This window comes from Enterobacter sp. RHBSTW-01064 (assembly GCF_014103035.1).
GTDB lineage: Bacteria > Pseudomonadota > Gammaproteobacteria > Enterobacterales > Enterobacteriaceae > Enterobacter > Enterobacter mori.
The window spans coordinates 459,577-517,247 of record NZ_JABXOU010000003.1; the positions used below are offsets into that span (position 1 = coordinate 459,577).

The following is a 57,671-nucleotide window of genomic DNA, read 5'->3' on the forward strand; positions in this document are numbered from 1 at the left end:
TGCTGTGGGGCGGCCGTGAAGGGTACGAAACCCTGCTGAACACCGATCTGCGCCAGGAGCGTGAGCAGATTGGTCGCTTTATGCAGATGGTTGTCGAGCATAAACACAAAATTGGCTTCCGCGGTACGCTGCTGATTGAACCTAAGCCGCAAGAGCCGACCAAGCATCAGTACGATTATGACGTCGCAACCGTGTACGGCTTCCTGAAACAATTTGGTCTGGAAAAAGAGATCAAAGTGAACATTGAGGCTAACCACGCTACGCTTGCGGGTCACTCTTTCCATCACGAAATTGCGTCCGCCATTGCGCTGGGCATCTTTGGTTCTGTGGATGCAAACCGTGGTGATGCACAGCTGGGCTGGGACACCGACCAGTTCCCGAACAGCGTGGAAGAGAATGCGCTGGTGATGTACGAAATCATCAAAGCGGGGGGCTTCACCACCGGCGGTCTGAATTTTGACGCCAAAGTGCGTCGCCAAAGCACCGATAAGTACGATCTGTTCTACGGTCATATTGGCGCGATGGACACCATGGCGCTGGCGCTGAAAATCGCCGCCCGAATGATTGAAGACGGTGAGCTGGATAAACGCGTGGCGAAGCGTTATAGCGGCTGGAACAGTGAGCTGGGTCAGCAAATTTTGAAAGGCCAGTTATCGCTTGGTGAGATCGCGAAGTACGCTGAACAGCATCAACTGGCACCGCAGCATCAGAGTGGACACCAGGAATTGCTGGAAAACCTGGTCAATCATTACCTGTTCGATAAATAACAGCATCCAGGCCCGGTAAGCGCAGCGCCACCGGGCATTTCTGTCAAAGGAGTCACCACAATGTATATCGGGATCGATCTTGGCACATCGGGTGTGAAAGCCATCCTGTTAAGCGAACAGGGCGACGTGTTAGCCACGCAGACGGAAAAACTGCAGGTTTCACGTCCGCATCCGCTGTGGTCTGAACAGGACCCGGAGCAGTGGTGGCAGGCGACGGATCGCGCAATCACAGCCTTAGGCGCGCAGCATAGTCTCCGTGACGTAAAAGCGCTGGGGATTGCCGGACAAATGCACGGCGCAACGCTGCTGGACAGCCAGCACCGCGTGTTGCGTCCAGCGATCCTCTGGAACGACGGTCGCTGTGCAGAAGAGTGCGCGCTTCTTGAAGAACGCGTACCGACCTCTCGTGGCATCACCGGCAACCTGATGATGCCAGGCTTCACCGCACCAAAACTCTTGTGGGTACAGCGCCATGAACCTGAGATTTTCCGTCAGGTAGTGAAAGTTCTGCTGCCGAAAGATTATCTGCGTTTTCGCATGACGGGTGATTTCGCCAGTGATATGTCTGACGCGGCGGGCACGATGTGGCTCGATGTGGCGAAACGCGACTGGAGCGAGGCGATGCTGGATGCCTGCCATCTGACTCGTGACCATATGCCTGCGCTCTTCGAAGGCAGCGAGGTCACCGGCACATTGCAGTCCTCCATTGCGGAACGCTGGAATATGCCTGCCGTACCGGTGGTAGCTGGCGGCGGCGACAACGCGGCGGGCGCTGTCGGTGTCGGGATGGTGGAGGCAGGGCAGGCGATGCTCTCGCTGGGAACCTCCGGCGTCTATTTTGCCGTCAGCGATGGTTATCGCAGCAACCCTGAAAGCGCGGTCCACAGTTTCTGTCATGCCCTGCCGGGGAAATGGCATTTGATGTCGGTGATGCTGAGTGCGGCATCCTGCCTCGATTGGGCAGCGAAGCTGACCGGAATGGCGGATGTCCCTGCGTTTATCGAAGCCGCGCAGCAGGCGGATGAAAATGCCGGTGCCGTCTGGTTTTTACCCTATCTTTCCGGCGAGCGTACGCCGCACAATAACCCGGAAGCGAAAGGGGTGTTTTTCGGTTTAACTCATCAACATGGCCCGGCTGAACTGGCGCGTGCGGTACTGGAGGGCGTCGGGTATGCGCTGGCGGATGGGATGGACGTCGTACACGATTGTGGGCTGAAACCATCAAGCATTACGCTCATTGGCGGCGGCGCGCGCAGCAGTTACTGGCGGCAGATGCTGTCTGACATTAGCGGGCTACAGCTTGATTATCGCACCGGGGGCGACGTCGGGCCTGCGCTTGGCGCAGCGCGGCTGGCACAGATAGCTGCGAACCCTGACAAACCGCTCGCACAGTTGCTGCCACAGCTGGCGCTTGAGCAAACGCATCTTCCTGACGCAGCACGGCATTCGCGTTACGCGGAAAGGCGTGATGTGTTCCGCAGGATCTACCAGCAGCTGCTGCCGTTGATGTCATAAAACGATTGTCTGATAGAGGCATGACGATGTCCTTTTTTGGTCTGTTCGTGCCTGCGTTTCCTCGTCAGGATAAGGTCATACCCACTGACGAGGAGTTCCATCATGTCCCGCACCGCATTAATCAATATTGACACTCAGCAGTCATTTCATCATCGCGTGTACTGGCAGGAGGGCGATATTCCTGCCTTTCAGCAGGCCATGCTGGGACTGATTGAAGGCTGCCAGTCGCGAAATATTCCGGTCGTTGATATTTTTCATGTAGATGAAGACGGTCCCTTCACCCTGGAAAGCGGCTATGTCAAACCGATGGCCTTTTTACGTCATCAGCCGGATGTGGTTTTCCAGAAACACGTCCATAATGCCTTCACGGACACCGGGCTCGACCGCTGGCTGCGCGAGCGTGATATCAACCGACTGATTATCTGCGGCATTCGCACTGAACAATGTTGTGAAACTACCGCACGTGTGGCCTCCGATCTGGGCTATGCTGTGACCTTTGTGGGCGAGGCCACGCTGACGTTCCCGATGACGTACAACGGAATTACCCTCAGCGCTGACGAACTGCGTCATCGTACCGAGACGGTGCTGGCCGGGCGTTTTGCCGAGATTAAAACGGTAGCGGAGACGCTGGAGTCACTGTAATGAGCATCGACGTCTGGTTTGTTATGTTGCCCGGGGTGCTGTCATTAGACATGACCGGCCCGGCAGAAACCTTTGTGCTGGCGGGCGACGCGTTTCGCCTGCATTACATTGGCCCGCAGCCTGACGTTCAGACGTCGATTGGCCTGACGATGAGCGGCATTCAGCCGCTGCCGGAACGTCTGCCAGAAGGGAGTTTGCTTGTGCTACCGGGAGTCAGCGACTCCCACGTCCAGTTCTCAACCCCTCTGGCGCAGCAGATTCAGCACTGGCTGATGCGCCTGCAGCCGCAAATCCAGCGCCAGGACATCGCCGTGATGTGCGTCTGTTCTGGCGCGTTGCTGGCGGCAAAGTCGGGCTTGTTGAATAACCGGCAGTGCACCACGCATCATGACGTCATTAGCCGCTTACGCGCTGCAGCCCCCACGGCGACGATTAAAGAAAACCGGATTTTCGTGCAGGATGAGAATATCTGGACCAGCGCAGGGATCACGTCGGGTATCGATCTGGCGCTGCATATGATTAACCGCCTTTGTGGGCCAGAAAAAGCCCTGGCCGTCGCGCGTGAGATGGTGGTCTGGTTCCGCCGCTCAGGGGACGATCCGCAGCTTTCACCCTGGTTACGCTACCGCAATCATCTTCACCCGGCGATCCACCGCGCTCAGGACGCCCTTACCGCTGAGCCGCAAAAAGCGTGGCAGATACCGGATATCGCCGCGCAGGCGCACGTTAGCCCACGCCATCTGACCCGGCTTTTTCAGGAACATTTAGGTATAAGCGTTCGAGATTACCTTGAGCAATTGCGTCTGGCCGTGGCCGAACAGTGGTTATTGCAGGGGCGTGGGGTGGAGCAGGCGTCGCTGGCGGCAGGGTTTTCCTCCCCGCGCCAGTTCCACCGTGCCCGGCAGCGAATCGCTAACTAACGAAGCGACGGGTATCTATTTTTTGCAACAGCATCGACAGCAATAAGCTCACGACCAGCGTGGCGGCAAAAATCCAGATAATATCCAGCAGCGGCCAGCTTTTGAGCTCAATCCCACGCGTGCGAAGAGCGTGGATCACCAGCGCGTGAAAACCGTAAATCCCCAGCGAGTGGCGCGAAATCAATCCCACCACGGGAAGCGGGCGTTCATTCAGCGTATTTTTGACGAGTATCAGCAGGGATATGGCGCAGATAAAGACCATCGGGCCGCAGTACAGATACCAGGTATCGGCAAAATTCCCGCGCCACTTCAGCTCATAAAGCGTACCGCGCGAAATCACGATCACACCGATGATAAATAGCGCGCCACAAAGCCAGTTCATACTTCGTTTTTGTGTATCCATCATGCCAATGGCACGCCCCAGCATGCCGTAAAGCACGTAGTAGAAGGTATCGCCGTTGATATAGAGGTTCACCGGCAACCACTCAAATCCGTCAATTTTCTGCGAGACGGTATTGGGATTTGCCACCACGCCAATCACCACCATCAGGGCCAGGAGCATTTTCCCGCTGACGTTCTTCACCTGTATCAGCGGGGAAACAAGATAGATAACGATAATGGCGAAGAAGAACCACAGGTGATAGAAGATCGGTTTTTGCAGCACGTTTTTCAGCGAAAGTTCGGCGTTAATTGAAGTGAAAAGCGTGATATAGAGCAGCGCAATGGCACTGTAGAAACCCAGGCATGACGCGATGCGGATAAAATGCCTCGGTTGCGCACTGCGTTCGCCAAAAAAGAGAAAGCCGGAAATCATAAAGAACAGCGGCACGCTCACGCGGGAAGCGGAGTTAAGTATATTAGCGATATCCCAGTTAACGTGGCTGATGCTGTGCGCGTTAGTGACGTACCAGGTCGTCGTGTGGATCATCACCACCATCAGACAGGCTATTCCTCGCAGGTTATCAATCCAGTTAATTTTTGACGACATCAGTTCCTCTTATTCCCTGTAAATAGAGTGTGACTGCGATTAGGGTAAAGTCTTCCCTTGGAAAATTCTGAGTTTAACTCGCGTAACTTGTACGAGGAGCGCGAGATTCGCAGAATGACGCGCCATAATCTATAAAAGCGTTGATATTAAAAATAACAGCCACTGACCAGGGCGGTAATAAAAATGATGATGAAGCGTGTGGCGTCACTCTTTCTGCTACTCATACTGGCGGGGTGCAGCGCCTCGCAGGACGTGCCTGAACAAAAAGCACAGCAGGGGAAAATCAGCCCTGAACGTTCGCTAAATATGGAGCAGCTCTGCAAAGACCAGGCGGCTCACCGCTATAATTCCGAGGTGCAGAAAATTACGGTTAACGGATTTGAGCGCTTTCAGGGGAGCTATGAGCTAAAAGGCTATACTGCGCGTAAAGAAGGCTTTGTCTGTTCTTTTGACGCGGACGGCCAGTTTTTACATCTCTCGATGCGCTAATCTGCTCGTATAATCAGCAGCCACAATGCCCTGGCGTTCTGGCTGCGCGCCTTATTCCCCAATTTATCTTAAACAACCCCGTTTCGTACTGTATATCTTGCAGCCAGCGGGTATACTGATCCCTTCCATTTAAAACCACACGTATCCAGCACGAAATACTATGCAAAAGTTTGATACCAAGACCTTCCAGGGCCTGATCCTGACCTTACAGGATTACTGGGCTCGTCAGGGCTGCACCATTGTTCAACCTTTGGACATGGAAGTTGGCGCAGGCACCTCGCACCCAATGACCAGCTTACGCGCGTTGGGGCCGGAGCCAATGGCGACCGCGTATGTGCAGCCTTCCCGTCGTCCTACCGATGGCCGTTACGGCGAAAACCCGAACCGTCTGCAGCACTACTATCAGTTCCAGGTGGTGATTAAGCCATCACCAGACAACATTCAGGAACTGTACCTCGGGTCGCTGAAAGAGCTGGGTATGGACCCGACCATTCACGACATTCGTTTCGTGGAAGATAACTGGGAAAACCCAACGCTGGGTGCCTGGGGTCTGGGCTGGGAAGTGTGGCTGAACGGCATGGAAGTGACGCAGTTCACTTACTTCCAGCAGGTTGGCGGTCTGGAATGTAAACCAATCACCGGTGAAATCACCTACGGTCTGGAACGTCTGGCCATGTACATTCAGGGCGTAGACAGCGTTTACGACCTGGTCTGGAGCGACGGCCCGCTGGGTAAAACCACCTACGGCGACGTGTTCCATCAGAACGAAGTGGAGCAATCCACCTATAACTTCGAATATGCGGACGTGGACTTCCTGTTCACCTGCTTCGAGCAGTACGAGAAAGAAGCGCAGCAGCTGCTGGCGCTGGAGACTCCGCTGCCGCTGCCTGCCTACGAGCGTATTCTGAAGGCCGCCCACAGCTTCAACCTGCTGGACGCCCGCAAAGCCATCTCCGTGACTGAACGTCAGCGCTACATTCTGCGTATTCGTACCCTGACCAAAGCCGTTGCAGAAGCTTACTATGCGTCCCGTGAAGCCCTTGGCTTCCCGATGTGCAACCGAAACAAATAAGAGGCGGCCATGTCTGAAAAAACTTTCCTGGTGGAAATCGGCACCGAAGAGCTGCCACCAAAAGCCCTGCGCAGCCTGGCTGAGTCTTTTGCTGCGAACGTGACCGCCGAGCTGGATAACGCTGGCCTGGCACACGGTAAAATTGAATGGTTTGCTGCACCGCGTCGTCTGGCGCTGAAAGTGGCAAATCTGGCGGCGTCTCAGCCTGATCGTGAAGTGGAAAAACGTGGCCCGGCCATTGCTCAGGCGTTCGACGCGGAAGGCAAACCGAGCAAAGCGGCAGAAGGTTGGGCGCGTGGTTGCGGCATCACCGTTGACCAGGCCGAGCGTCTGACCACCGACAAAGGCGAGTGGCTGCTGTATCGTGCACATGTGAAAGGCGAAAGCGCGGAAGCGCTGCTGCCGGACATGATCGCGACCTCACTGGCTAAGCTGCCAATTCCTAAGCTGATGCGCTGGGGCGCGTCCGACGTGCACTTCGTGCGTCCGGTTCACACCGTGACCCTGCTGCTGGGCGATGCCGTTATTCCTGCCACCATTCTGGGCGTGGCGTCCGATCGCGTGATCCGCGGCCACCGCTTTATGGGCGAGCCGGAGTTCACCATCGACAATGCCGACCAGTACCCGCAGATCCTGCTGGAGCGCGGTAAAGTCATTGCCGACTACGAACAGCGTAAAGCCAAAATCAAAGCGGACGCGGAAGAAGCGGCACGCCAGATTGGCGGTAACGCTGACCTGAGCGAAAGCTTGCTGGAAGAAGTGACCTCTCTGGTGGAATGGCCAGTTGTGCTGACCGCGAAGTTCGAAGAGAAATTCCTGGCCGTTCCGGCTGAAGCGCTGGTCTACACCATGAAGGGTGACCAGAAGTACTTCCCGGTATACGCCAACGACGGCAAGCTGCTGCCAAACTTCATCTTCGTGGCGAACATCGAATCGAAAGATCCGATCCAGATTATCTCCGGTAACGAGAAAGTGGTGCGCCCACGTCTGGCGGATGCGGAGTTCTTCTTCAATACCGACCGTAAAAAGCGTCTGGAAGATAACCTGCCGCGCCTGCAGACCGTGCTGTTCCAGCAGCAGCTGGGCACGCTGCGCGACAAAACCGACCGCATTGCGGAGCTGTCCGGCTGGATCGCCCGTGAAATCGGTGCAGACGTCAACCACGCAACGCGTGCTGGCCTGCTGTCCAAGTGCGACCTGATGACCAACATGGTGTTCGAATTTACCGACACCCAGGGCGTGATGGGCATGCACTACGCGCGTCACGATGGCGAAGCGGAAGACGTGGCTGTGGCTCTGAACGAGCAGTATCAGCCGCGCTTTGCGGGTGACGATCTGCCGTCCAACCCGGTTGCCTGCGCCGTGGCGATTGCCGATAAGATGGACACCCTGGCGGGTATCTTCGGTATTGGCCAGCATCCAAAAGGCGACAAAGACCCGTTTGCGCTGCGTCGTGCCGCGCTGGGCGTGCTGCGTATCATCGTTGAGAAGAACCTGAACCTCGATCTGCAGACCCTGACCGAAGAAGCGGTGCGTCTGTACGGCGACAAGCTGACCAACGCGAAGGTCGTGGATGATGTCATCGACTTTATGCTCGGTCGTTTCCGCGCGTGGTATCAGGATGAAGGCTACACCGTTGACACCATTCAGGCGGTGCTGGCGCGTCGTCCGACCCGTCCGGCTGACTTCGATGCGCGCATGAAGGCGGTGTCCCACTTCCGTACCCTGGAAGCGGCATCTGCCCTGGCTGCGGCCAACAAGCGTGTATCCAATATCCTGGCGAAATCCGACGAGAAGCTGAACGAGCGTGTTAACGCTGCAACCCTGAAAGAGCCGGAAGAGATCGCTCTGGCGATGCAGGTTGTGGTGCTGCGCGACAAGCTCGAGCCGTACTTCGCGGAAGGTCGCTACCAGGAAGCGCTGGTGGAGCTGGCTGAACTGCGTGACGTTATCGACGCCTTCTTCGAGAAAGTGATGGTGAACGTGGAAGATAAAGATCTGCGTATCAACCGTCTCTCAATGCTCGAGAAACTGCGCGAGCTGTTCCTGCGTGTGGCGGATATTTCGCTGCTGCAGTAATGCAAAAAACCCGCCCCTGACAGGCGGGAAGAACGGCAACTAAACTCATGCCGGGCTGCAAAAGCAGCCCGGCTTTTTTATTACACTCTCTCAAATACCGTCGCGATACCCTGACCCAACCCGATACACATTGTTGCCAGACCAAACTGAGCATCTTTGCGTTCCATCAGGTTGATAAGCGTCGTGCTGATGCGCGCGCCGGAACAGCCTAGCGGGTGACCGAGGGCGATCGCGCCGCCGTTGAGGTTAATCTTCTCGTCGATCTGATCCATCAGCCCCAGATCTTTAATGCACGGCAGGATCTGCGCGGCGAAGGCTTCGTTCATCTCGAACAGATCGATGTCGCTGGCGGTTAAGCCCGCTTTTTTCAGTGCCAGCTTCGAGGCCGGAACCGGGCCGTAACCCATGATGGAAGGATCGCAGCCGACGACCGCCATCGAACGCACGCGAGCGCGTGGCGTCAGGCCTAGTTCGCGGGCGCGGCTTTCGCTCATCACCAGCATCGCGGCGGCACCGTCGGACAGTGCGGACGACGTTCCCGCCGTTACCGTGCCGGTGACCGGATCGAATGCCGGGCGCAGGGTAGACAGCGCTTCGACCGTGGTTTCCGGGCGGATGACTTCGTCGTAGCTGAACTGCTTCAGTACGCCGTCTGCGTCGTGGCCGCCGGTTGGGATGATCTCATTCTTAAAGGCACCGGACTGCGTGGCGGCCCAGGCGCGAGCGTGAGAGCGCGCGGCAAAGGCATCCTGCATTTCACGGCTGATGCCATGGAGGCGGGAGAGCATCTCTGCGGTCAGGCCCATCATCCCCGCGGCTTTCGCCACGTTACGACTCATGCCCGGGTGGAAATCAACCCCGTGGCTCATCGGCACGTGGCCCATGTGCTCAACGCCGCCCACCAGACAGGCCTGCGCATCGCCGGTCATGATCATGCGCGCCGCATCGTGCAGCGCCTGCATGGACGAACCACACAGACGGTTGACGGTGACCGCCGGAACCGAGTGCGGGATCTCCGCCAGCAGAGACGCGTTACGGGCGATGTTGAAGCCCTGCTCCAGGGTTTGCTGCACGCAGCCCCAGTAGATATCGTCCAGCGCTGTTGGGGCCAGCGCCGGGTTACGCGCCAGCAGGCTACGCATCAGGTGCGCGGAGAGATCTTCCGCACGCACGTTACGGAATGCGCCGCCTTTTGAACGGCCCATCGGGGTGCGAATCGCATCAACAATGACAACCTTTTCCATTGTGACTCCTTAAGCCGTTTTCAGCTCGCCAACCGGACGGGCTGGCTCAACTGCTGGATAGTAGGGTTCGTTATGGCGCGCTTTGTTACGCAGACCTTCCGGCACCTCATAAAGCGGGCCAAGGTGCTGGTACTGCTGAACCATATCGAGATAGCGGGCGCTGCCGAGCGTATCCAGCCAGCGGAACGCGCCGCCGTGGAACGGAGGGAAGCCAAGGCCGTACACCAGCGCCATATCCGCTTCTGCCGGGCTGGCGATGATGCCTTCTTCGAGGCAACGCACCACTTCGTTTATCATCGGGATCATCATGCGGGCGATGATCTCATCGTCGGTGAAGTCGCGTTTCGGCTGGCTTACATCGGCCAGCAGGCCGTCCACCACGGCATCTTCTTCTTTCTTCGGTTTGCCTTTGTTGTCTTCTTTATAGCGCCAGAAGCCCAGGCCGTTTTTCTGACCGAAGCGGTTGGCGTCAAACAGTGCGTCAATGGCGTCGCGATAGTCTTTCTGCATGCGCTGCGGGAAGCCTGCCGCCATCACCGCCTGCGCGTGATGGGCGGTATCAATGCCGACCACGTCCAACAGATACGCCGGGCCCATCGGCCAGCCGAACTGTTTTTCCATCACTTTGTCGATTTTGCGGAAGTCCGCTCCGTCGCGCAGCAGCTGGCTGAAGCCTGCAAAGTACGGGAACAGTACGCGGTTAACGAAGAAGCCCGGACAGTCATTCACCACGATCGGGGTTTTGCCCATCTTGCTTGCCCACGCCACCACTTTGGCGATGGTTTCGTCAGAGGTTTTTTCCCCACGGATCACTTCGACCAGCGGCATACGGTGTACCGGGTTGAAGAAGTGCATGCCGCAGAAGTTTTCCGGGCGCTTCAGCACGCTCGCCAGTTCGCCAATCGGAATAGTGGAGGTGTTAGAGGCCAGCACGGTGCCTGGACGAACCTTGTCTTCCGTTTCGGCCAGCACCGCTTTTTTGACTTTCGGATTCTCAACGACCGCTTCAACCACCACGTCCACACGGTCAAAACCGCTGTACTCCAGCACCGGCTGAATAGTGGAGATCACGCCTGCGAGCTTCAGCCCGTCAATTTTTCCGCGCTCCAGCTGTTTATTCAACAGCTTGGCCGCTTCGGTCATGCCGAGCGTCAGGGATTTCTCGTTGATGTCCTTCATCACCACCGGCACGCCTTTCCATGCAGACTGATAGGCGATGCCGCCCCCCATAATGCCCGCGCCGAGTACCGCCGCGTGTTTTGGCGTGTCTACGTTTTTGGTCAGTTGTTTGGCTTTACCTTTCACGAACTGATCGTTAAGGAAGATACCGACCAGCGCGCGGGCTTCGTTGGTGTGCGCCAGCGGGACAAAGCTCTGGTTTTCCAGCTTCAGGGCGTCATCACGGCCCAGACGGGCTGCGGCTTCAATGGTTTTCACCGCCGTGATCGGCGCCGGGTAGTGTTTGCCCGCCGTCTGCATCACCATGCCTTTGGCGATGGTGAAGCTCATGGTGGCTTCAATTTTGCTGAGCTTTAACGGCTCCAGCTTCGGCTGGCGTTTGGCTTTCCAGTCGAGATCGCCATTGATCGCCTGACGCAGGATGGCAATAGCACCCTCAATCAGTTTTTCAGGCTTAACCACGCCGTCCACCAGGCCGATTTTCTGCGCCTGTTCTGCGCCGACATCTTTACCCGCGGCAATGATCTCCAGCGCGCTGTCGGCACCCAGCATGCGCGGCATACGCACGGAACCGCCAAAGCCCGGCATGATGCCCAGCTTGGTTTCCGGCAGGCCGATGCGCAGATCCGGCGTGGCGAGACGGTAATCGGTGGCTAATACACATTCACAGCCGCCGCCCAGCGCGTAGCCGTTCACGGCGGAGATCGTTGGGACAGGCAGATCTTCCAGACGATTAAAGACGCTGTTGGCAAAGTGTAGCCACTGGCTCAGCTGTTCTTCAGGCACCAGGAAAAGCGAGAGAAATTCGGTGATATCGGCACCGACAATAAAGGCCGCTTTGTTCGAACGCAGCAGCAGCCCTTTTAATTCAGGTTGTTTTTCAAGAACATCCAGCGCCTGGCCAAGACTGGCCACCGTCGCGGTATCAAGCTTATTCACTGAGCCGGGGGCATCGAACACCAGTTCGGCAATGCCATCTTCCAGCCAGTTGAGGTACAGGGTGTCGCCTTTGTAAAGCATGTCAGTCTCCTGAATCCAGCAAGTGGATCTGGTCATACCAGATGAGACGGAGTGTGGAATTTATGTTAATAAAATGCAAATTTCTCATTAAGAAATTGCTGCATTGATCACGGTCGGTGGAAATCACGCAGCCGGAGTGAGGTGTGCTAAGATGCGATGACTTGAGGTCAAAAAAACGAAAGGAAGAATGATGGACTCACTGGCTTCGCTTTATAAAAATCATATCGTTACCCTACAGGAACGTACCCGCGATGTACTGGCGCGCTTCAAGCTGGATGCCCTGCTAATCCACTCCGGCGAGCTGATGAACACGTTTCTTGATGACCATGCTTATCCGTTTAAGGTCAACCCGCAGTTTAAAGCCTGGGTGCCGGTGACACAGGTGCCAAATTGCTGGCTGCTGGTGGATGGCGTGAACAAGCCGAAATTGTGGTTCTATCTGCCGGTGGATTACTGGCACAACGTGGAACCGCTGCCGACTTCTTTCTGGACCGAAGAAATTGATGTGATTGCCCTGCCAAAAGCGGACGGTATTGGCAGCCAGCTGCCTGCGGCGCGTGGCAACATCGGCTATATTGGCCCTGTTCCAGAGCGTGCGCTGGGTCTGGATATTCCGGCGGATAAACTCAATCCGAAAGGGGTGCTGGATTATCTCCACTATTACCGCGCGTATAAAACCGACTACGAACTTTACTGCATGCGTGAAGCGCAAAAAACGGCGGTGAATGGCCACCGTGCCGCGCACGAAGCGTTCCAGTCCGGTATGAGCGAGTTCGACATCAATCTTGCCTACCTGACCGCAACCGGTCACCGCGACACCGACGTACCGTACAGCAACATCGTCGCGTTGAACGAGCATGCGTCTGTACTTCACTACACCAAACTTGATCACCAGGTTCCGTCGGAAATGCGCAGCTTCCTGCTGGACGCAGGGGCAGAGTATAACGGCTACGCGGCCGATCTGACCCGTACCTGGGCGGCGAATGGGGATACCGATTTCGCGCAGCTGATTAAAGACGTGAACGATGAACAGCTGGCGCTGATTGGCACCATGAAGGCCGGAACCAGCTATGTGGATTATCACATCCAGTTCCATCAACGCATCGCTAAACTGCTGCGTAAGCATCAGATTGTGAAAGACATGAGCGAAGAGGCGATGGTCGAAAACGATCTGACCGGGCCATTTATGCCGCACGGTATCGGTCACCCGCTGGGCCTGCAGGTTCACGACGTTGCGGGCTTCATGCAGGATGATACCGGCACGCACCTGGCGGCACCGTCTAAATATCCTTACCTGCGTTGCACCCGTATTCTTGAGCCGCGCATGGTCTTGACCATCGAGCCGGGGATCTACTTTATTGAATCCCTGCTGGCGCCGTGGCGTGAAGGTCAGTTCAGTAAGCACTTCAACTGGGAAAAAATTGACGCGTTGAAACCGTTTGGCGGCATTCGTATCGAAGATAACGTGGTTATTCATGAGAACGGTGTCGAGAACATGACGCGAGACCTGAAGCTGGCCTGATGGAAAGCTGGCTGATACCGGCTGAACCGGTCACGTTTGTTGAGGAAATCAAGAAAAGCCGCTTTATTACGCTGCTGGCGCACACCGACGGCGTAGAGGCGGCAAAGGCGTTTGTCGAGTCCGTTCGCGCGGAGCATCCTGATGCACGCCACCACTGCGTGGCGTGGGTGGCAGGACCGCCGGACGATTCGCAACAGCTGGGGTTTTCTGACGACGGTGAACCGGCTGGCACGGCCGGTAAACCTATGCTTTCGCAGCTGATGGGCAGCGGCGTGGGCGAGATCACCGCCGTAGTGGTTCGCTACTACGGCGGCATTTTGTTAGGCACGGGTGGGCTGGTTAAAGCCTACGGTGGGGGTGTCCAGCAGGCACTTAATCTGCTGATAACCACCCGCAAAACGCCACTTACCGAATATACTCTGGTATGCGAGTACTCGCAGCTATCGGGCATTGAAGCGTTACTGAAGCACGTTAACGGTGTGATTGCGCACAGCGATTACCAGGCGATGGTGCAATTACGCGTGGCGCTTCCTCAGGCGGAACTGGCTTCTTTTTCAGCAAAACTCGCTGATTTTAGTCGTGGTTCGTTGCAATTGCTGCCGATTGAAGAATAATCCCCACCTCACTTTTTTGAATACCAAAGGAAGCGGCAGAGATGCATTTTCGTGCCATAACCCGAATCGTTGGACTGCTGGTCATACTCTTTTCCGGGACGATGATTCTCCCAGGACTGGTGGCACTTATCTACCGGGACGGCGCGGGGCGTGCGTTTACCCAGACCTTTTTTGTCGCGCTGGCGATTGGCTCGCTGCTCTGGTGGCCAAACCGTCGTGAGAAAGGCGAGCTGAAATCTCGGGAAGGGTTTCTGATCGTCGTGCTGTTCTGGACGGTGCTGGGAAGCGTCGGTTCGCTCCCGTTTATCTTCTCTGAACAGCCCAATTTGAGCATCACGGATGCATTCTTTGAATCGTTCTCTGGTTTAACAACTACCGGTGCGACGACGCTGGTGGGGCTGGATTCTCTCCCACATGCCATTCTCTTTTATCGCCAGATGCTACAGTGGTTCGGCGGTATGGGGATCATCGTTCTGGCGGTGGCTATCCTGCCCATTCTGGGCGTCGGTGGGATGCAGCTTTATCGGGCTGAAATGCCCGGCCCGCTAAAAGATAACAAAATGCGTCCGCGTATTGCGGAGACGGCAAAAACCCTGTGGCTGATCTATGTCTTGTTGACGGTTGCCTGCGCCCTGGCGCTGTGGTTTGCCGGAATGCCCGCTTTCGATGCCATCGGACACAGCTTTGCGACTATCGCTATTGGTGGGTTCTCCACGCACGATGCCAGCGTGGGCTACTTCGACAGCCCGACGATTAACACTATTATTGCTATCTTCCTGCTGATCTCCGGTTGTAACTACGGTCTGCACTTCTCTTTACTGAGTGGGCGCAGCCTGAAGGTGTACTGGCGCGATCCGGAGTTCCGCATGTTTATTGGCGTCCAGTTGACGCTGGTGATCATCTGTACGCTGGTGCTTTGGTTCCACGATGTTTATAACTCGGCCATGACCACGCTAAACCAGGCCTTTTTCCAGGTGGTGTCGATGGCGACAACGGCGGGCTTTACCACGGACAGCATTGCGCGCTGGCCGCTGTTCCTGCCGGTGCTTTTGCTTTGCTCGGCCTTTATCGGGGGCTGTGCGGGGTCTACGGGCGGTGGCCTGAAGGTCATTCGTATACTGCTGCTGTTCAAACAGGGCAACCGCGAGCTGAAGCGTCTGGTTCACCCGAATGCGGTTTATAGCATCAAGCTGGGGAATCGTGCGCTGCCGGAACGTATTCTCGAAGCGGTGTGGGGTTTCTTCTCTGCTTATGCGCTGGTCTTTATCGTCAGTATGCTGGCTATTATTGCTACCGGCGTGGATGATTTCTCCGCATTCGCCTCTGTTGTGGCGACGCTTAATAACCTCGGTCCCGGGCTGGGCGTGGTGGCGGATAACTTTGCCAGTATGAACCCGGTGGCGAAGTGGATCCTTATCGCTAACATGCTGTTTGGGCGTCTTGAGGTCTTTACGCTGCTGGTGCTGTTTACCCCAACATTCTGGCGCGAGTAAGGAGTCATTAATGAAAACATTAGTTCTTTTCTCTACGCGAGACGGACAAACGCGCGAGATTGCCGCTTATCTGGCTTCTGAATTAAAAGAGCTGGGCATTTACGCGGATGTAGTGAACCTGAACCGTGCGGAACACATCGCGTGGCAGGAGTACGATCGTGTGGTGATTGGGGCGTCTATTCGTTACGGGCATTTCCATCCCGCGCTGGATCGTTTTGTGAAGAAACATAAGGACGTGCTCAATAAGCTGCCCAGTGCCTTCTACTCGGTCAATCTGGTTGCCCGTAAAGCAGAAAAGCGCACGCCGCAAACTAACAGCTATACGCGCAAGTTTTTACTTCATTCTCCGTGGCAGCCAACACTTTGCGCGGTCTTTGCCGGGGCGCTGCGCTATCCGCGCTACCGCTGGTATGACCGCTTTATGATCCGCTTGATTATGAAGATGACGGGCGGTGAAACCGATACGCATAAAGAAGTGGTGTACACCGACTGGTCGCAGGTTGCCAGTTTTGCGCGGGAAATCGCGCATATAACGGGCGATTCGCGACTTAAATAAGCGTTAAGTTTGAAAAGTGAGCGAACGAAAAGTTTTTTGTATTTTGTGCTTGTCACTTCAGAATAACTCCCTATAATGCGCCTCCACTGACACGGAACAACGGCACACACGCCGCCGGGTCAGCAGAGAAAAGCGAAAATAAACGCTTGACTCTGAAGCGGGAAAGCGTAATATGCACACCCCGCGCCGCTGCGAAAAGCGAAGCGGCACTGCTCTTTAACAATTTATCAGACAATCTGTGTGGGCACTCAAAGTGACATGGATTCTTAACGTCGCAAGACGAAAAATGAATACCAAGTCTCTGAGTGAACATACGTAATTCATTACGAAGTTTAATTCACGAGCATCAAACTTAAATTGAAGAGTTTGATCATGGCTCAGATTGAACGCTGGCGGCAGGCCTAACACATGCAAGTCGAGCGGTAGCACAGGGAGCTTGCTCCCGGGTGACGAGCGGCGGACGGGTGAGTAATGTCTGGGAAACTGCCTGATGGAGGGGGATAACTACTGGAAACGGTAGCTAATACCGCATAACGTCGCAAGACCAAAGAGGGGGACCTTCGGGCCTCTTGCCATCAGATGTGCCCAGATGGGATTAGCTAGTAGGTGGGGTAACGGCTCACCTAGGCGACGATCCCTAGCTGGTCTGAGAGGATGACCAGCCACACTGGAACTGAGACACGGTCCAGACTCCTACGGGAGGCAGCAGTGGGGAATATTGCACAATGGGCGCAAGCCTGATGCAGCCATGCCGCGTGTATGAAGAAGGCCTTCGGGTTGTAAAGTACTTTCAGCGGGGAGGAAGGTGTTGAGGTTAATAACCTCAGCAATTGACGTTACCCGCAGAAGAAGCACCGGCTAACTCCGTGCCAGCAGCCGCGGTAATACGGAGGGTGCAAGCGTTAATCGGAATTACTGGGCGTAAAGCGCACGCAGGCGGTCTGTCAAGTCGGATGTGAAATCCCCGGGCTCAACCTGGGAACTGCATTCGAAACTGGCAGGCTAGAGTCTTGTAGAGGGGGGTAGAATTCCAGGTGTAGCGGTGAAATGCGTAGAGATCTGGAGGAATACCGGTGGCGAAGGCGGCCCCCTGGACAAAGACTGACGCTCAGGTGCGAAAGCGTGGGGAGCAAACAGGATTAGATACCCTGGTAGTCCACGCCGTAAACGATGTCGACTTGGAGGTTGTGCCCTTGAGGCGTGGCTTCCGGAGCTAACGCGTTAAGTCGACCGCCTGGGGAGTACGGCCGCAAGGTTAAAACTCAAATGAATTGACGGGGGCCCGCACAAGCGGTGGAGCATGTGGTTTAATTCGATGCAACGCGAAGAACCTTACCTACTCTTGACATCCAGAGAACTTAGCAGAGATGCTTTGGTGCCTTCGGGAACTCTGAGACAGGTGCTGCATGGCTGTCGTCAGCTCGTGTTGTGAAATGTTGGGTTAAGTCCCGCAACGAGCGCAACCCTTATCCTTTGTTGCCAGCGGTTCGGCCGGGAACTCAAAGGAGACTGCCAGTGATAAACTGGAGGAAGGTGGGGATGACGTCAAGTCATCATGGCCCTTACGAGTAGGGCTACACACGTGCTACAATGGCGCATACAAAGAGAAGCGACCTCGCGAGAGCAAGCGGACCTCATAAAGTGCGTCGTAGTCCGGATTGGAGTCTGCAACTCGACTCCATGAAGTCGGAATCGCTAGTAATCGTAGATCAGAATGCTACGGTGAATACGTTCCCGGGCCTTGTACACACCGCCCGTCACACCATGGGAGTGGGTTGCAAAAGAAGTAGGTAGCTTAACCTTCGGGAGGGCGCTTACCACTTTGTGATTCATGACTGGGGTGAAGTCGTAACAAGGTAACCGTAGGGGAACCTGCGGTTGGATCACCTCCTTACCTTAAAGAACCTGCCTTTGTAGTGCTCACACAGATTGTCTGATGAAAATAGCAGTAAAAATCTCTGCAGGCTTGTAGCTCAGGTGGTTAGAGCGCACCCCTGATAAGGGTGAGGTCGGTGGTTCAAGTCCACTCAGGCCTACCAAATACTTCCTGATACTGCGTTGCGGAACAACTCGCATACTTGAGTATGCTTCGTTATTCCACGCCTTGTATCAGAAAGCATTACCGGTACAGAGATTAGCATTTTGCGATGGGGTTATAGCTCAGCTGGGAGAGCGCCTGCCTTGCACGCAGGAGGTCTGCGGTTCGATCCCGCATAGCTCCACCATCCTTTTACTGCGAACACAAGAAAACTTCAGAGTGAACCTGAAAAGGTGCACTGCGAAGTTTTGCTCTTTAAAAATCTGGATCAAGCTGAAAATTGAAACGACACACATGTTATGTGTGTTCGAGTCTCTCAAATTTTCGCAATTTGATGATGAATCGAAAGAAACATCTTCGGGTTGTGAGGTTAAGCGACTAAGCGTACACGGTGGATGCCCTGGCAGTCAGAGGCGATGAAGGACGTGCTAATCTGCGAAAAGCGCCGGCGAGGTGATATGAACCTTTGACCCGGCGATGTCCGAATGGGGAAACCCAGTGTGTTCCGACACACTATCGTTAACTGAATACATAGGTTAACGAGGCGAACCGGGGGAACTGAAACATCTAAGTACCCCGAGGAAAAGAAATCAACCGAGATTCCCCCAGTAGCGGCGAGCGAACGGGGAGCAGCCCAGAGTCTGAATCAGCTTGTGTGTTAGTGGAAGCGTCTGGAAAGTCGCACGGTACAGGGTGATAGTCCCGTACACGAAAGCACACTTGCTGTGAACTCGAAGAGTAGGGCGGGACACGTGGTATCCTGTCTGAATATGGGGGGACCATCCTCCAAGGCTAAATACTCCTGACTGACCGATAGTGAACCAGTACCGTGAGGGAAAGGCGAAAAGAACCCCGGCGAGGGGAGTGAAAAAGAACCTGAAACCGTGTACGTACAAGCAGTGGGAGCCTACTTGTTAGGTGACTGCGTACCTTTTGTATAATGGGTCAGCGACTTATATTCTGTAGCAAGGTTAACCGTATAGGGGAGCCGAAGGGAAACCGAGTCTTAACTGGGCGTTAAGTTGCAGGGTATAGACCCGAAACCCGGTGATCTAGCCATGGGCAGGTTGAAGGTTGGGTAACACTAACTGGAGGACCGAACCGACTAATGTTGAAAAATTAGCGGATGACTTGTGGCTGGGGGTGAAAGGCCAATCAAACCGGGAGATAGCTGGTTCTCCCCGAAAGCTATTTAGGTAGCGCCTCGTGAACTCATCTTCGGGGGTAGAGCACTGTTTCGGCTAGGGGGCCATCCCGGCTTACCAACCCGATGCAAACTACGAATACCGAAGAATGTTATCACGGGAGACACACGGCGGGTGCTAACGTCCGTCGTGAAGAGGGAAACAACCCAGACCGCCAGCTAAGGTCCCAAAGTCATGGTTAAGTGGGAAACGATGTGGGAAGGCACAGACAGCCAGGATGTTGGCTTAGAAGCAGCCATCATTTAAAGAAAGCGTAATAGCTCACTGGTCGAGTCGGCCTGCGCGGAAGATGTAACGGGGCTAAACCATGCACCGAAGCTGCGGCAGCGACGCTTATGCGTTGTTGGGTAGGGGAGCGTTCTGTAAGCCGTTGAAGGTGGCCTGTGAGGGTTGCTGGAGGTATCAGAAGTGCGAATGCTGACATAAGTAACGATAATGCGGGTGAAAAGCCCGCACGCCGGAAGACCAAGGGTTCCTGTCCAACGTTAATCGGGGCAGGGTGAGTCGACCCCTAAGGCGAGGCCGAAAGGCGTAGTCGATGGGAAACAGGTTAATATTCCTGTACTTGGTGTTACTGCGAAGGGGGGACGGAGAAGGCTATGTTAGCCGGGCGACGGTTGTCCCGGTTTAAGCATGTAGGCGGGAAGTTTAGGTAAATCCGGACTTCTTTTAACGCTGAGGTGTGATGACGAGGCACTACGGTGCTGAAGTAACAAATGCCCTGCTTCCAGGAAAAGCCTCTAAGCATCAGGTAACATCAAATCGTACCCCAAACCGACACAGGTGGTCAGGTAGAGAATACCAAGGCGCTTGAGAGAACTCGGGTGAAGGAACTAGGCAAAATGGTGCCGTAACTTCGGGAGAAGGCACGCTGATGTGTAGGTGAAGCCCCTGCGGGTGGAGCTGAAATCAGTCGAAGATACCAGCTGGCTGCAACTGTTTATTAAAAACACAGCACTGTGCAAACACGAAAGTGGACGTATACGGTGTGACGCCTGCCCGGTGCCGGAAGGTTAATTGATGGGGTTAGCGGCAACGCGAAGCTCTTGATCGAAGCCCCGGTAAACGGCGGCCGTAACTATAACGGTCCTAAGGTAGCGAAATTCCTTGTCGGGTAAGTTCCGACCTGCACGAATGGCGTAATGATGGCCAGGCTGTCTCCACCCGAGACTCAGTGAAATTGAACTCGCTGTGAAGATGCAGTGTACCCGCGGCAAGACGGAAAGACCCCGTGAACCTTTACTATAGCTTGACACTGAACACTGGTCCTTGATGTGTAGGATAGGTGGGAGGCTTTGAAGCGTGGACGCCAGTCTGCGTGGAGCCGCCCTTGAAATACCACCCTTTAATGGCTGGTGTTCTAACGTAGACCCGTAATCCGGGTTGCGGACAGTGTCTGGTGGGTAGTTTGACTGGGGCGGTCTCCTCCCAAAGAGTAACGGAGGAGCACGAAGGTTAGCTAATCCTGGTCGGACATCAGGAGGTTAGTGCAATGGCATAAGCTAGCTTGACTGCGAGAGTGACGGCTCGAGCAGGTGCGAAAGCAGGTCATAGTGATCCGGTGGTTCTGAATGGAAGGGCCATCGCTCAACGGATAAAAGGTACTCCGGGGATAACAGGCTGATACCGCCCAAGAGTTCATATCGACGGCGGTGTTTGGCACCTCGATGTCGGCTCATCACATCCTGGGGCTGAAGTAGGTCCCAAGGGTATGGCTGTTCGCCATTTAAAGTGGTACGCGAGCTGGGTTTAGAACGTCGTGAGACAGTTCGGTCCCTATCTGCCGTGGGCGCTGGAGAATTGAGGGGGGCTGCTCCTAGTACGAGAGGACCGGAGTGGACGCATCACTGGTGTTCGGGTTGTCATGCCAATGGCATTGCCCGGTAGCTAAATGCGGAAGAGATAAGTGCTGAAAGCATCTAAGCACGAAACTTGCCCCGAGATGAGTTCTCCCTGACCCTTTAAGGGTCCTGAAGGAACGTTGAAGACTACGACGTTGATAGGTCGGGTGTGTAAGCGCAGCGATGCGTTGAGCTAACCGATACTAATGAACCGTGAGGCTTAACCTTACAACGCCGAAGCTGTTTCGGCGAAGAGACAGACACGATATTTTCAGCCTGATACAGATTTAACAGAATTTGCCTGGCGGCTTTAGCGCGGTGGTCCCACCTGACCCCATGCCGAACTCAGAAGTGAAACGCCGTAGCGCCGATGGTAGTGTGGGGTCTCCCCATGTGAGAGTAGGGAACTGCCAGGCATCAAATAAGTAGAGAGGCCATCCGCAAGGATGGCCTTTTTGCGTTTCTGGACCACCGAATGTTGTAGGCCGGGTAAGGCAAAGCCGCCACCCGGCAAGTCAGACCGCACTCCACGCCACAATAAATTCCGCAATTCCATCCACATCATTTAAGTCCAGCACCGGAACCTCAAGCGGCAATACAACATCACTAGCCACCGCAATTACATGCTCATCCAGCGTTAACTCACTAACATCATGCCCGGCATCGCTCCTGAATAGCAGGATCTTCGCCACAGCCTCATGCTTAAACCCCTCAACCAACACCAGATCCAGCGTGGAGTGATCCATTCGGCTAACCAGATAAGCCAGATCCAACGGCGCCTCATCCGGGGTTTCTGTCATCAATGCCCAGCGCTGAGTGCTTGCCACCATCGTTTGTGCCGCACCCGCTTTACGCAGCTCAAAGCTGTCTTTACCGGGCTTATCGACATCCATATTATGATGCGTGTGCTTAATCAAACCTGGACGAATACCTCTGGCGCACAGTGCAGGTATCAGCTTTTTGAGTAAGGTGGTTTTCCCGGTACCACTCCAGGCGGAAATTGCTAAAACAGGTATCATTTCTTCTCCTGCAGTACCTGCAAATCTTCTGTCGTATTCACGTTCACAAATGCTGGCTTCACATCGCTAAAATCAACCGGATGTCCGCCTGCCTGTCGCATAAACACCATCACCCTTCTTTCTCCAGCAGACAGGTAAGCCTGCAGGTCAGAAACTAACGATATATGAATCAGGGCGATCGTCGGATGATCGCGCTCACCGTCATGTGCCCAAACCACGGGCGAGTCACCGCGCTGTTGTACCATGCGTTCTACCAGGCAAGCCGGAATAAAGGGTGTATCGCAGGAGCAAAAGAGAAACCACCCCCCCTTAGCCTGCTGCATGACCGAGAGCATCCCAGCCAGAGGACCCGGATAATCTGCCAGGTTATCCTGATAAACGGGGAATCCGCTGCGTTGGTAAATAGCGATGTGACGATTAGCACTGAGCGCGATTGCCGACACCTGATCTGCAAGCCTGTCAGCGACATGCTGCCATAAGGGCTTTCCATTCAGCAGCTGTAGCCCCTTATCTTCTCCGCCCATTCGGGTCGCTCTGCCACCGGCCAGAACGACACCGATGATTTTCTGGCATTCATTCACTAATATCGCCTCTTTTATTGTGGGATTGACCCTGCTAACGTGTCTCTCTAAATGAAAGGAGCACCACCATGAAATGTAAACGTCTGAATGAAGTTATTGAACTCCTCCAGCCGGCCTGGCAAAAAGAGCCAGAGCTGAATCTGATGCAATTTTTACAGAAACTGGCGAAAGAGTCAGGTTTTGACGGCGAACTGACAGACCTTTCTGACGACATCCTGATCTACCACCTTAAAATGCGTGATTCAGCCAAAGATGCTGTTATTCCTGGTATTCAGAAAGATTATGAGGAAGATTTTAAAACCGCATTGCTGCGCGCGCGTGGGGTAATTAAAGAGTAAAAGCTTGTAAGCGGAGCCACCGAAATCGCCACAAGATGATATCCTGAATCATTCGTATAATTTCCGGATGATCGGATGAACGACCAGGCTTTTACTTTCCAGACATTACACCCGGATACCATTATGGACGCCCTGTTCGAGCAGGGTATTCGGGTGGATTCTGGGTTAACCCCGTTAAATAGCTACGAAAATCGCGTCTATCAGTTTCAGGATGAGGAGCGCCAGCGCTTCGTTGTAAAGTTCTATCGTCCTAAGCGTTGGTCTGCAGAACAAATTCAGGAAGAGCATCAGTTTGCCCACGATCTGCTTGATGACGATGTTCCCGTTGCTGCGCCGTTGAAATTTAACAACCAAACGCTGCTTACCCACGAAGGTTTTTATTACGCCGTATTCCCAAGTCTGGGGGGACGTCAGTTTGAAGCTGATAATATCGACCAGATGGAATGGGTTGCCCGCTACCTGGGGCGCATTCATCAGACGGGACGCAAAAAGCCGTTTATTGCCCGTCCGACCATCGGTGTTCAGGAATACCTTATCGAGCCACGGCAGGTATTCGAAACCTCGACACTTATTCCTGGTGGATTAAAGGATAAATTCCTTAGCGCGACCGACAAACTTATTGAGGCGGTGAAAGCCTGTTGGCGTGATGACATCTCCACGCTGCGTCTGCATGGAGACTGCCATGCTGGCAATATTCTCTGGCGCGATGGCCCACTGTTTGTCGATCTCGATGATGCTCGCATGGGGCCAGCGGTTCAGGATTTGTGGATGCTGCTCAATGGTGATAAAGCCGAGCAGAGAATGCAGCTTGAAACCATTATTGAAGCGTATGAAGAATTTAGCCCCTTTAATTCAGACGAAATTGCCTTGATAGAGCCTTTACGTGCGATGCGTTTTGTTTATTATCTCGCATGGTTAATCAGGCGTTGGGATGATCCCGCATTTCCCCGAAATTTCCCGTGGCTTACCGGAGAGGATTACTGGCGCAGCCAGATATCCACATTTACTGAGCAGGTTAAGGTTCTGCAAGAACCTCCTCTGCAATTAACGCCGATGTATTAATTGGACACACCCAGGAGAGAGTTGATCATGAAAAAAATTTGGCTGGCGCTGGCAGGTATGATTCTGGCATTTAGCGCTTCTGCTGCACAGTTCACCGATGGTAAGCAGTACATTACGCTGGACAAGCCAGTTGCCGGAGAGCCGCAGGTTCTGGAGTTCTTCTCGTTTTATTGCCCACACTGCTATCAGTTCGAGCAGGTGCTGCATGTCTCTGACAACGTGAAGAAAAAGCTGCCGGAAGGCACCAAAATGACGAAATACCACGTTGAGTTCCTGGGCCCGCTGGGCAAAGACCTGACTCAGGCGTGGGCGGTAGCTATCGCACTGGGCGTGGAAGATAAGATCACCGCCCCAATGTTTGAAGCCGTACAGAAAACCCAGACCGTTCAGACCACTGCGGATATCCGTAAAGTATTCGTGGATGCCGGTGTGAAAGGTGAAGAGTACGACGCGGCCTGGAACAGTTTCGTGGTGAAATCTCTCGTGGCCCAGCAGGAAAAAGCGGCTGCTGACCTCCAGCTTCAGGGCGTTCCAGCGATGTTTGTTAACGGCAAATATCAGCTGAACATGCAGGGCATGGACACTAGCAGCATGGATATCTTCGTACAACAGTATGCTGATACCGTGAAATATCTGGTTGAGAAGAAGTAAGATTGTTGATGTAAAAACGCCGGTCAATGACCGGCGTTTTTGTAAGAAGCTTTAATGTTGTCTATCTGCTCGTCTTTCTCTTTCCAGAGCGTATTAAGCCAAAGCTGGAAACGACGTTTAAAATTCTTATCGTTAACGTAATCACCGTGCAGTTCCGTCTCAACAGGAACCAGATCAACATGAACCACAATACGCGTCAGTTTGCCGCTGAGCATGTCATAAAATGGCGTCTTATCGTTCTCCGGGTAGCAAAGCGTAACGTTCAATAATTTATCGAACTGCTCGCCCAACACGTTCAAGGCCATCGCAATGCCCGCAGCTTTAGGCGGCAGTAAGTGCTGATAAGGGGAGCGAGTCTGACTGCGCTTCTCTTCGGTAAAACGAGAGCCTTCTACAAAGTTAACAATCGTCGTTGGATGCGCACGAAATTTTTCGCAGGAGCGGCGTGTGGTTTCCACATCTTTACCGCGGCGTTCCGGATGACGAAGTAAATAGCTGCGTGAATAGCGTTTCATAAACGGCATATCCAGCGCCCAGCAGGCCAGGCCAATGAAAGGCACCCAGGCCAGTTGTTGTTTCAGGAAATATTTATTCATCGGGATATGTTTGCGAAACAGCACACATAACACCACGATGTCAGCCCAGCTGTGATGATTGCAGATCAGCAGATACCAGTTCTTTTTGTTGAGTCTTTCCAGACCCTGAACATCCCACTTCAGGTGCGGGTTAAGGCACAGCAGAATCGCCAGTCCTTCGCACCAGCAATACATCATAAAATTACAAAACGCAGAAACGGCTCGCCACACCGAGTGCACAGGCAGCAGCAGCTTAATCATTCCGGCAATAATGATCGGCACTGAACAGGCGATAGTCACCAGAATGGTTAAAATGATGCTTAACAGTAGTGTTATTGCAGCGAGCAATCTCGACATAATCAGTATTTTCAGGTGGTTAGCTTAAATTAAGCCGCCGCATATGCGGCGCAGGGCGCTGAGTTTATCAGAAAACAGACTAAAAAATGGTGCTTTCACACAGCGGGGGAGCGGCTTTTACCTGCTACAGCAGATATGTCTGCGATGACGGAATAAACGAGGCTTATATCCACATAGACTAAATTGTCATCAATTCGCGATATGGATAATGAGTACTAACTTAATGTGATGATAATAAACAATAAATTATATAATGGGATAGGATTTTTACGGCTGTTATTCATATGTAGTGAAAATATGCACAAACTTATCCACAGTTTGATTTTTGCGAGCGATCCTCTCGATCGCAAAATCTTTTCCTGTATCAGGCGCTAATAACTGATGTTTTCATCCTTCTGTGGCATCCTTTACCCATAAATTGATTAAAGGCACGGACATTATGGTTCAGATCCCAGAAAACCCTCTTATTCTCGTCGACGGCTCTTCTTACCTGTATCGGGCATACCATGCGTTTCCTCCTCTGACCAACAGCGCAGGGGAACCCACCGGCGCAATGTACGGCGTGCTGAACATGCTGCGTAGCCTGATCCTTCAGTATCAGCCAACCCATGCGGCAGTGGTCTTTGATGCAAAAGGTAAAACCTTCCGCGACGAGTTGTTTGAGCATTACAAATCCCATCGTCCGCCGATGCCTGACGATCTGCGAGCGCAGATCGAGCCGCTGCACACCATGGTGAAAGCGATGGGGCTGCCGTTGCTGGCCGTTTCTGGCGTTGAGGCCGACGACGTTATCGGCACGCTGGCGCGTGAAGCAGAAAAAATGGGCCGTCCAGTGCTGATCAGTACCGGTGATAAAGATATGGCGCAGCTTGTGACGCCAGGTATCACCCTGATTAACACCATGACCAACACCATTCTGGGGCCTGAAGAAGTCGTCACAAAATATGGTGTGCCGCCTGAGCTGATTATTGATTTCCTCGCGTTGATGGGCGACTCCTCAGATAACATCCCTGGTGTGCCGGGCGTCGGTGAAAAAACCGCGCAGGCGCTGCTTCAGGGGCTGGGTGGGCTGGATACGCTCTACGCGGAATCGGATAAAATCGCCGGGCTCACCTTCCGTGGTGCGAAAACCATGGCGGCGAAGCTGGAAGATAACAAAGAGGTGGCTTATCTCTCTTATAAGCTGGCCACAATCAAAACCGATGTCGAGCTGGAACTGGGCTGTGAGCAGCTGGAAGTGCAACAACCTTCCGCTGACGATCTGCTGAGCCTGTTTAAGAAATACGAATTTAAGCGCTGGATCACTGACGTGGAAGCCGGTAAATGGCTGCAGGCAAAAGGCGCGAAACCTGCCGTGAAGCCGAAAGAGACGATTGTTGTGGATGCTGAAGAGCAGGCAGACGAAGAGGTCGTCGCGCTTTCTTTCGACAGCTACGAAACCCTTCTTGAAGAGTCACAGCTGGTCGCCTGGATCGAGAAGCTGAAAAAAGCGCCGGTCTTTGCCTTTGACACCGAAACTGACAGCCTCGATAACATCTCGGCCAACATGGTGGGCCTGTCATTTGCCACCGAACCGGGCGTTGCGGCCTATGTCCCTGTTGCACATGATTACCTGGATGCGCCGGATCAGATCTCCCGCGACCGCGTCCTTGAGCTGTTGAAGCCGATTCTCGAAGATGACAAGGCGCTCAAAGTTGGGCAGAACCTGAAATATGACCGCGGCATTCTGCAAAACTACGGTATTGAGCTGCGCGGCATCGCCTTCGACACCATGCTGGAATCCTACATTCTGGACAGCGTGGCAGGCCGTCATGATATGGATTCCTTATCTGACCGCTGGCTCAAGCACAAAACCATTACGTTTGAAGAGATTGCCGGAAAAGGTAAAAATCAGCTCACCTTTAACCAGATTGCGCTGGAAGAGGCGGGTCGTTACGCGGCGGAAGACGCCGATGTGACGCTGCAGCTGCACCTGAAGATGTGGCCAAAGCTGCAAAAGCAGGAAGGCCCGATGAACGTATTCCAGCATATCGAAATGCCACTGGTGCCGGTGCTGTCCCGCATCGAACGCAACGGCGTAAAAATCGATCCAACGGTGCTGCATAACCACTCGGGTGAACTGGCGCAGCGTCTGACCGAGCTTGAGCAAAAAGCCCATGAGCTTGCCGGAGAGCCGTTTAACCTCTCTTCACCGAAGCAGCTGCAAACCATTCTGTTTGAAAAGCAGGGCATCAAGCCGCTGAAGAAAACCCCTGGCGGCGCGCCATCAACCTCTGAAGAGGTGCTGGAAGAGCTGGCGCTGGATTACCCGCTGCCAAAAGTGATTCTGCAGTACCGTGGTCTGGCGAAGCTTAAATCGACCTATACCGACAAGCTCCCGCTGATGATCAACCCGAAAACGGGTCGCGTACATACATCGTATCATCAGGCTGTCGCGGCGACCGGTCGTCTCTCATCAACCGATCCTAACCTGCAGAACATCCCGGTACGTAATGAAGAAGGCCGCCGTATTCGCCAGGCTTTCATCGCACCAGAGGATTATCTGATTGTCTCTGCTGACTACTCGCAAATTGAGCTGCGCATTATGGCGCATCTGTCCCGCGACAAAGGCCTGCTGACCGCGTTTGCCGAAGGGAAGGATATCCATAGGGCAACCGCGGCGGAAGTCTTCGGCTTGCCGCTGGAGAGCGTGACAAACGAACAGCGTCGCAGCGCGAAAGCGATTAACTTCGGTCTGATTTACGGGATGAGCGCCTTTGGCCTGTCACGCCAGCTCAACATTCCGCGTAAAGAGTCGCAGAAGTATATGGATCTCTACTTCGAGCGCTACCCGGGCGTGCTGGAGTATATGGAACGCACCCGTGCGCAGGCGAAAGAGAAAGGCTACGTTGAAACGCTGGATGGTCGTCGTCTGTATCTGCCGGACATCAAATCCAGCAACGCGGCGCGCCGTGCAGGCGCAGAGCGTGCGGCTATCAACGCCCCAATGCAGGGAACCGCTGCTGACATCATCAAGCGTGCGATGATCGCCGTGGATGCCTGGCTGGAAAAAGATAAACCGCGCGTGAAAATGATCATGCAGGTACACGATGAACTGGTGTTCGAAGTGCACAAAGACGATCTTGAAAAAGTGTCTCAGAAGATCCACGAACTGATGGAAAGCAGCATGAAGCTGGACGTTCCGTTGCTGGTGGAAGTGGGGAGTGGCGAAAACTGGGATCAGGCTCACTAAGGGTTCATGGAATAACGCGCGTTTTATGTAAGTTAGCAACATAACGACGTGCGTTTTGTGACAATCATTAGAATTCCCTATGTAAAGAATGAAAAAAAACTACAAAAAGTGCTTTTTCTACAGATAAAAAAGGGGTAGAGTTAACGACGTAGGGTACAGAGGTAAGATGTTCTATCTTTCAGACCTTTTACTTCACGTAATCGGATTTGGCTGAATATTTTAGCCGCCCCAGTCAGTAATGACTGGGGCGTTTTTTATTGCGGCAAAGAAAATGTCAGGCAAAAAAAAGCGCGGACATTGCCGCGCTCATATTTACTCTTCTTCCGCTTCTGTCGCGGGTTCCAGCTCGTTAAACCAACTGTCGAGCTTCTGACGCAGTTTATCCACGCCCTGTTTTTTCAGCGAGGAGAATGGCTCAACCTGCACATCACCGTTAAATGCCAGCACCGCTTCGCGAACCATATTCACCTGTGCTTTTCGCGCACCGCTAGCCAGCTTATCGGCTTTGGTCAGCAGAACCAGCACGGCGATATCGCTCTCTACAGCCCAGTCGATCATCTGCTGATCGAGATCTTTCAGCGGATGGCGGATATCCATCAGCACCACCAGACCTTTCAGGCACTGGCGTTTTTCCAGGTACTCACCCAGCGCTCGCTGCCATTTGATCTTCATCTCTTCAGGTACTTGCGCATAGCCGTAGCCCGGTAAGTCGACCAGGCGTTTGCCTTCTGCAACTTCAAACAGGTTGATCAGCTGAGTACGGCCAGGTGTTTTTGAGGTGCGCGCCAGGCTCTTCTGATTGGTCAGCGTATTCAGGGCGCTGGATTTTCCCGCATTGGAGCGGCCAGCGAATGCCACTTCAATACCCGTATCAGAAGGCAGGTGGCGAATATCAGGCGCACTGGTGACAAAATGCGTCTGTTGGTAGTTCCAGGTAGTCACGTGGTCGTCTCCAAAAATCGTAATCTGCGGGGGATTATACCTGAATGCGGGCAAAAGGCTTTTCCCATCGTACCAGGCCTGTAAGCGAAAACCCTCTAATGTGTAAGAGATCGGCTACAAACGCTATGGGACATTTAAGAGAAATCGCAGGTGTTTAAAAATGCAAACTATTAAATATCATAGACTTGATAGTGAGTAATAATCCGAAAATCCGTTTTTGTACCCTTTCGTTGCTTGTTAGTTTAAGGGAAAAAGGTAAAGTGTGCGTCAAGGCGAGGATGCCAACAGGATTACGACTTAAGGATAAGGGTCAGGAGCGCCAGGAGGCGAAGACTCAGGATTGTCAGGATGACGGGCGCCTGGAGGCGTTTTTACAGGAAACGGAACCGTATCACGGACGGTATTAGCCAAGGGATAAACAGGGTTTGTTGTTGGCAAACATGGAATGTCTGGCCCGCTAAGGGTTGTGAGTCAGGAAAAAAGGCGACAGATTGCTCTGTCGCCTTTTTTCTTTGCTTGCTTTCTGCTAGATTTCGCCGCAATTCTATACTGAATAAAACGGCTTAAAGATAAAACATCATGAAAAAACCGACCACCGCAGCGGGCGCGAAACGCCCAGCAAAAGCACGCCGCAAAACGCGCGAAGAACTGAACCAGGAAGCGCGCGATCGCAAACGCGATAAAAAGCATCGTGGCCATGCTGCGGGTAGCCGTGCAAGCGGTAGCGGTGCAACGGGCGCTTCTGCAAAAGGTAAGGCGCAGAAAGATCCCCGTATCGGCAGTAAAACTCCCATTCCACTGGGCGTGACAGACACCCCAGTCACTAAGCAGCACAAACCAAAGAGCGAGAAACCTATGCTTTCACCGCAGGCTGAGCTGGATTTGCTGGAGAACGATGAGCGCCTGGATGCGCTGCTGGAACGTCTTGAAGAAGGTGAAACCCTGACCGCAGAAGAACAGTCATGGGTTGATGCCAAACTGGACCGCATTGATGAGCTGATGCAGAAGCTGGGCCTGTCATACGACGATGACGAAGATGAAGAAGAAGACGAGAAGCAGGAAGATATGATGCGTCTGCTTAAGGGTGGAAACTAACATTTGCACCCGGCAGGCTCAATAGTCCTGCTTATAACCCTTCCGGTTATATGTTATCTGGTGTGGTTATTCGTTAAACTACGGCGGTTGTCGCGGCGACATCAGTGGCTGCGCACCCGAATGATGGCTCGCAATGGGGCCGGACCGGGCCGCCGTAAACGAACGCGACACCAACGGAAGGAGTGAGCATGTCAGCACCAACTATCGACTGGGATTTGGCCCTAATCCAGAAATATAACTATTCCGGGCCGCGTTATACCTCATACCCCACCGCGCTGGAGTTCTCCGATGCTTTCGGCGAGGCGGATTTTCAGCAGGCCGTCGCGCGCTATCCCGAGCGTCCGCTGTCGCTTTATGTCCATATTCCGTTTTGCCACAAGCTCTGCTACTTCTGCGGATGCAATAAAATCGTTACCCGCCAGCAGCACAAAGCCGATCAGTATCTTGATGCGCTTGAGCAGGAAATCCTGCACCGCGCGCCGCTGTTTGCCGGTCGTCACGTCAGCCAGCTTCACTGGGGCGGCGGCACGCCAACGTACCTGAATAAAGCGCAGATCAGCCGTTTGATGGCGCTGCTGCGCGGCAACTTTAATTTTAACGACGATGCTGAAATCTCGATCGAGGTCGATCCGCGCGAAATCGAGCTGGATGTACTGGATCACTTACGCGCCGAAGGTTTCAACCGCCTGAGCATGGGCGTGCAGGACTTCAACAAAGAGGTGCAGCGTCTGGTCAACCGCGAGCAGGACGAAGAATTTATCTTTGCCTTACTCAACCACGCGCGTGATATCGGCTTTACGTCGACCAATATCGACCTGATTTACGGCCTGCCAAAGCAAACGCCGGAGAGCTTCGCCTTCACGCTGAAGCGCGTGGCTGAACTCAACCCGGACCGTCTGAGCGTCTTTAACTATGCGCACCTGCCGACGCTGTTTGCTGCTCAGCGCAAAATCAAAGATGCCGATCTCCCTTCTGCTCAGCAGAAACTGGATATTTTGCAGGAAACTATCACCTCGCTGACCGAAACCGGTTATCAGTTTATCGGGATGGATCACTTTGCCCGTCCGGATGACGAGCTGGCGATTGCCCAGCGCGAAGGCGTTCTGCACCGCAACTTCCAGGGCTACACGACGCAGGGCGATACCGACTTGCTGGGGATGGGCGTCTCGGCCATCAGCATGATTGGCGACTGCTACGCGCAGAACCAGAAAGAGTTAAAACAGTATTATCAGCAGGTTGATGAAACGGGCAACGCGCTGTGGCGCGGCATCGCGCTAACCCGCGACGACTGCATCAGACGCGATGTGATTAAGGCGCTTATCTGCAATTTCCGTCTCGATTTCAGTGACGTGGAAGCACAGTGGAATCTGACCTTCAGCGATTATTTTGCAGAAGATCTGAAGCTGCTTGCCCCGCTGGCCAAAGATGGGCTGGTGGATGTTACTGAGGGTGCCATTGAGGTCACGCCGAAAGGGCGTCTGTTGATCCGTAATATCTGCATGTGCTTTGACGCCTATCTGCGTCAGAAAGCGCGCCTGCAGCAGTTCTCGCGGGTTATTTAAGCCGCTTTCGGCTTAGGCAACCGCGAAATGTAGGCCGGGTAAGCGAAGCGCCACCCGGCACTGCCAAAATCACTCCATTCCCAGCTCTTTAAGCTTGCGCGTCAGGGTATTACGCCCCCATCCCAACAGGCGAGCGGCCTCCTGCTTATGGCCCTGCGTATGACGAAGCGCGGTGGTTAACAGCGTACGCTCCATCTCAGGCTGAGCTTCAGACAGCAGGTTTTGATGACCGGAACGCAGTGCGCGGTCAGCCCACTGCGCCAGCAGCGTTGCCCAACTGTCCGGCAGCGCGTGACCGGTGCTGCTTTCAGGTGCAGTGGCTTCAAACAGCTCTGCGGGTAAATCCTGAATCAGCACTTCCTGTCCGGCGGCCATCACGGTTAACCAGCGACAGGTGTTTTCCAGCTGGCGCACGTTGCCCGGCCACGCAAGTCGGGTGAGGGCGGCATCGGTTTCCGGGTGAAGCTGCTTGGCCTCCACGCCAAGCTCGCGGGCTGCCACCTGCAGGAAATGACGCGCCAGGCGGGGAATATCTTCCCGGCGCTCGCGTAGCGGCGGCAGGTGAACGCGGATAACGTTCAGGCGGTGGAATAAATCCTCACGGAATTTTCCCTCCTGCACGCGCAGCTCCAGGTTCTGGTGCGTCGCAGCGATAATGCGCACGTCCACCTTCACCGGCGCATAGCCGCCCACGCGGTAAAACTGTCCGTCGGCCAGCACGCGCAGCAGGCGGGTCTGAACGTCCAGCGGCATATCACCGATTTCATCCAGGAAAAGCGTCCCGCCGTCAGCCTGCTCAAAGCGCCCCTGACGAATAGTATTCGCCCCGGTAAACGCCCCTTTTTCGTGGCCGAACAGCTCGGACTCAATCAAATCCTTCGGAATGGCCGCCATATTCAGCGCGATGAAAGGCGCTTTAGCCCGCGGACTATGGCGATGCAATGCATGGGCAACCAGCTCTTTACCGGTACCCGATTCGCCGTTAATCAATACGCTGATGGACGAACGCGACAGACGCCCGATGATGCGAAACACATCCTGCATCGCAGGCGCTTCACCGATGATGTCCGTAGTGGGGCCAAAATCGGGCGCATTACGAGGCTGCTGTTGTTCCTGGTAGTGGCTGATGGCGCGTTCAACCAACGCCACCGCCTCGTCGATATCAAACGGCTTTGGCAGGTAATCAAACGCCCCTTGCTGGTAGGCGCTCACTGCGGCATCCAGGTCGGAGTGCGCCGTCATTATGATGACCGGAAGCATAGGGTGGCGTTGTTTGATCTGCTTTAACAACGCCAGCCCGTCCATTCCCGGCATGCGAATATCCGAAAGCAAAACATCTGGCGTTTTGGTGGTGAGTGCGTCGAGCACCTCGCTGCCGCTCTCAAACGTCGTGCAGCTTAACCCCGCCCCAGTGAGCGCGCGTTCCAGCACCCAACGGATGGAGCTATCGTCATCGACTACCCAGACTATCCCTCGTTGCATAAACGTCACCTTTATTTTTTAATCGGCAGGAAAACCGAAAACTCGGTATGTCCCGGCCAACTGGTAAATTCAATTTTGCCAGAGTGTTGGTCGATCAAACTGCGGGCAATGGATAACCCCAGCCCGGTGCCGCCTTCGCGGCCGCTGACCATCGGGTAAAACAGCGTGTCCTGCAGATGCGGCGGGATACCCGGACCGTTATCTTCAACGTCGATGCGTGCCGCCAGACGATAGCGCACGCCGTGCAGCGTGAGCTGGAAGGCGGTGCGGGTACGTAAAATAATCTCGCCCCCTTCCGGTCCCAGCGCCTGTAGCGCATTACGTACAATATTCAGCAGAACCTGTTCAATCTGGTCCGGGTCATGCGCCAGTTCCGGCAGGCTTGGGTCGTAATCGCGCACCAGCGTGACGTTCTCTGGCAGTTCCATCGAGACGAGCTTCACCACCCGCTCCGCCACTTTATGAATGCTTTCAGAGACGTGCATGCCCGGCTGCTGCGGCCCAAGAAGACGGTCTACCAGATTCCGCAGACGGTCGGCCTGCTCAATGATGACGTTGGTGTACTCTGCCAGTGCAGGGTCGGGCAACGCCTTGGTCAGCAGCTGTGCTGCACCGCGTAAGCCACCCAGCGGGTTTTTTATCTCATGCGCCAGGCCACGCACCAGGTCACGAGCGGCAATTTGCTGCGCATGCTGAAGCTGCTCCTGGCTGAGCCGACGCTGATTATCCATCGGCGCCATTTCCAATAGGATCAGTCCTTCGGGAAGACGTTGCGCGGTAAGAGAGAGAATATGTGAACGCCCGTCGATCACCAGTGTCACTTCGTTATCGGTGAACCCCTGTCCGGCCTGCAAACTCTCCTGCATCAGGCCAATATTCAGCGAAAAATAGCTCAACAGTTCAGGAAGCGGGGTGCCAAACAGCTTGCGTGAGCTCTGGGCGAGCAATTGCTGCGCCGCCGGGTTGGCGTAATGCACCGCCAGCTCGTCATCGACCAGCAAAATACTGTTAATTAAGGAATTGAGGATCTGCCCAGCATCGGGCAGCGTGCCAGTTGCCATTCAGCAGTCTCCTGGAGTTGGTTGCACTAATTTAGTGCAGTATAGCTTTTTCGGCGTAAAAAGCGCGTCAGATCAGGTTGTTGGTGGAGAAAAAAGCCCATCCGGAGATGGGCTAAAAGTTTCCACGGCAACTACTCCCGACGTTTATCACGCCGGGTAAAACAACTCGATTAAACGCTGTAGTACAGTTCGAACTCAACCGGATGCGGAGTCATACGCACGCGGTCGTTCTCTTCAATACGCAGCGCGATGTAAGCGTCGATAGCTTCATCGGTGAACACGCCGCCAGCCGTCAGGAACTCACGGTCTGCGTCCAGCGCGTTCAGTGCCTCTTCCAGAGAGCCTGCAACCTGTGGGATCTCTTTCGCTTCTTCTGGCGGCAGGTCATACAGGTTTTTGTCCATGGCTTCGCCAGGGTGGATCTTGTTCTTAATACCGTCCAGACCGGCCATCAGCAGTGCTGCGAAGCACAGGTATGGGTTAGCCGCTGGGTCCGGGAAGCGAACTTCGATACGACGCGCTTTCGGAGAAGCAACAACCGGGATACGGATAGAAGCAGAACGGTTACGGGCAGAGTAGGCCAGCATCACCGGTGCTTCGTAGCCTGGGACCAGACGCTTGTAGGAGTTAGTGGTTGGGTTCGCCAGGGCGTTGATCGCTTTAGCATGTTTGATAACACCACCGATGTAGTGCAGCGCCTGCTCGGACAGACCGGCATATTTGTCGCCAGAGAACAGGTTGGTACCGTTCTTGGACAGGGACATGTGGCAGTGCATACCGGAACCGTTGTCGCCAAACATTGGTTTTGGCATGAAGGTCGCGGTTTTACCGAAACGGTGCGCAACGTTGTGCACAACGTATTTGTAGATCTGAATCTCATCCGCTTTTTTGGTCATGGTGTTGAAGCGGGTAGCGATTTCGTTCTGGCCAGCGGTCGCCACTTCGTGGTGATGCGCTTCCACAACCAGGCCCATCTCTTCCATGATCAGACACATGGTAGAACGGATGTCCTGTGAAGAATCGACCGGAGGAACCGGGAAGTAACCGCCTTTCACGCCAGGACGGTGACCTTTGTTACCACCTTCGTATTTGGTGGAAGAGTTCCATGCGCCTTCGATGTCATCGATAGCCACGTGGGAACCTGAAATTGACGCGCCGAAGCGGATGTCGTCAAACAGGAAGAACTCTGGCTCTGGCCCGAACAGAACGGTGTCTGCGATGCCGGTAGAACGCAGGTACTCTTCAGCGCGTTTCGCGATGGAGCGTGGGTCACGATCGTAGCCCTGCAGCGTGCCTGGCTCGAGGATATCGCAACGGATGATAAGGGTTGGCTCTTCGAAGAACGGGTCAATGAGCGCAGTGGTTGCGTCTGGCATCAGAACCATGTCGGATTCGTTAATGCCTTTCCAGCCACCAATGGAGGAGCCGTCAAACATTTTGCCTTCTTCAAAGAATTCGGCGTTCACCTGATGAGCAGGGATTGTGACGTGCTGTTCTTTACCTTTGGTATCGGTGAAGCGCAGATCAACAAACTTCACTTCATGTTCGTTCAGCATCGTCAAAACGTGTTCAGCGGACATACTTAACTCTCCAGATTGGTCATTGTCGTCGTGGTAACGAGGTCTTCAACTTCTATCAAGGTGGCTGTGATGCCATCTTTTTGCCGTATTTTTATAAAGCGAAATCTGTGCCAACTTTTAAAACACCCCAAAAAGGCGTTATCATGCGCACCATAGTGCAAAAGGGCTGCACCACAATGGATTTGTTGCACCAGTATAGTGCTTCAATGTGAACATTGAGCACCATATTGGTGCAATTTACGTTAAAGTGCCCTTTTACCGCTCCGTGAAAGCGATCACAAAGCATCTCTGCAATACTTGTTTGCGGGGGATGTTTGTGATCCTGTTTTGTAGTGCGATTAATCCGTGTACAATAACGCGCTATTTCTAAATGCCTGAGGCAAAGTTGTGATCGAAAAATTGCGTAACATCGCCATCATCGCGCACGTCGACCATGGTAAAACTACCCTGGTTGATAAGCTGCTGCAGCAGTCCGGTACATTTGATGCTCGTGCCGAAACTCAAGAACGCGTGATGGACTCCAACGATTTGGAGAAAGAGCGTGGGATTACCATCCTCGCCAAAAACACCGCTATCAAATGGAATGACTACCGTATCAACATCGTTGATACCCCAGGGCACGCCGACTTCGGTGGTGAAGTTGAACGTGTAATGTCCATGGTAGACTCCGTTCTGCTGGTCGTTGACGCAATGGATGGCCCAATGCCCCAGACGCGCTTCGTGACCAAAAAAGCGTTTGCTCATGGTCTGAAGCCAATTGTTGTTATCAACAAAGTTGACCGTCCTGGCGCGCGTCCTGACTGGGTTGTTGATCAGGTCTTCGACCTGTTCGTTAACCTCGACGCGACCGACGAGCAGCTGGACTTCCCTATCGTTTACGCTTCTGCGCTGAACGGTATTGCAGGTCTGGACCATGAAGACATGGCCGAAGACATGACCCCGCTGTACCAGGCGATTGTTGACCGTGTTCCTGCACCAAACGTTGATCTCGACGGCACCCTGCAGATGCAGATCTCTCAGCTCGACTACAACAACTACGTTGGCGTAATCGGCATTGGTCGTATCAAGCGCGGTAAAGTTAAGCCTAACCAGCAGGTCACTATCATCGATAGCGAAGGCAAAACCCGTAACGGTAAAGTGGGTAAAGTACTGACTCACCTGGGTCTTGAGCGTATCGAGAGCGACATCGCTGAAGCGGGCGACATCATCGCCATCACCGGTCTGGGTGAACTGAACATCTCCGACACCATCTGCGATCCGCAGAAAGTCGAAGCGCTGCCAGCCCTGTCCGTTGATGAACCAACCGTATCCATGTTCTTCAACGTCAACACCTCTCCGTTCTGTGGTAAAGAAGGTAAGTTCGTTACCTCTCGTCAGATCCTTGACCGCCTGAACAAAGAGCTGGTGCACAACGTTGCGCTGCGCGTTGAAGAAACGCCAGACGCTGATGCATTCCGCGTTTCCGGTCGTGGTGAGCTGCACCTGTCAGTTCTGATCGAAAACATGCGTCGTGAAGGTTTCGAGATGGCGGTTTCCCGTCCGAAAGTTATCTTCCGCGAAATCGACGGCCGTAAACAAGAGCCGTTCGAAAACGTCACGCTGGACGTTGAAGAGCAGCATCAGGGTTCTGTGATGCAGGCTCTGGGTGAGCGTAAAGGCGACCTGAAAAACATGAATCCAGATGGCAAAGGCCGCGTACGTCTCGACTACGTGATCCCAAGCCGTGGCCTGATCGGCTTCCGTTCAGAGTTCATGACCATGACGTCTGGTACGGGTCTGCTGTACTCCACCTTCAGCCACTATGACGATGTTCGTCCGGGCGAAGTCGGCCAGCGTAACAACGGCGTTCTGATCTCCAACGGTCAGGGTAAAGCGGTTGCGTTCGCACTGTTCAGCCTGCAGGACCGCGGTAAGCTGTTCCTGGGTCACGGTGCAGAAGTTTACGAAGGCCAGATCATCGGTATTCACAGTCGTTCTAACGACCTGACTGTAAACTGCCTGACCGGTAAGAAACTGACCAACATGCGTGCGTCAGGTACTGACGAAGCAACGGTTCTGGTTCCACCGATCAAGATGACCCTGGAGCAAGCTCTGGAATTCATCGATGACGACGAACTGGTAGAAGTGACTCCACAGTCAATTCGTATCCGTAAACGTCACCTGACCGAGAACGATCGTAAACGTGCAATGCGCGGTGCGAAAGAAGAGTAATACAGGTTAGCGTTTACGCTGTCCTGTATGTAAAAAGCCGCTGAGCGATCAGCGGCTTTTTTATTAGAACGAATACCGTAATCCCAGGCGAATCCGGTACTGCTCGCGGTTGTAATCATTCCATCGGTCCAGCCACTGCAGCTCAAGATACGGCAGCCAGTTTCTGTCGATCTTATAGCTGAACTTATTGGTAATCTCCCAGTGATGGTCTTTGCCATTTTTGCTGTGGTAATCATTCACCCGCTGGAAAAAATGCGGTTCAAAGGTGTAGAAAAACGCATCCGTCACTTTGAAATTCCAGTAGTTGGCAAACTCGTGCGTGTCGTTTTTATCCATCTGCCCGTTATAGTCCGGCGTATCGTAATTGTTATGGTTATAGCGATAGCGGAACGTCAGGTTGAACCCGTCCGTAAATTTGTAGTTGGTATCTAAATAAACCGCACCACCAGACCCTGCGCTGCTGTCGTTAATCAACCCGCCGGGCTGGAAGGTGAGTTTGTCGGTCGGTTTGAAGAGCGGATACCACCCCTCTATTTCGTTATAGCTGTGCTTGAGTTCATCCCATTTCCCCACGTTATAAGCGTTGGTGAACATCAGCCCCGCGCCCATATCGAAGTTATATCCCGCGCGCAGGATCACCTCGTGCAGCTCAGAGGCCGTATTGTAGGCTTCACGCGTTTCGACATATGCCCCGGCAAATACCGGGCAGGACACAGACGACACGATCAGTACAGTAATGATTCTTTTCATAATTTGTCCATGTATCAGGTACAGAAAGGCCTCCCTCCTGATTAACAGGAAGGAAAGAATGGCCGGATTTATTGTTATAAAGTGACTGCTGACGCTTTATTGTTGGTGGTTATCTCAGGGGTATTCGCGGATTGTTTTTTCCGTTTTCCAATCTCCTCAATGATGGAAGCGAAGCGCGCTTCGTTGAGTTTATAAAAAAGTCCCATAGTGATGGCGGCGATAATCGCCAGACCGCAAGGCCAGAGAAAGATAAGCTGACGCAACCCCAGCAGCGTGCCCGCGCTCTGCACGGCATGGGGAATGTAGCCAATCTGGGTCAGCATAATCCCGGGCAGGAAACCGGCGAGCGCGGCGGAGATTTTGCGCGAGAAGGTGTAGCCGGTATACACCGACCCTTCGGCACGAATGCCGGTTTTCCACTCGCCATAATCAACCGTATCCGGCACCAGCGCCCAGTTGAGGCTGTTCACAAACGCCGTGCCGAAAAAGGCCATGCAGGAAAACAGTACGAACAGCAGGGAGCTGGTTCCCCAGAAGAAGTTCAGCACGTCGCCCACTGCCCATAGCGTCAGCCCGCCCAGATAGACCGGCTTCTTGCCAAATCGCTTCACCGCGCCCGGCACCAGAAACACGCCAATCAGAATGCAGCCCATGCTGAAGAAGCCCATCCACGACAGCAGGTGCAGATCGTTCAGCACGTACTGGGTGTAATAGACCTGAATCGCCAGCTTGATGTTAAATGCGGCGAGGGTACACAGGTTGGCGATACATAGCACCAGCAGCGGCGGGTTACGAAAGATGGCGCAGAACGATTTCAGCATGCCGGGCTTATGATGATCGGGCGTGAGCTCCACGTAGCGCTCTTTCACGCCGCTATAGCACCACCACATGCAGAACAGGCCGCCGGTGACGAACACCAGCGCGGCCACCAGATAGCCCAGGGAGGGCTGGCTGACGAACAGCGCCTGAATGGGCATAAAGCCGACGGTGCAGAGCAGCAGTCCCACCGTTGCGCCACCCTGACGCCACGCCGCAAGCTGCGCGCGCTCGTTCGGGTTTTTGGTGATAGCCGGGACCATCGCGCCGTAGGCGCAGTTCATCAGGCTATAACAGAGGCCAAACATCATGAAGAGCACGGTAGCGAGAGCCGTTTTCACCGTCAGGCTAAAGTCGTTGGCCATAAACTGCGCCGTCGCGACCAGCGCCACCGGGACGGAAGCGTAAAGAATGAATGGCCGGAACTTCCCCCTCGGTCCGATGTTGCGCCGCGAGTCGAGCAACACGCCGGTCAGCATGTCGGTCAACGCGGTAAAAAACTTCGCCACCAGGAAAATGATGCCGCCATAGAACGCAGGCATACCCAGTTCGTCAGTATAAAACTTCAGCAAATACAACGTCCCGATACAGAGCATCAGGTTCGAGCCAAAATCGCCCATCCCGTAGGCGCACTTCTCTCGCAGGCTCAACTTCAGGGTTAACGGATCACTGTTATGTGTCATGGTCGATCCTCAGAGCGCCCCGCAGGGCGCTTTCTCACGTCATTTATGCCGTACGTTTGCGCAGTTCAATCTCTTCCACGATGCGCACATACATCTTCTCGTTGAGGTTGTAGAAGCAGCCCATCGCCACGATGGTGATGACCGCCAGCAGGCTCGGATAGATAAATATCAGCTGCCGCAGCCCTTCAACCGTTCCGGCGGATTGCACCACGTTGGGCACATAGCCGATTTGGGTGAGCATGATCCCCGGGAAAAAGCCCGCCAGCGCCTGCGATACCTTCCGGAAGAAGGTAAAGCCGGTGTAGACCGTCCCCTCGGAGCGCACGCCGGTGCGCCACTCGCCGTACTCCACGGTATCGGAGACCAGCGCCCAGTTCAGGCTGTTCACGAACGCGGAACCGAAGAACGCCAGGCAGGAGAACGCCACGAAGCTCACCGAGCCGCCGCCGAAGAAGTAGTTGAGCAGATCGCCCGCCACCCAAATCATCAGCCCGCTGATGTAGACCTTTTTCTTGCCAAAACGCCGCACCGCACCGGGCATCATAAAGACGCCGATAAAAATACAGCCCATGCTGCAGAAGCCCATATACGACAGCAGGATCGGGTCGTTCAGCACGTACTGCGTGTAGTAGACCTGGATGGCGAGTTTGACGTTAAAGGCGCCCAGCGTGCACAGGTTGGCGATGCACAGGATAAACAGCGGACGGTTCCCGGCGATGGCGCGAAACGACTGCAGCAGGCCCGGTTTTTGCGCCGGGTTTGCAGGCTGTGTCTCGACGTAACGCTCCGTCACGCCCTTATAGCACCACCACATGAAGAACAGCCCGAACAGCGAGAAGAGGGTTGCAGCGAAGATATACCCAAGCTGGTCGTTACCTTCTATCAGGTTCATCACTGGCACAAAGCCCACGGTACAGAGCAGCAGGCCCAGCGTGGCGCCGCCCTGACGCCAGGCGGCCAGCGACGCGCGCTCGTCCGGGTTTTTGGTAATGGCGGGCACCATCGCGCCGTAGGAGCAGTTCATCATGCTGAAGAACAGGCCGTACAGCATAAACAGCACCGTCGCCATCACCGTTTTACCGGTCATCTCAAACGGCGTGCCGACGAAGTTGGCAATTGCCAGCAGCGTCACCGGGAAGGCCGCATACAGTACGAACGGGCGGAACTTCCCTTTCGGGCCAATCTTGCGCCGGGAGTCGAGCATGATCCCGGTACCCATGTCGGTGAAGGCGGTAAAGAACTTCGCAATCAGGAAGATAATCCCGCCGTAGGTGCCCGGCAGCCCCAGCACGTCGGTGTAAAACTTCAGCAAATAGAGCGTGCCGATATCCAGCAGGATGTTAGAGCCGAGGTCGCCCATCCCGTAGGCGAGTTTTTCTTTAAACGGCAGTCGTAGGGTTGCCGGATCGGAAGTAAGTTGACTCATTATTATTCTCCGTCTGCCCGCAGGTTTCCCTGCGGGCGAGCCTTATCAGATATGACGTAAGGTGCTAAACAGATCTGCCCATTCGCTGTGCTGGCGATAGAACACCGGCGGCTTGCCGAGCGGAGCATCAACGGTGACGTCGCCGCCCTGGCAGGTTTCCCCGGTCCACGCATTGACCCAGCTGTCCTGCGGCAGATAGAGCGTCCAGTCGCGACGGCCCTCTTCATAAACCGGCGCCACCAGCAGGTCACGGCCAAACAGATACTGGTATTTCAGCGTGAAGGCGCGCGCGTCGTCCTCGTAGTGCAGGAACAGCGGGCGCATCACCGGCAGGCCGCTTTTCGCGTTCTGCGCAACCGCAGCTTTGATGTACGGCTTCAGGGTGGTGAACACGGTGGTCATGCGCGCGAAGTGGGCGATGGTTTCCGCATCGCCGTCGAACTGCCAGTTATCGCCAGGGCGGTTGCCCTCGTGGGTACGCATCATCGGCGTAAAGGCGCTGAAGTCGCACCAGCGCAGCAGCAGCTCTTTGCTGCGCTTCATCTCGAAAAGCGTCGTATAGCCGCCAATGTCGCTGTGGTGTAACCCGTGCCCGGTCATTGCCAGTGAAAGGGCCGCCGGTACGACGGACGCCAGACCGTCGTCCAGGCTCCAGTCGACGTTCTGATCGCCCGCCCACATCATCACAGAGTGCTTCTGGCTGCCGGTGTATCCCGCGCGCATAAAGAACAGGATCTCTCCGAGCTTGCCGGTCTCCTCCAGCGCTTCGTAGTTACATTTCGCCCACAGGGCAGGCCAGGCGTTATGCATGATCTCCGCGCTCACGCCGTTGTGCAGGAAGGTATCGGTTGGCAGATACTCCCCGAAATCGGCCATCCAGCCGCCGCAGCCCAGTTCAATCAGGTTCTTTTTAATCACCTCTTTGTACCAGCTGTAGGCTTCCGGGTTGGTCAGGTCGATAACGCCCGCGTAGAACTCGCCGAACTCAACGTGGTAATCCTTGCCGTCGGCATCTTTGGTCAGATAGCCGCGCTTCGACGCCTCTTCGCAGAGATCTTTATCGCTGGCGACGTACGGGTTGATATAGGAGAGGAACTGCACGCCTTCCTGTTTCCACTGCGCAATCCGCTCATCAAGCTGCGGATAGAGCGCGCTGTTCCACTTCCAGTTCCACATCACGCGTTTGCCAAAGGAGGTCATCCGGATGCCGGACCAGTCCTGCGCCCAGATGCCGTTTACCTTCACGCCGCCCTCGCGCATGGCGTCGAGCTTCTGCTGACACACCTCGGTGCCGCCCTGAATACCCAGCGTCACGCCGTCGTAAACCCAGTCCGGCAGCTCCGGTTGACGCCCCAGCAGGCCGGTCAGTTTTTCCAGCAGATCGACGTAGGTTTCCGCACATTCGAAGCGCAATGTGGCGTTATCTTCCCAGAACGCCAGCTCGTGGAAGTCCGGCGCGCTGAAGTCGAAGTTCATATAACAGCTGTTATCCACGTGGCAGTAGTACTTCTGGGTGCTCACGAAGGTGGGCTGCGGGAAGAAGGTCCAGTAGTAATCGCCGCCCGCGTTCTCTTTGCAGTCGGCCTGCCAGGTTACGTAGGTTTGCTTATTGCGGCCCACGCCCTGCTCGCTGGTCCACAGCGGGAACGGCTTGCCGCGCAGATCGAAGTACGAGAACTGCTCGCCGCAGCCGTAGATATGATCTTGTGGCTGAGCCGCCAGCCGCAGCCAGATGCGGTTATGGCCGGGAGCATCGTTTTTAAGCTTCAGCTCAAGACGACCTTCCGCATCGACGCCCACCAGCAGCGTGGCGCTCACCGCATCGCCGCGGGTAAAGCGGATCGCCCAGCCCGCGCTTTGCTGCGTGACGGTCGCGTCCGTCAGGGCAATCTTTTCGTTGAGCTTGTCTTTGATGCTGAAGTTGCCGCGAAACATCTCGATATCCGCCTCGCCTGCGCCGATCCACAGGCAAGGGGCATCATCGGTGTGGGATAAAATCAGGCGGTCCTGCCAGCGCAGGGTGAAACCACTTTCGTTATTTTTCAGGTCAATATTGTGTAGGGTACGCATAAAAACTCCGTCTTTATTATTTGGCCAGGCTATCCAGTAATCCGGCGGCTACGGCTGGGGCTAAGCCCGGCGCCAGCGGCAGGCGGGGGATCGCCAGGCAGTGCAGCAGGTGGTAAATATCCTGCTTGCCGTCCCAGACTTTGGTGGTCACTTTGTTATTGGTGTCCAGCTCCTGCCACCAGGAACCGTTTTCGTAATCCATCAGGTACTTGATGCAGTAATCCCACCATTTCTGATACCAGGCTTCGTACTGCGCCTCACCGGTGACGGTGTAGAGCGCGTAAGCCGTGCCCATCGCCTCGACGATCGGCCAGCGCACGCGTTCGCGCACGATAGGCTTACCGTCCCAGCCCACGGAGTAGACAAACCCGTCGGCCCCGTCGGGTGCCCAGGCGTCGCGGATAGTGGCGTGAAACAGGCCTTTCGCATCTTCCAGCAGCCACTCCGGCGGGGTTTCAAAGCGGGCTTCCAGCGCGGCGCGCAGGTGCAGCATCAGGCGGCCCCACTCAATCCAGTGCCCCGGCGTGCCGCCATAGGCGCGGAAGCGGTGGGCGGGGTTATCGATGTTGTAATCGCGGATCGGGTTCCAGTTCGTATCGAAATGCTCATTAACGCGATACTCCCCTTTGCGCGCCACGTCGTGAATAATCACCGAGGCGATACGCAGGGCGCGGTCGAGCCATTTCCGGTCGTGGGTCACGTCATAGACAATCAGAAAGGCTTCCACGGCGTGCATGTTGGCGTTACCGCCGCGGTAATCTTCCGTTTTGCTGAAGGCTTCGTCCCAGGACTCCAGGCACATCTGCTCCTGTTCGCTCCAGAAGTAGCGCTCAATCACCTCGATGGCGTCGTCCAGCAGCTTGCGTGCCTCGGGGTGACCGGTGGTGACGGCGCTCGCCGCGCCCAGCAGGACGAAGAAATGCTGATAGCCCTGCTTGGACGCATCAATCACGCCTTCATCGTTTACGCAGGCGTACCAGCCGCTGTGCTGTCTGTCGCGCAGCGGACCGTTCAGGGCATTAATGCCGTGCTCAACCAGGGCGTACGCGCCGGGGCGCCCCATGTTCGCCGCTACCGCATACACGTGCAGCATGCGGGCGGTGATCCACAGATGGGTGCCCATATCGCTGCGCACCTGCCCGTTATTGCCCAGCCAGCCAAAGCCGGTTGGTAAGGCGGCGTTTTTACCGAAATCGAGAATGCGGTCGGTCTCTTGTTCGAGCCAGCGGTTATGGCTCAGGGTGTTAAACCATTTCATGTTCGGGTCCTTTCTCAGCGGCGAGCCATCATTTCGTCGACGATCTCGCCCAGACGCTGCAGTTTTGGTACGGAAATATCGCGGAGCATCAGCTCCGTATCCGGCAGGCCAATCACGGATGACCAGACGGCGCGACCAGCTAAAAAGCCCGATGCCCCTGCCTGCATCGCTACGCTCACGGCGCGCGGAAATAACTTATCGTCCACGCCGGAAGAGAGGATCACCCACGGCATAGCGATGTGCTCGTTCAGCTTCTGCGAGGCCGCCAGCAGCGCCGGCTGCGTGCCTTTGCCAAACAGCGGCATCTCCACTTTGTAGAGGTCGGCACCGCTGTCACCCAACTCTTTGGCCGCGTCGATAATCGCCTGTTCTCGGTCAAACGCGGCACCGCGACGCGGCGGACGCACAACCGGCTCGATAATGCTCAACAGCCCGTTGTCGTGGCACAGCGTGTTGAACGCCTTCACCATCTCAAGACGCTGCTGCGGATCTTCATCACTGCGCCACAGTACCAGCAGCTTCAGCGCCTTGCCGCCATCGCGTTTCACCGCCTGCGCGTCAATATTCTTGTCGATCACCACGCTGTCGACCGGAATGCCGTTACCCGGGATAAACTCGTCGGCCGCCACAATCATCGCGCAGCTTTTGGCGACGGCCTGCTGCGCCACAATCTGGCGATAGCAGAACTGCTGGTCGACGAGAATGGCAGAGGCGTACGGCGACAGAATCTTCGCCGCGTTAACCTTAAAATCCGTGAGGTGCTGGTCGGTTACCGGCACCGGCGCGCCTGCCGCAGCAAACATCAGGCGCATCGCTTCGCGCTGGTCCACGGCCAGCATCGCAAAACCGCCGGAAGGTCGGGTGATATCTTTCAGGGTGTACATCGTCATTCCTCAGTCCTTTCGTATCAGTGTGATTTTTTCAGCCCGGCAGATGCGCGAACCTGTTCAAGAATGGCCGTCCAGTCTTCGCGCCCGCGCCCGGCGGCGCGTGCCTGGTTGTAAACTTCGCGGGAGGCCGCGCCCAGCGGCATCGGAACGTGGAGCTGGTTGGCCACGTCCAGGGCGATCCCCAGATCTTTATGCGCAAGGTCGATCATGAAGGCGGGTGAAAGATCCCCTTTCAGCACCTTGTTCGGCCATGAGGTGGTGAAGTGACCTTTGCCGGCTGGCGTGCCGCTCATCACCTTGAGCGCCACGTCAAAGGAGAGGCCAAGCGCTTCGCACAGTACGGCGGCCTCTGCCGACAGGGCGTTGAGGGCGATGCTCATGTAGTTATTGATGAGCTTCACGCGGATGCCCATTCCCGGCCCGCCGGCGTTAATCAGTTCATTGCCCATCGCCATTAAGACGGGGGTGGCGCGCTCAACCTGCTGCGCCGTACCGCCCGCCAGCAGAAGCAGCGTACCGGCGATGGCATGGTCAGAGGTGCGTCCGACGGGCACGTCCATCAGGCTGAAGCCTTGCTCAGCCATGTCGCGGATCAGCGTGTCGGTTTGCAGCGGGTGAATGGTGGACATATCAATGACCAGCGCGTCGCGGGATAACCCTTCGCACACGCCGTGCTCGCCGAACAGCACGCTGCGCACCAGGTCGCCGTTTGGCAGCATGGTAATCACGAATTCGGCATCCGTTGCTGCCTGTGCGGGCGTAGCCGCCGCCCGTGCGCCGTTTTCCACCAGCGCCTGAACCGCCTGCGGGTTCACATCAAAAACGTTAAGCTGGTGGCCCTGTTTCAACAGATTCTTCGCCATGGGCGCGCCCATCTGCCCTAATCCGATAAATGCGATTGCTGACATGCCTTTCTCCTGTCACATCGTGTCAATTTTTGCGCGTTTGTGGTGTCTGTTTTTGATCGTATTTGTAATTTATAGTCAAAAAATTGACACGGGTCACTTTTTAAACATTTGGTGAAATTAAAATGAAGGCATCAGAAATCGCAGAAGGAATCACCATGACTCGCATCGTTTGTGTCGGCATAACCGTGCTGGATCGCATCTGGTATCTCGATGATTTACCTAAAGAAGGTGGGAAATATGTCGCAAAAGACTATACGGAAGTGGGCGGCGGTCCGGCGGCAACTGCGGCCGTGGCGGCGGCAAAGCTGGGCGCGGAAGTGGATTTTATTGGTCGGGTGGGGGACGACGATACCGGTAGAAGGCTGCTGGCGGAGCTGGAGTCCCTGGGGGTGAACACCCGCTACACGCGCGTGTTTAAAGATGCGCGTTCGTCACAGTCTGCGGTGCTGGTTGACGGCAGCGGGGAGCGCGTGATTGCGAACTATCCCAGCCCCGATCTCCCTGCCGCGGCAGACTGGCTGCGTGAAATCGACTTCTCGCAATGGGATATCGTGTTAGCGGACGTGCGCTGGCATGACGGCGCAAAGCAGGCTTTTACCCTTGCCAGGCAGCAGGGAGTGCCAACCCTTCTTGATGCGGATGTCACCCCGCAGGACATCGCGGATCTGGTTGCCTTAAGCGATCATGCGGCCTTCTCCGCACCGGGACTCCGGCGCTTAACGCAGCGGGAGGAAACCGAAGACGCGCTGAAAAAAGCACAAACGCTCACAAACGGACATGTTTACGTCACGCAGGGGCGTGACGGCTGCTTCTGGCTGGAAAATGACACGCTGTGCCATCAGCCCGGCTTTGAGGTCAACGTCATTGATACCACCGGGGCGGGCGACGTTTTCCACGGCGCGCTGGCGTTCAGCCTGGGGCAGCAAACGTCCTCAGCCGACGCCGTGCGTTTTGCCAGCGCCGTCGCAGCCCTTAAATGTACAAAGCCCGGCGGGCGTGCGGGTATACCCGACTGTGATCAAACCCGCTCTTTTTTGTCACTTTTTGTATAAAATGCGGGGCGTGATGGTTTTCAGAGGACAGCCCATGAGCCTTACCGAACTGACCGGCAACCCGCGTCACGATCAGCTGCTAACGTTGATTGCCGATCGCGGCTATATGAACATTGATGAACTGGCACAGCTGCTGGATGTCTCCACGCAAACCGTGCGCCGGGATATCCGCAAGCTCAGCGAGCAGGGGCTGATCACGCGTCATCACGGCGGCGCGGGCAGGGCATCCAGCGTGGTGAACACGGCATTCGAGCAGCGTGAAGTCTCGCTTACCGAAGAGAAGCGGGCCATTGCTGAGGCGATTGCGGACTATATTCCCGATGGTTCAACTATCTTTATCACCATCGGGACGACCGTGGAGCATGTTGCCCGGGCGTTGCTTAACCATAATCATCTGCGCATCATCACCAACAGCCTGCGGGTGGCGCATATTCTGTATAAGAATCCGCGCTTTGAAGTCATGGTGCCGGGTGGCACGCTGCGTCCGCATAACGGCGGCATTATCGGCCCGGCGGCCACGGCGTTCGTATCGGGATTCCGTGCGGATTACCTGGTCACCAGCGTCGGGGCGATCGAACACGACGGCGCGATGATGGAATTTGACGTCAATGAAGCCAGCGTGGTGAAAACCATGATGGCCCACTCTCGCCACATTCTGTTAGCGGCCGATCATACGAAATATCAGGCGTCTGCGGCGGTGGAAATTGGCAACGTTGCGCAGGCGACGGCGCTCTTCACCGACGAACTGCCCGGTTCGGCGCTGCAAAATCATCTCAAATCCAGCAAAGTTGAAATTGTTGAAGTGATTTCAACCGACGAACAGCAGGCAGGCTAACGCTTCTCCTGGCCCGACATTCACGTTCGGGCCATTCATTTCTTTAAGCTGAATCTCACGCATAGCCAAACCTTATCTTTCCCGCTACAGTTACTTTTCCACGGCGAAAGGAGATAAACATGCTTTATATCTTTGACTTAGGAAATGTAATCGTCGATATCGATTTTAATCGGGTGCTGGGCGCATGGAGCGATTTTAGCCGTGTACCGCTGGCGACGTTAAAGCAGAATTTTAAGATGGGAGAAACCTTCCACCAGCACGAACGCGGTGAAATCAGCGATGAAGAATTCGCAGAGCGCTTCTGCCATGAAATGGATCTGCCGTTAAGCTATGAGCAGTTTTCTCATGGCTGGCAGGCAGTCTTTGTCGCGATCCGCCCGGAAGTCACCGACATCATGCATAAACTGCGCGAGCAGGGGCATCGCGTGGTGGTGCTGTCAAATACCAACCGCCTGCATACCACGTTTTGGCCGGATGAATACCCGGAGATCCACGCGGCAGCGGATAAAATCTATCTCTCCCAGGAGATGGGCATGCGCAAGCCTGAAGCGCGTATTTATCAGGCGGTTCTGCAGGAAGAAGGATTCTCCGCGGCTGATGCGGTCTTTTTCGACGACAACGCCGATAATATAGAGGGAGCTAACCAGTTAGGTATCACGTCAATTCTGGTGACCGGAAAAGAGACGATACCGAACTATTTTGCGAAGCAGTTATGCTAAAAACCGTTCATCAAAAAGCCACGCACCATACCCGGCCGCTTCGGGCATGGCTGAAGCTGCTCTGGCACCGCATTGATGAGGACAACATGACGACGCTGGCGGGGAATCTCGCCTATGTGTCGTTGCTCTCATTGGTGCCGCTGGTGGCGGTCATCTTTGCCCTGTTTTCCGCGTTTCCGATGTTTGCAGATGTCAGCCTGCAGCTTCGCCATTTTGTTTTTGCAAACTTCATTCCGGCCACCGGCGACGTCATACAGAACTATATTGAGCAGTTTGTCGCCAACTCCAGCAAGATGACGGCGGTGGGCGCCTGCGGCCTCATCGTCACGGCGCTGCTTTTGATGTATTCCATCGACAGTGCCCTCAACACCATCTGGCGAAGCAAAAAAATCCGTCCAAAGGTTTACTCCTTTGCCGTGTACTGGATGATTTTGACCCTCGGTCCGCTGCTGGCGGGGGCGAGCCTGGCGATCAGTTCCTATCTTCTTTCTCTGCGCTGGGCGAGTGACTTAAACAGCGTGATTGATAACGTTCTGCGCATCTTCCCGCTCATTTTATCGTGGCTCTCGTTCTGGCTGCTTTACAGCGTGGTACCGACGACGCGCGTACCTAACCGTGATGCCATCGTTGGGGCGCTGGTCGCAGCCGTGCTCTTCGAACTGGGCAAGAAAGGTTTCGCGCTTTACATCACCATGTTCCCGTCTTATCAGCTGATTTACGGCGTGCTGGCGGTGATCCCCATTTTGTTTGTCTGGGTCTATTGGACCTGGTGTATCGTCTTGCTTGGTGCTGAAATAACTGTCACTCTCGGAATATACCGCGAACTTAAAAAAGCAGCAGAAGCTGAAAAACAACAAGAAGCAGACCAACCATGATTGCATTGATACAGCGCGTAACCCGTGCCAGCGTCACCGTGGAGGATGAGGTGACGGGTGAAATCGGCCCAGGACTTTTAGTGTTGTTAGGTGTCGAAAAGGATGATGACGAACAAAAAGCCAACCGCCTGTGCGAGCGCGTGCTGGGCTACCGCATCTTTAGCGATGCGGAAGGCAAGATGAACCTCAACGTCCAGCAGGCGGGTGGAAGCGTGCTGGTGGTTTCCCAGTTTACGTTGGCCGCAGATACCGAACGTGGCATGCGGCCTGGTTTTTCTAAAGGTGCTGCGCCAGAACGCGCAGAAGCCCTTTACGAGTACTTTGTTGAGCGCTGCCGTCAGCAGAAAATGAATACGCAAACCGGACGATTCGCTGCAGATATGCAGGTATCGCTGGTGAACGATGGCCCCGTCACATTCTGGCTCCAGGTATGAGCCAACTGGCGGCGTGGCCGCGGGTAACCAGAGAGAGTACAGCTATGTATCACCTTCGAGTACCGCAAACGGAAGAAGAGTTAGAGGTCTACTACCATTTCCGCTGGGAAATGCTGCGCAAACCCTTACATCAACCTAAAGGGTCTGAACGCGACGCCTGGGATGCGATGGCGCACCATCAAATGGTGGTGGATGAAGAGGGTAACCTCGTCGCCGTTGGGCGACTGTATATCAATGCCGACAATGAAGCCTCCATTCGCTTTATGGCGGTTCACCCGTCAGTGCAGGATAAAGGGCTCGGTACCCTGATGGCGATGACGCTGGAGTCCGTCGCCCGTCAGGAAGGCGTTAAGCGCGTCACCTGTAGCGCCCGTGAAGACGCCGTCGAGTTCTTTGCCAAGCTCGGTTTTGTTAACCAGGGCGAAATTACTGCCCCGCAGACCACGCCGATTCGCCACTTTTTGATGATCAAACCCATCGCCACGCTGGATGACATTCTGCATCGTGCGGACTGGTGCGGTCAGCTGCAGCAGGCGTGGTATGAGCACATTCCGCTCAGTGAAAAAATGGGTGTTCGTATTCAGCAGTACACAGGGCAGAAATTCATTACCACCATGCCGGAGATCGGCAACCAAAACCCGCACCATACCCTTTTTGCAGGTAGTCTCTTCTCGCTGGCGACCCTTACCGGCTGGGGGCTCATCTGGCTAATGCTGCGCGAGCGTCATCTGGGCGGCACCATTATTCTTGCTGATGCACATATTCGCTACAGCGCCCCTATCAGCGGCAAGCCGAGCGCGGTGGCCGATCTCGGTGCGCTGGGTGGCGATCTTGACCGTCTGGCGCGAGGCCGCAAAGCGCGCGTACAGATGCAGGTTGAGCTGTTTGGCGATGAAACGGCGGGCGCGGTGTTTGAGGGAACGTATATCGTCCTTCCTGCGAAGCCCTACGGCGCGTATGAAGAGGGTGGGAACGAGGAGGAGTAACGGTCATCTGGAAAGCGGCTCGCAAATACACAACGTAGCAGGAAGTACCATTCGCTTTATTCAGCGTATCCCTTTAACGTAATTAGCCAGGGGTACGTCATTGACGTACATTGAGCATTTGTTACTATAAGCCAATGGCGTATGATTAATGCTATTCATTGAAACGGATATTTTCACAGAAGACGTCAAAACGTTACTGGATGACGACGAATATCATAGGTTCCAGATATTCCTGGCTACGCAACCGGAGTACGGCGATCTTATCCAAAATACGGGAGGCCTGCGAAAGATTCGCTGGCTTGCTGGCGGTAAGGGGAAGCGTGGTGGAGTCAGAGTCATCTATTTTCATCGTACGCGTGAGTTTGAAATCAGGTTGCTGCTCATCTATCGCAAAGGGATCAAAGATGACCTCTCCGCGAGTGAGAAAGCCATTCTGAAAAAGATGATTGAGAGGTGGTAAATGGATAAGGCGCTGTTTGAGCGGTTAACCCAAAGCATGGCGCAAATGAACGAAATTGCCGAGGGCAAACGTGAGCCATCGCGCACCTTTCAAATCGATGCGATGAAAATTAAAGAAATCCGTCAGGCATCCGGTCTCTCACAGAGTAAATTCGCGAATCTCATCTCTGTCAGTGTTGATACGTTGCGTAACTGGGAACAGGGCAGACGTTCGCCTACAGGCCCGGCTAAAGCGCTGCTGCGGGCTATTGCCAACGATCCTCAGCATGTTATCCCTGCACTTTCGCAGTAATTAGCCCGGTAGCAAAGAGGCTGACCGGGCTAAATGGGGAGATTACTCCCCCTCACCCGGGAACAGGAACGGGTTGATCGAGCTACGGGCAAAGCCCTCCTGCTCCATCTTCGCGTCCAGAATCAGCGAGGCGAGATCGTCGGCCACCGCTTCGACTTTCGGGTCTTTTTCCTGATACAGAATCTTCAGGTAGGTTCCGCAGTCGCCGCAGCTTTCCGCTTTCACTGCCGCTTCTTCATTTTCCAGCGACCAGTAGTTCAGATCGCGGGTCTGCTCGCAGTTACTGCACTTGATGCGCACCACGTGCCACTCGGTTTCACACAGGTTGCAGTGCAGGTAGCGCAGCCCCTGCGTGGTGCCGATTTGCACCATGCTGGAGACCGGCATTGAGCCGCAGACCGGGCAGAACTGACGCGCTTCACCGTATTCGGCGCGGGCTTTGCCCGGGATCAGGCTTGCCATTTGCGCCCAGTAGAGCGACAGCGCGGCCCAGATAAACGGCGCTTTATCACTGCTGACCAAAGAGAAGTCAGAGGCAAACAGCGCGCTCGCCATCTCTTCCAGCTCCAGGTCAGAGGCTTTTTCCAGATTCTCGATAACCGCCAGCGCGGTACCGCTCATCTCCGGCTTCAGCTCGGCAATCAGCGAATGCAGCAGCTTTTGCCAGTGCTTGTCGCGCGGGAGGACGTGAATGTCCAGCGGCGGCTTGCCCTGCGCGTTGGCTTCTTTGATGCGCGCGGTCAGATCCATTTGCAGCGGGTGGTCGTACAGCACCACTTCCTGCGCGTGGGCAACCAGCGCGGCAAAGCGCAGAAAATCGCCCAGCGGGTTGTTCTCTGCCAGCTCGCGCAGACGCTCTGCGCGGCGGTTGTAGAGGTTCTTGAGTCTGGGGAATAACAACGGCGGAATATAATCCGCCGTGCGTTTCTCGCTCGACCCCAGCTCATCTTGCGGGATTATGCGAATACTCATTCAGATGACTTTTCCTGTTTCTGGCGGACTTCACGGTACCAGCGCGGGTGATGTTTCTTCGCCCACGTACTGGTTACCCATCCTTCCACCATCGCGGTAATGGTGCCTTTCACCCAAAGGGCGGCGTAGATATGCACCATGATAACCACAATTAACGCCACTGCGGCAAATGAATGCAGCATCAGCGCGAATCGGATCACCGGGATTGAGAAAGCAGGCGCAAAGTACGGACGCCAGATGATCACGCCGCTCACCAGCAACAGGACCAGGAAGATAATCGCCGCCCAGAATACGCATTTCTGGCCGAAGTTATAACGCCCGGTATCACCTACTTCCTCGTTGACGACGATCTTACGAATATTCTTCGCCCAAAAGATATCATCCCGATTGATTAGGTTATGGTGCCAGTAGCGGAAAAACATGATGATAAACGAGGCAAACATCACCACACCCACAAACGGGTGAAGGATGCGCGCCAGCTGCGGCGTGCCCAGTACCTGCATCAGCCAGTTGAAGGACGGGAAGAAGAACCCCAGCCCGCTTATCGCCGCCAGCATGAAGCAGAAGGCGGTGACCCAGTGGTTGATGCGTTCCGGCGCGGTGTAGCGCACGATGGTGTCACGTTTTCTCATTTGCGCACCTCGTCTTTCTCTTCATGCAGGTTGTCGTCTTCCTCTTCCGCACGGTTCGGACCAACGCCGACGTAGTGGAAGATGCTCGCTGCGAAGGTGGCAGCAAAACCGACCGCTGCCAGCGGTTTCCAGATGCCTTTCCAGAACTTCACGGTGGCGCTGATTTCCGGGTTCTCCGGCAGGCCGTGATACAGGTTCGGCTTGTCGGCGTGGTGCAGCACGTACATCACGTGCGTACCGCCAACCCCGGCCGGATCGTACAGGCCCGCGTTGTCGTAACCACGGGTTTTCAGCTCGCCCACGCGCTCTGCCGCCAGCGTTTTCATATCCTCTTTGGAGCCAAAGTGGATAGCGCCGGTTGGGCAGGTCTTCACGCACGCTGGCTCCTGGCCGACGGTGACGCGGTCAACGCACAGCGTGCATTTGTAGACGCGGTTGTCTTCCGGGTTCAGGCGCGGTACGTCGAACGGACAGCCCGCGATGCAGTAGCCGCAGCCGATGCACTGTTCGGACTGGAAGTCGACGATGCCGTTAGCATACTGAATGATAGCCCCTTCTGACGGACATGCCTTCAGGCAGCCCGGATCCGCACAGTGCATACAGCCGTCTTTGCGGATAAGCCATTCCAGCTTGTCGTTCTGCTCCACTTCCGAGAAACGCATCACCGTCCAGGACTTGGCGGTCAGGTCCGCCGGGTTGTCGTACACCCCGACGTTGTGACCCACTTCGTCACGCAGATCGTTCCACTCCGAGCACGCCACCTGACAGGCTTTACAGCCGATACAGGTGGTCACGTCGATAAGCTTCGCCACTTCCTGCTGGTGGTCCCGCGCCTGAGGCGCGGGCGTGAAACTGTTTGTCGCGGAACGACGGATAATGTCTTGAGATTGATAAGCCATAAGTCGTCTCCGTTACACCTTTTCCACGTTCACGAGGAAGGCCTTAAACTCCGGCGTCTGCGTGTTCGCATCGCCGACGAACGGCGTCAGGGTGTTCGCAATGAACCCTTTCTTCGCCACGCCCTCATAACCCCAGTGGATCGGGATACCGATGGTGTCCACCTGCTGTCCGTGAACGTTCAGCGTGCGAATACGCTTGGTCACCACCGCCTTGGCTTTGATATAGCCGCGGTTAGAGGAGACCTTCACGGTATCGCCATGGGCGATGCCGAGCTTGCCCGCCAGCTTCTCGCCGATCTCCACAAACTGTTCCGGCTGCGCGATGGCGTTAAGCAGCGCGTGCTTGGTCCAGTAGTGGAAGTGCTCGGTCAGACGGTAGGTGGTGCCCACGTACGGGAACTTGTCCTTTTTACCCAGCGCGTCGAAATCGCCCTTAAAGATACGGGCTGCCGGGTTAGAGACCACGTTCGGGTGCAGCGGGTTGGTGCCCAGCGGCGTCTCAAACGGCTCGTAGTGTTCGGGGAACGGACCTTCCGCCATCTTATCGATAGCAAACAGGCGTCCCATCCCTTCTGGCTGCATGATAAACGGCCCAACGTCACTGCCTGGTGCGGCAGTGCTGTAGTCCGGAATATCCACGCCGCCCCACTTCGCGCCGTCCCACTTCAGAAGCTGACGCTTCGGATCCCACGGGTTGCCCTGCGGGTCAGCGGATGCGCGGTTATAGAGGATGCGGCGGTTGAGCGGCCATGCCCATGCCCAGCCCAGCGTATTGCCGAGGCCCGACGGGTCGGCGTTATCGCGGTTAGCCATCTGGTTGCCTTTCGGCGTCCAGCTACCGGCAAAGATCCAACAGCCGCTGGAGGTAGTGCCGTCATCGCGCAGGTGTGCGAAGGTGCTGAGCTGATCGCCTTTCTTCGCCAGCACGGTACCGGTGGCAGGGTCGATAACGTCCGCCAGCGCCTTACCGTTGCTCTCCATCGCCACTTCTTCTGGGGCTGGGTTTTCCGGCGTCGAGTAGTTCCAGCTCATGTTCAGCACCGGTTCCGGGTTCGCGCCGCCTTCTGCCGCATACATCTTACGCAGGCGTAAGAAGATACCGGCCAGGATCTCGCCGTCGTTCATGGCGATGCCCGGGGCGTCCGCGCCTTTCCAGTGCCACTGCAGCCAGCGTCCGGAGTTGACGATAGAACCGTTCTCTTCCGCGAAGCAGGTCGACGGCAGACGGAACACTTCGGTCTGAATCTTCGATGGATCGACGTCGTTCGATTCACCGTGGTTCTGCCAGAAGGTCGAGGTCTCGGTATTGAGCGGGTCAATCGTCACCAGGAACTTCAGCTTCGACAGAGACTCAACAACCTTGTTCTTGTTCGGGAACGAGGCAACCGGGTTAAAGCCCTGGCAGATATAGCCGTTGACCTGGCCCTGGTGCATCATCTCGAAGTACTGGAGGACGTCGTAACCTTTGTCCCACTTCGGCAGCCAGTCAAAACCCCAGCTGTTTTCCGCCGTCGCCTTGTCGCCGTAGAAGGCTTTCATCAGCGAGACGAAGAACTTCGGATAATTGCCCCAGTAGTTCACCTGGCCTTCGAGCAGCGGTTTTGGCGTGCTGGCCGTTAGGTAGGTTTGCAGGTCAGGCTGTTTCTCGCTTGGCAGGTTCATGTAACCCGTCAGGCTTTGAGACAGCAGGCCGAGGTCGGTCAGACCCTGAATGTTAGAGTGGCCGCGCAGGGCATTCACGCCGCCGCCTGCCATCCCCATGTTGCCGAGCAAGAGCTGAACC

The 57,671-nt window shown here is 55.0% G+C and carries 47 protein-coding genes, 2 tRNA genes and 3 rRNA genes (2 of these 52 only partly in view); 31 read left to right on the top strand and 21 right to left on the bottom strand.

Annotated features, from left to right (window positions below):
* From xylA to HV355_RS12420, 4 genes are all read left to right on the top strand, one after another.
* Window positions 1-767: the 3' portion of a xylose isomerase gene (gene xylA, locus HV355_RS12405; RefSeq protein WP_089599718.1), read on the top strand. 556 nt of this gene lie to the left of the window's left edge; 767 of the gene's 1,323 nt are visible here — the last part of the coding sequence; the start codon falls outside the window, past its left edge; the stop codon is at window positions 765-767.
* Between the two features lie 60 nt (window positions 768-827).
* Window positions 828-2,282 (top strand): xylulokinase, encoded by a 1,455-nt coding sequence (gene xylB, locus HV355_RS12410; RefSeq protein ID WP_182402067.1) that lies wholly within the window; start codon window positions 828-830, stop codon window positions 2,280-2,282.
* 102 nt (window positions 2,283-2,384) lie between these two features.
* The gene (locus HV355_RS12415; protein ID WP_182402069.1) at window positions 2,385-2,924 is read left to right on the top strand and encodes an isochorismatase family protein; all 540 of its coding nucleotides are present in this window, start codon (window positions 2,385-2,387) and stop codon (window positions 2,922-2,924) included.
* Window positions 2,924-3,844: a helix-turn-helix domain-containing protein gene (locus HV355_RS12420; protein ID WP_108418140.1), complete on the top strand. Its 921-nt coding sequence runs from the start codon at window positions 2,924-2,926 to the stop codon at window positions 3,842-3,844. The genes HV355_RS12415 and HV355_RS12420 overlap by 1 nt, the downstream gene beginning before the upstream one ends.
* On the opposite strand, the gene HV355_RS12425 is transcribed toward HV355_RS12420, so the two are convergent.
* Window positions 3,837-4,832 carry an acyltransferase gene (locus tag HV355_RS12425; RefSeq protein ID WP_120159864.1) on the bottom strand — a complete coding sequence of 332 codons (996 nt, stop codon included), beginning with the start codon at window positions 4,830-4,832 and terminating at the stop codon, window positions 3,837-3,839. The two genes, HV355_RS12420 and HV355_RS12425, sit on opposite strands and share 8 nt — an antisense overlap.
* 183 nt (window positions 4,833-5,015) lie before the next feature.
* On the opposite strand from HV355_RS12425, the gene HV355_RS12430 reads away from it, so the two are divergent.
* From HV355_RS12430 to glyS, 3 genes are all read left to right on the top strand, one after another.
* Complete coding sequence (locus tag HV355_RS12430; protein ID WP_089599661.1) at window positions 5,016-5,321, top strand: YsaB family lipoprotein; 306 nt, start codon at window positions 5,016-5,018, stop codon at window positions 5,319-5,321.
* 160 nt (window positions 5,322-5,481) lie between these two features.
* Complete coding sequence (gene glyQ / locus HV355_RS12435) at window positions 5,482-6,393, top strand: glycine--tRNA ligase subunit alpha (protein WP_003860141.1); 912 nt, start codon at window positions 5,482-5,484, stop codon at window positions 6,391-6,393.
* Between the two features lie 9 nt (window positions 6,394-6,402).
* The gene (glyS, locus tag HV355_RS12440) at window positions 6,403-8,472 is read left to right on the top strand and encodes a glycine--tRNA ligase subunit beta (protein WP_182402072.1); all 2,070 of its coding nucleotides are present in this window, start codon (window positions 6,403-6,405) and stop codon (window positions 8,470-8,472) included.
* 80 nt (window positions 8,473-8,552) lie between these two features.
* On the opposite strand, the gene fadA is transcribed toward glyS, so the two are convergent.
* A complete protein-coding gene (gene fadA, locus HV355_RS12445; RefSeq protein WP_182402074.1) occupies window positions 8,553-9,716 on the bottom strand; it encodes an acetyl-CoA C-acyltransferase FadA in 1,164 nt (387 codons plus the stop codon).
* A 9-nt stretch (window positions 9,717-9,725) separates the two neighbouring features.
* Entirely contained in the window at window positions 9,726-11,915 is a 2,190-nt protein-coding gene (gene fadB / locus HV355_RS12450; RefSeq protein ID WP_182402076.1) for a fatty acid oxidation complex subunit alpha FadB, read from the bottom strand.
* A 190-nt stretch (window positions 11,916-12,105) separates the two neighbouring features.
* Between fadB and pepQ the strand changes: the two genes are divergently transcribed.
* From pepQ to rrf, 9 genes are all read left to right on the top strand, one after another.
* On the top strand, window positions 12,106-13,437 hold the full coding sequence (gene pepQ, locus HV355_RS12455; RefSeq protein WP_089599656.1) for a Xaa-Pro dipeptidase: 1,332 nt from the start codon (window positions 12,106-12,108) through the stop codon (window positions 13,435-13,437).
* Window positions 13,437-14,051, top strand: coding sequence for an IMPACT family protein (locus HV355_RS12460; protein WP_108418144.1), 615 nt, complete (start codon window positions 13,437-13,439; stop codon window positions 14,049-14,051). Before pepQ ends, HV355_RS12460 begins: the two co-directional genes overlap by 1 nt.
* A 41-nt stretch (window positions 14,052-14,092) precedes the next feature.
* Entirely contained in the window at window positions 14,093-15,544 is a 1,452-nt protein-coding gene (gene trkH, locus HV355_RS12465) for a Trk system potassium transporter TrkH (RefSeq protein ID WP_010436781.1), read from the top strand.
* A 10-nt stretch (window positions 15,545-15,554) separates the two neighbouring features.
* A complete protein-coding gene (gene hemG, locus HV355_RS12470) occupies window positions 15,555-16,100 on the top strand; it encodes a menaquinone-dependent protoporphyrinogen IX dehydrogenase (RefSeq protein ID WP_010436783.1) in 546 nt (181 codons plus the stop codon).
* A 354-nt stretch (window positions 16,101-16,454) separates the two neighbouring features.
* A 16S ribosomal RNA gene (locus HV355_RS12475) occupies window positions 16,455-17,994 on the top strand.
* A gap of 68 nt (window positions 17,995-18,062) precedes the next feature.
* Window positions 18,063-18,139 (top strand) — tRNA-Ile (locus HV355_RS12480).
* 110 nt (window positions 18,140-18,249) lie between these two features.
* Window positions 18,250-18,325, top strand: a tRNA-Ala gene (locus HV355_RS12485).
* A 181-nt stretch (window positions 18,326-18,506) separates the two neighbouring features.
* Window positions 18,507-21,412, top strand: a 23S ribosomal RNA gene (locus HV355_RS12490).
* Between the two features lie 72 nt (window positions 21,413-21,484).
* Window positions 21,485-21,600 (top strand): 5S ribosomal RNA (gene rrf / locus HV355_RS12495).
* The 16S, 23S and 5S rRNA genes sit together here with 2 tRNA genes alongside, the layout of an rRNA operon.
* Before the next feature lie 99 nt (window positions 21,601-21,699).
* On the opposite strand, the gene mobB is transcribed toward rrf, so the two are convergent.
* Together mobB and mobA are read right to left on the bottom strand one after the other, a co-directional pair.
* The gene (gene mobB, locus HV355_RS12500) at window positions 21,700-22,203 is read right to left on the bottom strand and encodes a molybdopterin-guanine dinucleotide biosynthesis protein MobB (RefSeq protein WP_120159788.1); all 504 of its coding nucleotides are present in this window, start codon (window positions 22,201-22,203) and stop codon (window positions 21,700-21,702) included.
* Window positions 22,200-22,784: a molybdenum cofactor guanylyltransferase MobA gene (mobA, locus tag HV355_RS12505; protein WP_120159787.1), complete on the bottom strand. Its 585-nt coding sequence runs from the start codon at window positions 22,782-22,784 to the stop codon at window positions 22,200-22,202. The genes mobB and mobA overlap by 4 nt, the downstream gene beginning before the upstream one ends.
* Window positions 22,785-22,852: 68 nt before the next feature.
* Between mobA and HV355_RS12510 the strand changes: the two genes are divergently transcribed.
* The 3 genes from HV355_RS12510 (at window position 22,853) to dsbA (ending at window position 24,835) form a co-directional block, all read left to right on the top strand.
* Complete coding sequence (locus tag HV355_RS12510; RefSeq protein ID WP_010436801.1) at window positions 22,853-23,122, top strand: YihD family protein; 270 nt, start codon at window positions 22,853-22,855, stop codon at window positions 23,120-23,122.
* Window positions 23,123-23,197: 75 nt separating this feature from the next.
* The gene (locus HV355_RS12515) at window positions 23,198-24,184 is read left to right on the top strand and encodes a serine/threonine protein kinase (protein WP_148400133.1); all 987 of its coding nucleotides are present in this window, start codon (window positions 23,198-23,200) and stop codon (window positions 24,182-24,184) included.
* 27 nt (window positions 24,185-24,211) lie between these two features.
* Entirely contained in the window at window positions 24,212-24,835 is a 624-nt protein-coding gene (gene dsbA / locus HV355_RS12520) for a thiol:disulfide interchange protein DsbA (protein ID WP_010436806.1), read from the top strand.
* A 23-nt stretch (window positions 24,836-24,858) separates the two neighbouring features.
* Here dsbA and HV355_RS12525 read toward each other — a convergent pair whose 3' ends face one another.
* Complete coding sequence (locus HV355_RS12525; protein WP_182402078.1) at window positions 24,859-25,767, bottom strand: acyltransferase; 909 nt, start codon at window positions 25,765-25,767, stop codon at window positions 24,859-24,861.
* 439 nt (window positions 25,768-26,206) lie between these two features.
* On the opposite strand from HV355_RS12525, the gene polA reads away from it, so the two are divergent.
* Window positions 26,207-28,999: a DNA polymerase I gene (gene polA / locus HV355_RS12530; RefSeq protein WP_182402080.1), complete on the top strand. Its 2,793-nt coding sequence runs from the start codon at window positions 26,207-26,209 to the stop codon at window positions 28,997-28,999.
* Between the two features lie 312 nt (window positions 29,000-29,311).
* Here the strand turns inward: polA and yihA are convergent, their stop codons facing one another.
* Window positions 29,312-29,941, bottom strand: a complete 630-nt coding sequence (yihA, locus tag HV355_RS12535; protein WP_010436812.1) for a ribosome biogenesis GTP-binding protein YihA/YsxC — start codon at window positions 29,939-29,941, stop codon at window positions 29,312-29,314.
* Between the two features lie 579 nt (window positions 29,942-30,520).
* Between yihA and yihI the strand changes: the two genes are divergently transcribed.
* Window positions 30,521-31,036 (top strand): Der GTPase-activating protein YihI, encoded by a 516-nt coding sequence (gene yihI, locus HV355_RS12540; protein ID WP_089600439.1) that lies wholly within the window; start codon window positions 30,521-30,523, stop codon window positions 31,034-31,036.
* A 188-nt stretch (window positions 31,037-31,224) separates the two neighbouring features.
* The gene (hemN, locus tag HV355_RS12545) at window positions 31,225-32,598 is read left to right on the top strand and encodes an oxygen-independent coproporphyrinogen III oxidase (protein ID WP_182402082.1); all 1,374 of its coding nucleotides are present in this window, start codon (window positions 31,225-31,227) and stop codon (window positions 32,596-32,598) included.
* A gap of 69 nt (window positions 32,599-32,667) precedes the next feature.
* Here the strand turns inward: hemN and glnG are convergent, their stop codons facing one another.
* From glnG to glnA, 3 genes are all read right to left on the bottom strand, one after another.
* Window positions 32,668-34,080, bottom strand: coding sequence for a nitrogen regulation protein NR(I) (gene glnG / locus HV355_RS12550; protein WP_042716381.1), 1,413 nt, complete (start codon window positions 34,078-34,080; stop codon window positions 32,668-32,670).
* An 11-nt stretch (window positions 34,081-34,091) separates the two neighbouring features.
* Window positions 34,092-35,141, bottom strand: a complete 1,050-nt coding sequence (glnL, locus tag HV355_RS12555) for a nitrogen regulation protein NR(II) (protein ID WP_010436825.1) — start codon at window positions 35,139-35,141, stop codon at window positions 34,092-34,094.
* Between the two features lie 170 nt (window positions 35,142-35,311).
* Window positions 35,312-36,721, bottom strand: a complete 1,410-nt coding sequence (gene glnA, locus HV355_RS12560; RefSeq protein ID WP_010436828.1) for a glutamate--ammonia ligase — start codon at window positions 36,719-36,721, stop codon at window positions 35,312-35,314.
* Between the two features lie 387 nt (window positions 36,722-37,108).
* Between glnA and typA the strand changes: the two genes are divergently transcribed.
* The gene (gene typA, locus HV355_RS12565) at window positions 37,109-38,932 is read left to right on the top strand and encodes a ribosome-dependent GTPase TypA (RefSeq protein ID WP_010436831.1); all 1,824 of its coding nucleotides are present in this window, start codon (window positions 37,109-37,111) and stop codon (window positions 38,930-38,932) included.
* 63 nt (window positions 38,933-38,995) lie between these two features.
* On the opposite strand, the gene ompL is transcribed toward typA, so the two are convergent.
* From ompL to yihU, 7 genes are all read right to left on the bottom strand, one after another.
* Window positions 38,996-39,682 (bottom strand): porin OmpL, encoded by a 687-nt coding sequence (gene ompL / locus HV355_RS12570; RefSeq protein WP_023333894.1) that lies wholly within the window; start codon window positions 39,680-39,682, stop codon window positions 38,996-38,998.
* 74 nt (window positions 39,683-39,756) lie between these two features.
* Complete coding sequence (locus tag HV355_RS12575; RefSeq protein ID WP_182402084.1) at window positions 39,757-41,181, bottom strand: MFS transporter; 1,425 nt, start codon at window positions 41,179-41,181, stop codon at window positions 39,757-39,759.
* A 43-nt stretch (window positions 41,182-41,224) separates the two neighbouring features.
* Window positions 41,225-42,607 carry an MFS transporter gene (locus HV355_RS12580; protein ID WP_182402086.1) on the bottom strand — a complete coding sequence of 461 codons (1,383 nt, stop codon included), beginning with the start codon at window positions 42,605-42,607 and terminating at the stop codon, window positions 41,225-41,227.
* 45 nt (window positions 42,608-42,652) lie between these two features.
* Window positions 42,653-44,677 (bottom strand): alpha-glucosidase, encoded by a 2,025-nt coding sequence (locus HV355_RS12585; protein WP_182402088.1) that lies wholly within the window; start codon window positions 44,675-44,677, stop codon window positions 42,653-42,655.
* Between the two features lie 16 nt (window positions 44,678-44,693).
* Window positions 44,694-45,935, bottom strand: a complete 1,242-nt coding sequence (gene yihS, locus HV355_RS12590; protein ID WP_182402090.1) for a sulfoquinovose isomerase — start codon at window positions 45,933-45,935, stop codon at window positions 44,694-44,696.
* Window positions 45,936-45,949: 14 nt separating this feature from the next.
* On the bottom strand, window positions 45,950-46,825 hold the full coding sequence (gene yihT, locus HV355_RS12595) for a sulfofructosephosphate aldolase (protein ID WP_023333889.1): 876 nt from the start codon (window positions 46,823-46,825) through the stop codon (window positions 45,950-45,952).
* A gap of 17 nt (window positions 46,826-46,842) precedes the next feature.
* Complete coding sequence (gene yihU, locus HV355_RS12600) at window positions 46,843-47,733, bottom strand: sulfolactaldehyde 3-reductase (RefSeq protein ID WP_108417977.1); 891 nt, start codon at window positions 47,731-47,733, stop codon at window positions 46,843-46,845.
* A gap of 155 nt (window positions 47,734-47,888) precedes the next feature.
* Here yihU and HV355_RS12605 point away from each other — a divergent pair, with 155 nt between their 5' ends.
* The 8 genes from HV355_RS12605 to nadS all read left to right on the top strand — a co-directional run bounded on the left by HV355_RS12605 (window position 47,889) and on the right by nadS (window position 53,385).
* Window positions 47,889-48,785 (top strand): sugar kinase, encoded by an 897-nt coding sequence (locus tag HV355_RS12605; protein ID WP_108417976.1) that lies wholly within the window; start codon window positions 47,889-47,891, stop codon window positions 48,783-48,785.
* 34 nt (window positions 48,786-48,819) lie between these two features.
* Window positions 48,820-49,620 carry a DeoR/GlpR family DNA-binding transcription regulator gene (locus HV355_RS12610; protein WP_032639926.1) on the top strand — a complete coding sequence of 267 codons (801 nt, stop codon included), beginning with the start codon at window positions 48,820-48,822 and terminating at the stop codon, window positions 49,618-49,620.
* Between the two features lie 119 nt (window positions 49,621-49,739).
* Complete coding sequence (gene yihX, locus HV355_RS12615; protein WP_119938085.1) at window positions 49,740-50,339, top strand: glucose-1-phosphatase; 600 nt, start codon at window positions 49,740-49,742, stop codon at window positions 50,337-50,339.
* Window positions 50,333-51,214, top strand: coding sequence for a virulence factor BrkB family protein (locus tag HV355_RS12620; protein ID WP_010436837.1), 882 nt, complete (start codon window positions 50,333-50,335; stop codon window positions 51,212-51,214). The genes yihX and HV355_RS12620 overlap by 7 nt, the downstream gene beginning before the upstream one ends.
* A complete protein-coding gene (gene dtd, locus HV355_RS12625; RefSeq protein ID WP_182402092.1) occupies window positions 51,211-51,648 on the top strand; it encodes a D-aminoacyl-tRNA deacylase in 438 nt (145 codons plus the stop codon). The genes HV355_RS12620 and dtd overlap by 4 nt, the downstream gene beginning before the upstream one ends.
* A gap of 44 nt (window positions 51,649-51,692) precedes the next feature.
* A complete protein-coding gene (gene fabY / locus HV355_RS12630) occupies window positions 51,693-52,634 on the top strand; it encodes a fatty acid biosynthesis protein FabY (RefSeq protein ID WP_010436842.1) in 942 nt (313 codons plus the stop codon).
* 148 nt (window positions 52,635-52,782) lie between these two features.
* Window positions 52,783-53,094, top strand: a complete 312-nt coding sequence (locus tag HV355_RS12635; RefSeq protein WP_182402094.1) for a type II toxin-antitoxin system RelE/ParE family toxin — start codon at window positions 52,783-52,785, stop codon at window positions 53,092-53,094.
* Window positions 53,095-53,385: a NadS family protein gene (gene nadS, locus HV355_RS12640; protein ID WP_061096529.1), complete on the top strand. Its 291-nt coding sequence runs from the start codon at window positions 53,095-53,097 to the stop codon at window positions 53,383-53,385.
* A 42-nt stretch (window positions 53,386-53,427) separates the two neighbouring features.
* Here nadS and fdhE read toward each other — a convergent pair whose 3' ends face one another.
* The 4 genes in view from fdhE to fdnG are tightly spaced (at most 12 nt apart) and all read right to left on the bottom strand, a layout consistent with a single transcriptional unit that may run on beyond the window.
* A complete protein-coding gene (gene fdhE, locus HV355_RS12645) occupies window positions 53,428-54,357 on the bottom strand; it encodes a formate dehydrogenase accessory protein FdhE (protein ID WP_010436850.1) in 930 nt (309 codons plus the stop codon).
* The gene (gene fdoI / locus HV355_RS12650; RefSeq protein WP_010436852.1) at window positions 54,354-54,989 is read right to left on the bottom strand and encodes a formate dehydrogenase cytochrome b556 subunit; all 636 of its coding nucleotides are present in this window, start codon (window positions 54,987-54,989) and stop codon (window positions 54,354-54,356) included. The genes fdhE and fdoI overlap by 4 nt, the downstream gene beginning before the upstream one ends.
* Window positions 54,986-55,888: a formate dehydrogenase subunit beta gene (gene fdxH / locus HV355_RS12655; protein ID WP_010436855.1), complete on the bottom strand. Its 903-nt coding sequence runs from the start codon at window positions 55,886-55,888 to the stop codon at window positions 54,986-54,988. The genes fdoI and fdxH overlap by 4 nt, the downstream gene beginning before the upstream one ends.
* 12 nt (window positions 55,889-55,900) lie before the next feature.
* On the bottom strand, window positions 55,901-57,671 hold the 3' portion of the coding sequence (fdnG, locus tag HV355_RS12660) for a formate dehydrogenase-N subunit alpha (protein ID WP_159077899.1). The gene runs 1,280 nt beyond the window's last position; only the last 1,771 of its 3,051 coding nucleotides appear in the window; the start codon falls outside the window, past its right edge — the gene reads right to left on this strand; its stop codon occupies window positions 55,901-55,903.

Coding starts and splice junctions, on each gene's coding strand:
- HV355_RS12510 (WP_010436801.1), top strand. CDS start 22,853: ATGAAATGTAAACGTCTGAATGAAGTTATTGAACTCCTCCAGCCGGCC.
- hemN (WP_182402082.1), top strand. CDS start 31,225: ATGTCAGCACCAACTATCGACTGGGATTTGGCCCTAATCCAGAAATAT.
- ompL (WP_023333894.1), bottom strand. CDS start 39,682: ATGAAAAGAATCATTACTGTACTGATCGTGTCGTCTGTGTCCTGCCCG.
- xylB (WP_182402067.1), top strand. CDS start 828: ATGTATATCGGGATCGATCTTGGCACATCGGGTGTGAAAGCCATCCTG.
- glnL (WP_010436825.1), bottom strand. CDS start 35,141: ATGGCAACTGGCACGCTGCCCGATGCTGGGCAGATCCTCAATTCCTTA.
- fdhE (WP_010436850.1), bottom strand. CDS start 54,357: ATGAGTATTCGCATAATCCCGCAAGATGAGCTGGGGTCGAGCGAGAAA.
- HV355_RS12425 (WP_120159864.1), bottom strand. CDS start 4,832: ATGTCGTCAAAAATTAACTGGATTGATAACCTGCGAGGAATAGCCTGT.
- fdxH (WP_010436855.1), bottom strand. CDS start 55,888: ATGGCTTATCAATCTCAAGACATTATCCGTCGTTCCGCGACAAACAGT.
- fabY (WP_010436842.1), top strand. CDS start 51,693: ATGTATCACCTTCGAGTACCGCAAACGGAAGAAGAGTTAGAGGTCTAC.
- HV355_RS12580 (WP_182402086.1), bottom strand. CDS start 42,607: ATGAGTCAACTTACTTCCGATCCGGCAACCCTACGACTGCCGTTTAAA.
- trkH (WP_010436781.1), top strand. CDS start 14,093: ATGCATTTTCGTGCCATAACCCGAATCGTTGGACTGCTGGTCATACTC.
- pepQ (WP_089599656.1), top strand. CDS start 12,106: ATGGACTCACTGGCTTCGCTTTATAAAAATCATATCGTTACCCTACAG.
- yihI (WP_089600439.1), top strand. CDS start 30,521: ATGAAAAAACCGACCACCGCAGCGGGCGCGAAACGCCCAGCAAAAGCA.
- HV355_RS12515 (WP_148400133.1), top strand. CDS start 23,198: ATGAACGACCAGGCTTTTACTTTCCAGACATTACACCCGGATACCATT.
- yihU (WP_108417977.1), bottom strand. CDS start 47,733: ATGTCAGCAATCGCATTTATCGGATTAGGGCAGATGGGCGCGCCCATG.
- HV355_RS12575 (WP_182402084.1), bottom strand. CDS start 41,181: ATGACACATAACAGTGATCCGTTAACCCTGAAGTTGAGCCTGCGAGAG.
- HV355_RS12620 (WP_010436837.1), top strand. CDS start 50,333: ATGCTAAAAACCGTTCATCAAAAAGCCACGCACCATACCCGGCCGCTT.
- HV355_RS12585 (WP_182402088.1), bottom strand. CDS start 44,677: ATGCGTACCCTACACAATATTGACCTGAAAAATAACGAAAGTGGTTTC.
- yihX (WP_119938085.1), top strand. CDS start 49,740: ATGCTTTATATCTTTGACTTAGGAAATGTAATCGTCGATATCGATTTT.
- yihS (WP_182402090.1), bottom strand. CDS start 45,935: ATGAAATGGTTTAACACCCTGAGCCATAACCGCTGGCTCGAACAAGAG.
- dsbA (WP_010436806.1), top strand. CDS start 24,212: ATGAAAAAAATTTGGCTGGCGCTGGCAGGTATGATTCTGGCATTTAGC.
- HV355_RS12610 (WP_032639926.1), top strand. CDS start 48,820: ATGAGCCTTACCGAACTGACCGGCAACCCGCGTCACGATCAGCTGCTA.
- glyS (WP_182402072.1), top strand. CDS start 6,403: ATGTCTGAAAAAACTTTCCTGGTGGAAATCGGCACCGAAGAGCTGCCA.
- glnG (WP_042716381.1), bottom strand. CDS start 34,080: ATGCAACGAGGGATAGTCTGGGTAGTCGATGACGATAGCTCCATCCGT.
- yihT (WP_023333889.1), bottom strand. CDS start 46,825: ATGACGATGTACACCCTGAAAGATATCACCCGACCTTCCGGCGGTTTT.
- HV355_RS12420 (WP_108418140.1), top strand. CDS start 2,924: ATGAGCATCGACGTCTGGTTTGTTATGTTGCCCGGGGTGCTGTCATTA.
- HV355_RS12635 (WP_182402094.1), top strand. CDS start 52,783: ATGCTATTCATTGAAACGGATATTTTCACAGAAGACGTCAAAACGTTA.
- dtd (WP_182402092.1), top strand. CDS start 51,211: ATGATTGCATTGATACAGCGCGTAACCCGTGCCAGCGTCACCGTGGAG.
- hemG (WP_010436783.1), top strand. CDS start 15,555: ATGAAAACATTAGTTCTTTTCTCTACGCGAGACGGACAAACGCGCGAG.
- glnA (WP_010436828.1), bottom strand. CDS start 36,721: ATGTCCGCTGAACACGTTTTGACGATGCTGAACGAACATGAAGTGAAG.
- HV355_RS12525 (WP_182402078.1), bottom strand. CDS start 25,767: ATGTCGAGATTGCTCGCTGCAATAACACTACTGTTAAGCATCATTTTA.
- polA (WP_182402080.1), top strand. CDS start 26,207: ATGGTTCAGATCCCAGAAAACCCTCTTATTCTCGTCGACGGCTCTTCT.
- nadS (WP_061096529.1), top strand. CDS start 53,095: ATGGATAAGGCGCTGTTTGAGCGGTTAACCCAAAGCATGGCGCAAATG.
- HV355_RS12430 (WP_089599661.1), top strand. CDS start 5,016: ATGATGATGAAGCGTGTGGCGTCACTCTTTCTGCTACTCATACTGGCG.
- HV355_RS12415 (WP_182402069.1), top strand. CDS start 2,385: ATGTCCCGCACCGCATTAATCAATATTGACACTCAGCAGTCATTTCAT.
- fadA (WP_182402074.1), bottom strand. CDS start 9,716: ATGGAAAAGGTTGTCATTGTTGATGCGATTCGCACCCCGATGGGCCGT.
- HV355_RS12605 (WP_108417976.1), top strand. CDS start 47,889: ATGACTCGCATCGTTTGTGTCGGCATAACCGTGCTGGATCGCATCTGG.
- fdoI (WP_010436852.1), bottom strand. CDS start 54,989: ATGAGAAAACGTGACACCATCGTGCGCTACACCGCGCCGGAACGCATC.
- HV355_RS12460 (WP_108418144.1), top strand. CDS start 13,437: ATGGAAAGCTGGCTGATACCGGCTGAACCGGTCACGTTTGTTGAGGAA.
- mobB (WP_120159788.1), bottom strand. CDS start 22,203: ATGATACCTGTTTTAGCAATTTCCGCCTGGAGTGGTACCGGGAAAACC.
- glyQ (WP_003860141.1), top strand. CDS start 5,482: ATGCAAAAGTTTGATACCAAGACCTTCCAGGGCCTGATCCTGACCTTA.
- fadB (WP_182402076.1), bottom strand. CDS start 11,915: ATGCTTTACAAAGGCGACACCCTGTACCTCAACTGGCTGGAAGATGGC.